This is a genomic window from Neptunomonas sp. CHC150, assembly GCF_030397555.1.
GTDB classification, from domain to species: Bacteria; Pseudomonadota; Gammaproteobacteria; order Pseudomonadales; family Balneatricaceae; genus Neptunomonas; species Neptunomonas phycophila.
Genome location: NZ_JAPNXU010000006.1, coordinates 460,627 through 518,297 on the forward strand (window position 1 = coordinate 460,627; position 57,671 = coordinate 518,297).

Here is a 57,671-nt window from a genome sequence, read left to right on the forward strand (position 1 = left end):
GATGAGATTCAGGCGTCTTGCCGTAAGTTGTCGTGTGTTTACCCTGTTATTTGTAAGAACTTAAAAACAGATCACAGCGAAACAACCCAGCTATATCGTAAAGCACGCAAAATTGAAGGTGTTAAAACGGTCGCCATTGCCTCTGGTTTGCGTTACGACTTAGCAGTAGAAGATCCCGAATATGTTAAAGAGCTGGTGACTCACCATGTTGGCGGTTATCTGAAGATTGCGCCGGAGCACAGCGAAGCTGGCACTTTATCTAAGATGATGAAGCCGGGGATGGGGACGTACGATAATTTTAAGCGTATGTTCGAAAAGTACTCTAAAGAAGCAGGCAAAAAACAGTACCTTATTCCGTACTTTATTGCGGCTCATCCCGGCTGTGAGGATGAGGATATGCTTAACCTAGGTCTGTGGTTGAAAGAGCACAAGTTTCGTGTGGATCAGGTACAAACTTTTTATCCGTCGCCAATGGCGTTGGCAACAGCGATGTACCACTCAGGGCGAAACCCACTTAAAAAGGTTAACTATAAGAGTGAGAAGCTCTACATTCCTCGTGAATTAGAGCAGCGTCGTACTCAAAAAGCTTTGTTACGTTATCATGACCCAGATAACTGGCCGCGTTTGCGTCAGCAGCTGCGTGATATGGGCAGAACAGATCTGATTGGTGATGCTGCTTGGCAATTAGTACCTGCCGAAGAGGAAGTCAAAAAGCCACGTTATGCCGCTAAAGGTCAGGCTGCTGCGAGTCAATCCCCAGTTAAGAAAAGTGGTGGGCGCAGCCAATCCGCTTCTGCTGGTGATAAGCCTTCATTGGCTAATCGTCCTACAGCGTTGGCGCGTAAGAAAGCAGCCTCTAAAAATGCTAAAAAGAGCAAAGCGAAGAGCGTTAAAAAAGCACAACGCTAACTAGCGTTTAAGCAATAAAAAAAGACCATATAGCTTTCGCTTATGGTCTTTTTTTTTACTGAATATGCAGTGTCATATTCAGTAGAGTTTAAATGGCTTCTACACGTTGAACATCCACCGATACACTGAGTATCTGACTACCACCGCCTTCAAATATCACGCCTTGTAAGGGAGTGACATCTGAGTAGTCGCGCCCCCATGCTGCGGTAATATGCTGTTCTCCTGGCATGTTGTCGTTTGTCGGATCAAATTCAAACCAACCTTCGCCCGGTGAGTACACGGCAAACCAAGCGTGAGAGGCATCAGCACCAATGAGTTTGACTTGCCCAGGTGGTGGAAGGGTTTCTAGGTAACCGCTGATATATCGTGCTGCAAAGCCTAACGAACGAAGGCAGCCGATAGCAACATGCGCAAAGTCTTGGCAAACACCGTGTTTTAATTCAAAGGCTTCATTTAGAGGCGTGGCAACTGTTGTTGATTCCGGATCGTATTTAAATTCAGAGAATATTTTAGAGGTAAGCGCCATTGCTGCAGAGAGAAGGGGGCGATTATCATCAAATAGATCAGCGGCATAAGCACGTAACTCTTCTGAGCGTTTGATCATGGGAGAGTCCATCACAAACTCTCGTGCTTGTATCACATCAGGGTCTGTCGCTGTTTTAAGCAAGTGTTTTGCATCGCCACAGCTAACCCCCATGTCTAAATTCATAGAAGAAAAAATAGGATCAGTGCTAATCTCACTTGTTACATCTATCGTTAATGACTTATGAGGCTCTTCAAGAGAAAAGTAATAAGTGCTGTTGCCAAAGTAGTCTAGGCGCTTTTGTCCATAGGTGGGTTTTGGCGTGATATGAACTAATGTGCTTTGGCAGCGCTGATTATCAGTGTGCCGAGGCACAAGGTGCGCCAAGTTGTAGCATAAGCTTACGGGGCTGTTGTACTTATACTCTGTGATATGACGGATTTTATAAATCATATGTCATTATCCCATTGTGTCGTTGCGATTTGTTGTGGGCCAGCCGTATGGTCAAAGTACTTGGTGCTAATGATGGAGGTAAGTTGCTCTAATTGGTCTTTAAGGTTATCCATTAGCATGACTAGGCGATCACGCTGCTTAGTTTTTGGGTTAACTGTCGCTAGCGTATCGAGTTCGGCGAGTTGAATATCGTTTAGCGATTTAACGATTAAGCGCTTTTCAAGGCTCAGGCCAGGTCGGTATGAGGCCGTTTGTGGTAAATCATCGATATATTTACGTAACTGATCAATTTGATAAAACAAAGAGCGTGGGTTTGTTTCGTCAACCATCAAAAGATCTAACCCATGTGACACATCACCGCGCTGGCGATACCGACGACGGAATGAAATGAGTGCTTCCACGCTGAGTAAAACGCTTTCTAATATTTGTTGCTGTTGTAGTTCATCTACGCCGGTGCTTAGCGCTGTAGAAATTAGAGTGGCGGTTTGCAAGCTTCGCTCAGTGCGTCGGCCTATTTCTTGGAATTTCCAGCCGATACCACGCAGCATGCTTTCATGGTTAAGGCCTGATAGCGCCAATAACGATGTCACGAGCGGGTCTAGCGTTTCGTCAGGAGCCGACGGCATGCCACGGGCATAGGCGCGGTCTAGCTCATTAAGGTTGTCACGTAGATCGTTAATGATCCGCCGAGTATCGGCAGAGAGCATTTCCTTCACTTGCTCAGTACACATAAGCAGTGACAGTAGGCTAGATTTAATTGTTCCTGGGCGCTTGCCATCCAGAATGATGCTCATTAGCTCTTTATCAGGATTTTTGAGAAGCGCTGGATCTTGCGTTGTAAACCCGGGTAGGCAAGCGGTTTGCTCCGATAAGCAAGACAGTAAAATCGCTCGGCTTTTTTCGGGAAGTATATCTATACCATTAAGTTGAACCAGTACAGTACGCATAAGGCGCATTGAGGCTTCTGCGCGTTCGGCGTAACGGCCCATCCAGAATAGGTTCTCGACCACTCGGCTAGGTAAGTTGGTCTGTTGCGCCGCTTCGTGTGTTACGTTTGGCTGCGCACCTATTAATGACATCTGTTTTTCTGGCTCTGAAGCAATGATCCAAGTGTCCTTGCTAAATGATCCACTGTGATTAGTCACGATAGGTTCTGAGTTTGAGGAACCTACACGCGTTAAACCACCAGCCATCACGTTATAAGCTGTTTGGTTGGACACAGAAAACGTTCTGAATATGGAAGGGCGCGCTTGTATTTCGCCGTCTTGCCACGAAGGTAAGCACGAAGGAGCCACATAGCTTTGAGCGACAAAGTTGTGGGGCTGAGCCTCAATTTGTTTAAGTATTTTTACCTTTTGTTCTTTGGTTAGGCGATGGCCGTATAAACTGGGTTTGTCAGGGCGTCTGACTGCCGGTTTAATAATGAGGTTATCAATGTGGCTGCGCACATAACTCATATCAGCTTTGTCGCCACACCACCACGTCTTAACGGAGTTTAATTGGAGATCTCGACCAATAAAGTAATTACTAATTGCCGGTAAATACTTAAGTAGAGCAGGCGTTTCTAAAATGCCAGAACCGATAGGGTTCGCAATCACTACGTTGCCTGCGCGTGCTGACTCTAGCAGGCCGGGCACACCAAGGTACGAATCGGCTTTGAGTTCGACTTGGTCGCAAAAATAATCATCCACACGACGCAATATAACGTCGACTTGCGATAAGCCATTAAGAGACTTCATCCACACGTGGCCATTACGCACGGTTAGGTCGCTACCCTGAACTAACGGAAAGCCTAGGTAGTTAGATAAAAATGTATGCTCAAAATAACTTTCGCTGTACGCCCCGGGCGTTAATATGACGATTCGTGGCGAGTCGGTTCTATCACTGGCTAGTTGGGATAAGGTGATGCGAAGCGACTGGAAAAAAAGTGATAGGCGGTGTACTTGGCTATCACGAAATAAACTCGGCAAAATTCTAGACAGTACCGTGCGGTTTTCTAGCGCATAACCTGCACCACTAGGTGCTTGGGTACGATCACCAATGATGCACATTTTTCCGTTTTGGTCGCGTACCATGTCAGCGGCGTGCAAAATAAGGTTGTGCGAGCCGGGCATGGTAATATCGTGGCATTGGCGCAGAAAGCCGGGGTGTCCATAAATGATTTCGGCAGGAATGATTCCTTGCCTAATCAGCTCTCTGGGTCCGTAAATATCTTTTAGAATTAAATCGAAAAGCTCAGACCTTTCGATCAGGCCGGCTTCAATATCATTCCATTCCTCACTCCCAATAACCATAGGAATGGGGTCAAGCGCCCATACCTTGGTGTCGAGTGGCTCAGCGGTGAGGTTATACGTTGCACCATCATCTCGCAGAATACGCTGAGCTTTCTGAAAGCGATCGTGCAGTCCTGCAGAGCCCAATGTAGTAATACTCTTAATTAAGTATTCCCAATGTGGGCGTGCAAGTCGTAATTCATCATAAGCCTCATCATAGTGTCCGGGCGAGGCCGGATACCATGATGTGCTTAGTGTTGGCTCAATAATTGACGCCATAGGGTTTCTGACTTCCATATAATGTTAGCTCAGTCATCATTATAGATCAGAGCGCATTATACTGTTTCCTCAGGTCAAGTGTATGCGGATATTCGTCCGGAGACTCTTCGATAGGCGGTTGCATAGGTCGAGGCACGTCTTCATGAGGGAAAAATTCGCGTAAAGCGTTGAATTCAGGGCGTGGCTCAAATGGGCCTTGCGTGAATCCATGATCCCAATAACGGTTCCCGCGACGCGATTCTGCTTCTTGCGCATTAACCGGTAGGCTGTCATAACTGCGTCCACCAGGGTGCGAGACGTGATAAGTACAGCCGCCTACGGATAGACCATTCCATGTGTCGATCAAGTCGAACACCAGCGGTGCATTGGTGCCTATGGTGGGGTGAAGTGCAGAAGGTGGTGCCCATGCTCGATAACGAACAGCCGCTACAAACTCGCCTTTGCGACCCGTGGAGCGCAATGGAACTCGACGACCATTACAGGCCAAAACATAACGACCTTCTGTTAGGCCGCTCAATTTTACCTGTAGACGTTCGACGGAAGAGTCGACATAACGAGATGTTCCCATTGCTGAAATCTCTTCGCCTAGGACGTGCCAAGGTTCAATAGCCCAACGCAGTTCTAACTCAATATCATCGACTTTAAGGCGACCGTAGTGAGGGAAGCGGAACTCTTCAAAAGCAGCCAGCCATTCCAGTTGGAAAGGTAAACCGTGCCTCTGCAAGTCTTCGACCACCTCTTTAATATCCTGCCACACATAATGCGGCATCATAAAGCGGTCATGCAGGGAGGTTCCCCAGCGAACCAGAGGTTTCTTATAGGGATCTTTCCAAAAACGGATGACTAAGCAACGTAATAGCAGCATTTGTACAAGCGACATACGTGAGTGGGGTGGCATTTCGAAGCCACGAAACTCGAGTAAGCCTTGGCGTCCACTGGCGGTACCTGCAGCGTATAATTTGTCGATGCAGAACTCAGAACGATGTGTGTTACCCGTGATGTCGATAAGTAGGTTACGCATAATGCGATCAACTAACCATGGTTCGTCAACCAAACCTTCGGGCATTTGCTGGAAAGCGATTTCCATCTCATACATCATTTCGTCGCGGCCTTCATCAGGACGTGGCGCTTGGCTTGTTGGGCCAATGAACATGCCAGAAAAGAGGTACGATAATCCTGGGTGATGCTGCCAAAATGTTACCAAGCTGCGCAATAGGTCAGGGCGGCGAAGAATAGGGCTGTCGGCAGGCGACTGCCCCCCTAAAGTAACGTGGTTGCCACCGCCTGTACCTGTATGTCGGCCATCTAACATAAACTTCTCTGTGGTTAAGCGCGCTAGCCGTGCTTCTTCATAGAGAATACCGGTGTTGGTAACTAGCTCATCCCAACTGCCGGTGGGGTGAATGTTGACTTCAATAACACCAGGGTCAGGGGTGATTTGGAAGCGTTGTAATCGCGGATCGCGCGGCGGATCATAACCTTCAATGACGATGGGCATTTCGAGTTTATCAGCGGTTTGTTCCATGGCTTGTAGGAGTGCAACGTAATGCTCTAGGTATTGCAGGGGAGGTAAAAACACATAAATTTTACCTTCTCGTGCTTCAATACACATGGCTGTGCGCACAACATCGGTGGTCACTGCTTTGGACTCTGGTTGCTTATCGGCTGTCGCCATTTTGCTTTGCGGATTTGATGCCGGTGGCGTGTTTGACATCAAAGGCTGGCGTACTTCAAACGGATCGGCTTCAGGCTGAAAGAGATCTTCTGCTGTAAAGGGCAGTGAATTGAGCGGTAACCGATAACCCATTGGGGAATCACCCGGTATCAGGCTAATCACTTTATTTCGCATTGGCCACAGTGAACTTCCCCAGGTATTTTTGGAGTAGTCCCACGTGAGAGGGATAATATAACCTGCCGGATTATTAAGCCCTTTAGATAAAACGCGAGCGATACGTCGGCGTTCTAAATCGTCTTTGAGGTCGGCCTTTAATGGATTGACGTTATCAGGCAGGCCTTGCTCCTTCCAAAGATAATATAATGTGTCTTCGAAGGTGGGCTGACAATAACGCTTTTTGAGGCCAAGATTACGGCATAATAGAGAAGCGAACTGCTCAGCATGTTCATGGTTGAAGTCGTAATTTTTGTCGACGCGAGCAAGAAGGCTAGAATCTTTCCAGAGCGGCTCGCCATCCGTACGCCAGAAGCAGCCCAGCGCCCAACGAGGGACTTCTTCGCCGGGGTACCATTTACCTTGGCCGTATTGAAGAACGCCATTAGGGCCGAAGCGTTTTTTCAAGCGAATCAGTAGGTCTTTAGCCAGTTTTAGCTTGTCTGCTCCTAGCGCTTCGGTATTCCACTGATCAGAATCCATATCGTCTATCGAGACAAATGTAGGCTCACCACCCATGGTTAAGCGCACATCAAGCGCTTCCATTTCTTTATCAACGGCAGCGCCAAGGGCTTTGATGTTTTCCCACTCATCTTCAGTGTAAGGCTTTGTGACGCGCGGGTCTTCATGTATACGAGTGACTTCGTTGACAAACGTAAACTCACATTCACATTTGTCGGTAAAACCGGTTACCGGAGCAGCGGAAACAGGGTCAGGTGTGCAGGCTAGAGGGATGTGGCCTTCACTGGCGAATAAGCCTGAAGTAGGGTCTAGGCCAATCCAGCCAGCGCCAGGGATAAATACTTCACACCAAGCATGTAAATCGGTGAAGTCTTCTTCCGGACCTGAAGGACCATCGAGTGCTTTTATATCGGAAGTGAGCTGAACAAGGTAGCCCGATGCGAAACGAGCAGCGATACCCAAACGGCGCATGACTTGTACTAATAACCATGACGTGTCACGACAGGAACCTTTTTTAAGCGTTAAGGTTTCTTCGCACGTTTGTACCCCCGGCTCCATGCGGATGCCGTAACCAATATCTTGGCTGAGTTTAATGTTGGTATTAACAAGGAAGTCATTGATGGGTATTTCTTTTGTATCAATGGTCTCCATGTACTTATCAAACAACTCGCCTTCTTCCGTGACTTCAAGATAGGCTTCTAATTCTTTTTTGAGTTGTTTGTCGTATTTAAAAGGAAACTTCTCAGCATACTCTTCAACAAAAAAGTCAAACGGGTTTATGGCCGTCATATCGGCAATGACTTCAACGTTGAAAGAAAACTTTTTGGTTTTGTTAGGAAAAACCAGTCGAGCTTGGTAATTACCATAAGGATCTTGTTGCCAGTTGATAAAGTGATCTTCTGGCTCAATCTTTAATGAGTAACTATGTATGTTGGTGCGTGAATGCGGCGCGGGACGTAAACGCAACACGTGCGGGGACATGCTTACGAGGCGGTCAAAGTCATAAGTTGTCTTGTGCTGTAATGCTACTCTAATTGTCATGCTGCCGCTCCTTCATCGAAGGCAAACCAGTTTTCGGAAATTGCTGCATTAAGCTCGTTTAAATTGATCTGAAAATCATTTAAATAGTTGCGAAATGCTTCGTCCAGTTCTGATGAGCTGGTAATGGGGTAGCTCAATTTGTCGATTTTCTCGATGACTTTTAATACACCCTGTGAACGAGGTAGTTTAGTTGCTGCTTGTTTAATTTCGTTTACACAAAACGAAGCGGCCCTTGGAAAATAAGTATCAGAGAGTAAGTAGCGTGCTACTTTTGCACCGCTTACAGAGGTTCGTACGCTTCGGCGGTAACTCAAATAAGCGCTAGAGGAGCGCAATACATTCCCCCAGACTACTTGCCCTAGATTGACGCTATTTGACTCGTCAGGCTGCAGCATAATTGAAACACCGGCGTCGAGAATACGCGTTGTCATATCTGCGCGCTCTAAATTTCTACCGAGCATAACAAATTGCCAAGTAGCATCACGGCTCATCGCTCCTGCTAATAGGCCATTGATTTCTTGGCAGCCTTTAATGATCGTATTGAGATAGTCATGACGTTGAGTACGGTTGATACCTTGTTTAATGTTCTTTCGAGCAAACAAGTCTAACTCATTGATTAATTCCCAAGTTTCTTGAGGGACTACGTCACGAGTCGTGCGCATATTTTCGCGGACCATTTTGAGTGAAACCAGCATTGAGCTGAAGTTTGTGTCGTCGGCCAGTAAAAATTTAACGACATTACGCTCATCTCTAATCTTGTAACGCTCATCAAAGGCTTGTTCGCCACTATTGATTGTGATGAGGTTGTACCAACCAATATTAAAGTCATGTGGCAGGTCAAATAACAAATTGTCATAAACGCTGACTAAGCGGGCAGTGTTTTCAACACGTTCAAGATAACGTGCACACCAATAAATTCGTTCAGCTACTCGAGATAACATTTTATTTGCTCTCCTTACCTACAATCCATGTATCTTTACTACCGCCACCTTGTGATGAATTAACTACTAGTGAGCCTTTTTTCATGGCGACACGCGTTAGGCCACCCATGGTTACATAGATGTCTTTGCTTTGCAGGATAAAAGGCCTTAAGTCTAAGTGACGAGGCTCTACATTTCCTTTCTCGGTCATGGTTGGTGCCGTAGAAAGAGCTAGTGTGGGTTGGGCAATATAATTACGTGGGTTCTTTTTGATTAAATCCGCAAAAATAGCTTGGTCCTTTTTGGTGGAGTGTGGCCCGACTAACATACCGTAGCCACCGGATTCATTAGCGGGCTTAACAACTAATTTATCCAGATTAGCCAGTACGTATTCTCTGTCCTTTTCGTTTTCACACAAGAAAGTTTCAACGTTCGGTAGAATCGGTTCTTCGTCGAGGTAATAGCGAATCAGTGCGGGTACATAGGCGTACACAACTTTGTCATCGGCAACGCCTGCACCGGGAGCGTTTGCTAGGGCAACGTTTCCTTTTTGCCATGAGCGAATCAGACCAGGAACACCGAGTACGGAATCTTTGTGGAAAGCTTCTGGGTCTATGAACAAATCATCGATACGTCGGTAGATGACATCCACCCGTTCGGGGCCATTAATGGTTTTCATGTAAACGCAATCATCATCCGCGACAAACAAATCGTTGCCTTCCACTAGCTCTACGCCCATTTGTTGAGCCAAAAAGGCATGTTCGAAATAGGCGGAGTTGAAAATGCCTGGGGTTAAGACAACGATTTCAGGTTCTTCAATATCCCGAGGAGAAAGGGCGGCTAAAGTATCGAATAGATGGGATGTATAGCTATCAATCGGCTGAATGCTATCTTTTTCAAACAGCTCAGGCAGTACGCGTTTGGTAATTGCACGGTTTTCGAGCATATAGGAAACGCCTGAAGGAACACGCAGGTTGTCTTCCAGAACGTAAAATTGTCCATCACCGTCGCGAACTAAGTCTGTACCACATATGTGAGCCCAAACACCGTAAGGAGGTGAAACGCCCACACACTCAGGTCTAAAGTTTTTAGAATCTTTGATGATGTGCTCAGGGATAATGCCGTCTTTGATGACCTTTTGGTCGTGATACAGGTCGTCAATAAACATATTGAGGACTTTGAGGCGTTGCTTTAAGCCAGCCTCGGCAACTTTCCAATCATCCGCAGAAATAGTACGTGGAATAATATCAAAGGGCCAAGCTCTGTCGATGTTGCCCTCTTCGGTGTATACGGTAAAGCTGACGCCCATCTCTTGAATGGTGGCTTCTGCTATTTGACGACGCGCCTCCAACTCGCCTGGCTCTAATGCCTCAATATACTCAAAAAGTTTTTTAGCCGATGGTCTCGGTTTACCTTTCGCATCAACTAGCTCATCAAAAAAATCATTTGTTTCGTAGTCTTTCCAGGTAACAGCCATTCCTTAAGAACCTCTATTAAGTCATCTTTCGCACTTTATTAGTGCTTGTTATAGATATTTTTTTAGCGAGCACCAAAATTGACCGGTGCCGATGTAAATTTCTCTTCTAATACAACTGATACAGTCCATTTAGCGGTAGTAGTAGGACAGCAAGTATCAGGCCAAAGCCCTCTAATTTTTATGAAGGTCCTATTGTGAGTTTCCCTGTTTCGTTTACATAAATAGCTGGTAAGAGTGTTCCTATGTCGAGTTTTGCATCCAATGAGTACTCCACTTGAGATAAGGTGTCGGTCTGCAATAATTTTGTTATTAAGCGCAAGCCGCTGAGTAAATTAGCGGTTGCGAGTAGTTTTATTTCTTCTTGTGCGTACGCATTAATTGTTGGCAGCTGATTCGTCACACCAGAAAGTACTTTGAAGTTTTCCAAATTAACGGAGTAAGCAATGCCTTTGAGGGGTAAGGCTTTATCGTTGGGGTTGCTAATGAAGAGTGTAATTTCAAATTGAGGGGCTAGTGAGTCAGAGTTAACCAAACGTACCGATGTAACCGATACATCGGGTTTGTCATAGTGAAAAGGGTGGGTAACTGCACATCCTTGTAGCACTATTAAAGCCATAACAATCAACGAACATAATCGATAGCGCATTGTTTACTCCTTTTGTACTAATGTATTGGTTTTTGTTCAGGTTGCAATAACTTTTGTTTGAGAAAGGAGTTATTTAATGATTTGAAGCCTGATAAATAATTGTAATTAGGTATAATTTTGCTATCTGATAGGTCAAGGCGGTTGCATGAACGAAAAATATGACGTCATTATCATTGGTGGTGGCATGGTTGGAGGAACATTGGCTTGCGCATTGGCCGATAGTGATTTGCGAGTGGCAGTCATAGAGCGAGCCGAGCTAACTCCTTTTGATCCCGATAGTGAGCATGATTTACGCGTCTCAGCGTTGAGTATTGCGTCAGAGCGTATTTTGAGTCACGTTGGCGCATGGGATGGGATTGTCGCTAGACGTGCTTGTGCTTATCGTCGCATGAAAGTCTGGGAAGAAAGCGAAACAGCGGCTTCAACCTTATTTACTTCCGATGATATCGGTTATACGCATTTAGGCCATATTGTTGAAAACCGGATTGTCCAGCTAGCGATAATCGAAAGACTTAAGCAGCTAGACAATGTTGACCTTATCGCTCCTGTGGATATAACGGCTATTGATTACTCACCCGGCTCTTCGCTGATTGAGTTGTCAGACGGTCGTCAATTAATTGCTAAATTATTGGTGGCTGCCGACGGCGGCGAGTCTAAAGTTAGGTCGGCTGTTGGTATCGGCGTGCATCGTTGGGATTATGAGCAGCACGCTTTAGTTGCTTCGGTGACCACAGAATATGGGCAGCAAGACATCACGTGGCAACAGTTCACGCCGACTGGGCCTTTGGCCTATTTGCCTCTTACGGGTAATAACGCGTCGTTAGTCTGGTACAACACACCTGAGAATATCGCGCGACTAAAAAGCTTATCCCACGAGCATTTATTGGAGGCTATACAGCACAAGTTCCCAGCGTGTCTGGGTAACGTTAACCATTGTTTATCCGTGGGGAGCTTTCCTTTACGCCGACAACATGCCCTTGCTTACCAAAAAGATGGAGTTGTACTCATTGGTGACGCAGCCCATATGATCCATCCTCTAGCCGGTCAAGGGGTGAACATAGGTTTATTAGATGCTGCCGTGTTAGCTGAAGTGTTAACAGACCAGAGTGCTCAAACCGATAATGAGTTTTGGTCTAGTCATGTGTTAGCTGTGTATGAAAAACGTCGTAAGCAGCACAATTTAAGCATTATGCAGACGATGGATGCTTTTTACCGTGTGTTTAGTAACGATCATTTACCGTTAAAGGTTTTACGGAATGTGGGCTTAAGGGTGGCGGGTAAGCTAACGCCTGCACGAAATAAGGTGATGTCTTTTGCCATGGGCTTGGAAGGGGATTTACCGGCGATAGCACGATAAATGAAGTGGCGCTGTTAAAAAAGAATGGGCTGCATAGCAGCCCAATAAGCTTGTTCTATTGCAACGTGTTTATGTCACGATACATCCGCAATACAACAAGGCACGTTAGCAAGCCATCGGCAACTTGCTAACAGGAGTCAGACTCGAACAAATATTAAGCCGCAGCTTTTGAGCGAGTAGCCTTAGGTGCTGGCTTTTTTGCTGCTTCAGGTGTGAAAGCTTTAGTGGCTTCTTCCATCTTCTCCTGTGCAGTTTGCATGAATTTGTTTACTTCAGTCATCATCGGAGCTTCAGTCATTTCGTACATGCTTTTCTCAACGATTTCAGACAGCTTTTCTTTTGCAGAAGCCAATGCTGCAATTTCTTGTTCAGCCGTGTTCGTCATTTTAGCTTCCATATCCTTGAAAAACTTCATTTGCATTTCAAGGGCAGTTTTTGGCTCTTTAATATCGCTAAGCGCTTTCATTTGGGCGATGCCCGTATTGAAAAGCTCAGTCATGTATTCAGACTGAAGAGAGATTAGCTTTTCAGCTGTCGTCTTGTTGATTTCAGCCATTTCGGTTACAGGTTTCATTTTGTCCTGCATGTCTTTCATAAGATCTTCGTACATTTTTGAATCCTCGGTCAGCAGCATTTATAATTTGTTGCATTGCAACATTTTGTTCAGATACTAGACAGCCGGAGTCAGCCTGTCAAGACTATTTTGTGCGCCGCACAATAAGAAAGTCAATGGATAGATAGTGGTTTTCTGACAAAGGTTTGACTTATCGCACTAGTTTGGGGCGTTAATACGATCATTTCTAGAAACAGTCTCTTTATACAGACTACAAAACTCACAATTCTGATACGCAATTGATGTATAACTCGTTACAATCGAAATGATAATTAATTTGCTGTAACTGTTTTGTTAGCTTTCAAGGTATATCACTTATGTCACAGAGTACCGGCCACCCAAGTTTTGAATTTATTCGTTCGGCACCGATTGAATCTCTCAATGTTACGATGTCCGAATATAAGCATCGAACCACAGGGGCGGCCCATTTTCATATTGCCGCAGAACAAGACGAAAATGTTTTTCTTGTTGCTTTTCGCACAGTCCCTATGGATTCAACAGGGGTTGCCCATATTTTAGAACACACGGCATTGTGCGGTAGTGAACGTTATCCCGTGCGTGATCCTTTCTTTATGATGACGCGACGTTCTCTTAATACATTTATGAATGCGTTTACGAGTTCAGACTGGACGGCGTACCCATTTGCTAGTCAAAACAAAAAAGACTTTCTAAATTTATTAGATGTCTATCTCGATGCTACCTTTTTCTCTCGTTTAGACCCGTTAGATTTTGCTCAAGAAGGTCATCGGGTTGAGTTTAAGGAGCAAGGCAACGCTGAGTCTGATTTAGTGTTCAAAGGGGTTGTCTTTAATGAAATGAAAGGGGCTATGAGCTCAGCAACATCAATCCTTTGGCAAACAGTCACTAAACACTTATTCCCAACAGTGACTTACCATTACAACAGTGGTGGTGATCCTGAATCGATTACCGACTTAAGCTATGAGCAGCTGCTTGAATTTTATCGAACGCATTATCATCCTAGCAACGCTGTAATCATGACATTCGGTAATATCCCTGTTGAAGAGCTGCAAACACGTTTTGAAGAGCAAGCGTTAAGCCGTTTTGAAAAGCTAGATGTTGATATTTCCGTTCCAGATGAAAAGCGCTATTTCTCGCCTGTTCGCGTCGAAGAAGCCTACGCTTTGGATGATGAAAACACCGAAGAACAAACGCATCATATGCTTGCATGGTTGCTAGGGCCTTCCATAGACCTTAAGGCGCAGCTCAAAGCACACTTACTGTCTCGTGTTTTACTTGATAATAGCTCTAGTCCTCTGCGTCTTGCGTTAGAAAGTACTGAGTTAGGTAGCTCACCATCGCCGTTGTGCGGATTAGAAGACTCAAATCGACAAATGTCATTTATGTGTGGTTTGCAGGGGAGTGATCCAGAGCATGCGGCCGCGTTTGAGCAATTAGTGTTAGATACTTTACAAAAAGTGGCTGACGAAGGTGTTGAGCAATCTGTTGTTGAAGCACAGTTACACCAATTGGAATTAAACCAGCGTGAACTCAGTGGTGACGGCTATCCCTATGGATTAAACCTCATTATGGCGGCAATGTCGCCGGCCGTTCATAGAGGTGATCCTATAGCCTTACTGAACTTAGACCCAGTTATTGACGAGCTACGTGAGGATATTAAGGATACTAACTTTATTCCTGATATGATTCGTACGTTATTACTCGAAAACATGCACCGTGTTCGAGTGACGTTACGCCCAGATAATGGCATGACTGCGTTAAAAGATGCTGATGAGAGTGCTCGTTTAGCGGCGATTAAAGCATCTTTGGACGAAGAGCAAAAACAAGCCATTATTGATCAAGCGGCCGCTTTAGAAGCGCGACAGTTGCAAGAAGATGACGAATCGATTTTGCCAAAAGTAACGCTTGAAGATGTGCCAAGTTCGATTTATGTTCCAGAAAGTGAGCAGCTATCGGTTGGGGAGCAGCCTGTTAATTGGTACGGGCAGGGCACAAACGGATTAGTCTACCAACAAATTGTCATTGACTTGCCTGCGTTGACTGATCAGGAGATAGAACTGCTGCCTTTATTCTGTATTGGTATGACAGAGCTCGGTTGTAAAGAGCGTTCTTATCAAGAAAACCAACAGCATCATGCTGCATTAACGGGCGGAATTAGTGCCTACACCACGATGCGAGGCGCCACTGATAGCGAGCAGGACGTTAAAGCGTATTTTGTTCTATCTGGCAAAGCATTGGTCAAGAACCAAGCCGCATTAACTCAACTGCTCGAAGAAACACTCAACCATGCCCGTTTTGATGAAAAAACTCGCATCCAAGAGTTAGTTGCACAGCAACGCAGCCGTAAAGAGCAAGGTATCACAGGGCAAGGGCATAGCCTGGCTATTTTGGCAGCTACCGCTAAGTTTAGTCCGGTAGCGGCTGTTACGCAGAAGACACGTGGTCTAGCCAGCATTAAGGCCATTAAAAAGCTTGATAAAGAAATAGAAGACGCTAATCAACTGCAGCTCTTGAGCGATGCGCTTCATGCATTGCATGAAAAAATTAAATCATCACCTCGCCGTTTCTTATTGGTCGCTGAGCCTGAGTTAAAAGACGACCTAGTGGCTACTTTGAATGATTGCTGGAGCACGGCAACGTCTCCAACAGCTGATTTGCTATCACTACCAACAACACGAGAACCCGTGAAGCAGCTTTGGACGACCAGTACACAAGTGAGCTTCTGTGCTAAAGCGTATCCTACTGTAGCTGTTGATCATGAAGACTCGGCTGCATTGACTGTGTTAGGTGATTTTTTGCGCAATGGTTATTTGCACCGTGCTATTCGTGAGAAGGGTGGGGCATACGGTTCCGGTGCTGGACAGGATAGTGGTGATGCTGTTTTCCGCTTTTTCTCTTACCGAGACCCACGCTTAATGGAAACATTCGAAGACTTCGATAAGTCAATCGACTGGTTGCTTAGCACTGATCACGATTACAGCCGCTTAGAAGAAGCAATATTGGGCGTAGTGAGTTCGATTGATAAACCAGGCTCTCCAGCCGGAGAAGCCAAAGGCGATTATCACAGTAATTTGTTTGGGCGCGATGCTGAGCATAGAAAAGCATTTCGCCAACGCATTTTGCAAGTGACTATTGATGATCTCAAGCGTGTGGCTAGCACTTACCTAACGGGTGATCATGCGAGCTTGACGGCTGTGACTAGCGCTGAAAAAGCGAAGCCGTTTTCGGATCAATTCGAAATAATCGCTATTTAAATCAATTGCCGTTTGGGGGCTATCGGGGTTTGCCAAAAGCGCCCTGATACACCCTTAGATTGTATTTTAAAGCACTCATCTAGAGTGCTTTTTTATGGCCGGATATGATGCTCGATAAAAGATTACTAACGGGAGCCTTGCTTATACTAGGGTCTGAACTCTTTCTTGTATTATCGGGCATGGTTATTAAGCAGATCAGTGGTGATCTGCCCACAGAAGTTATAGTCTTCTTCCGTAATGCGTTTGGATTGGTTCTGCTGATACCCTGGTTTTTAAAGCACGGTAATCAGGCTATAAGAACCCAATTACTACGTTATCATTTTATGCGTGCCGCTGTTGGGGTCTCAGCCATGAGCTGTTTGTATTACGCATGGGGGCATCTACCCTTAGCGCAAGCCGCCTTGCTAAAGCAAACCTCGCCTTTTTTTGTACCTTTTTTCGCATTTTGGTGGCTTAACGAGCGCATTAGTCGCTACGCTATTTATGCCATTTTGATTGGTTTTGTCGGCGTTTATATTGTGCTTAACCCTCATGGCAGTGATTTTAATCTTGCTGTCTTAGTCGCCGTGTTAGGTGCAATGTTGGGAGCGTTAGCAAAAGTTACCGTTAGGCGTATGGTGCTGTCTGAAAGCCCTCAGCGTATCGTTTTTTACTTTGCGCTATTTAGCACCATGCTTGCGGCTGTCCCGGCGGCAATTGTTTGGGTTATGCCCAACTGGCATCAATTTATCTGGTTATTAGTGTTAGCTATGACATCAACAGCTGCGCAACTAATGCTGAGTAAAGGCTATGCTTATGCGCCGGCCGGACAACTAGGGCCCTTCACTTATGGATCTATTCTGTTTGCGACTTTATTTGGGTGGTGGATATGGGATGAATCAGTGGCAATACATACGTGGCTTGGTGTTATTTTAATTGTGATTGCTGGTTTTGTTGCTATGCAAAGTAGAGCAAAAACCTTGTAACTCTGCTCCGATACGGTTTTCGCTTTAAGCGAAAAATCTATCATAGTTAGCGAAACGGATTTCGCTAATCCTGCCCCATAAAAACTGAATCTTTTTCTTTTTTTATCCAATTATCTGATTTAAAAGTAATTTTTCTTAATTGGCATGTTCTTCGCGATAGCTTGCTTGTTACTCACCACAGTTAACAACATTCTAAATGGAGACAACGTCATGTTTGATGAAGAAATGGATTACGAAATGTCAGGCTATCACGATAGCGAAATGGACGATGAGTTTGACGATGAGCTGGATGACGAATTTGATGGATTTATGGAGGATGAGTTAGACAATGAAATGGAGTTGGCGGCTGAATTGTTAGAAATCAGCGATGAAGCCGAACTCGATTATTTTTTCTCTAAGCTCATTAAGTCAGCGAAGGGGTTTGTGAAGTCTCGTGCTGGTAAAGCCCTATTAGGTACGTTGAAAGGTGTTGCAAAAAGTGCATTGCCAACGGCTGGTGCCATGCTAGGTAATGCGATAGCTCCAGGCATAGGAGGCGCTATTGGTGGGCAGTTAGCCAGTGCCGTCGCTTCTAATCTAGAGATGGAGTTCCAGGATCAAGAAATGGATCTTGAAACTGCGCGTCAGGTCGTAAAACTCGCTAAGTCCGCTGCTAACAAACTTCCTGCTTTGCAAACGCAGCTACCGCCTAAACAAGCGGCTCAAGTGGCTGTAAAGCAAGCGTTCAAAAAACTCCCTGCCTCACAGCAAGCTTCTCGTGGGTTATCAAACCGAACTCGTTCCAATCGAGCTATTGCGACCAAAGGACGCTGGTATCGCCGTGGCGGGAATATTGTGATTCAAGGCTTGTAATCTACTTATTAGATGAGGTGAACCATGCACGATGTCGACCTGTCGTCAGCACCGCTGATTAACGAAGAAGGCCCAATGGAGTCCAGTCAGCACAGCATAGCTGACACAAAAAGGAAGTCTGTACCTAAGCCGGTGAATGCGAAGCAGCAACCCAGAAGTGGGCGATGGGTAAGGCGTGACAATCAAATAATTTTGATTGATGCAGCTTGTTGCATGCATGACGGCCCAGTAAAAAACAAGGAATAGAGCGATGCATACACTAAACCGAGTGACCGAGGATTCACATTATTATTTGACGCCTAGTCAAAGCAAAAAGGCGGCGGCCATGTTAGTGAAGGCTGCTGAAGAAGGGGAGTTAGATTACGCATTGGGCAGTCTGATTCAGTGGGGTGCGAAAAAGCTAGGGCGTTCCATTACTGATAAGCAAAAGAAAAGTATTGATGCGGTTGCTAAGAAGGCAATCCCTTTGGTGGGGACCATTGCTAGCGTTGCGACAGGTAAACCCAAATACGAAAAGATAGCCAAGACTGTGACGCATCACTATGACGATATTGAGCCGACATATCATTTTCTGAAAGACAAAATATCAGGCCTTTTCAATGAGTTGGACGCAGAACTTGATTTTGAGTCTGCTACTAAAGTCGTCAATGCTGTCACTCAAACGTTAGGGACTATCAGCGAACGACCCGATATTAATACACCTCTAAAAATTCAACGATTATTACAATCACGCATACGTCGCCAGGGTGGTCGGCAGCGCCAATCAGGGCGCTGGTATCGTCAAAATGGGCAGGTAGTCTTATCAGGAGTGGGGCGGTGAATACCGTTACGATGACACTGCGTCTCATTAGGGATGAAGTCTTAGCGCTGCAAACTCGCTTAGAGCGTTTGCAGCCGCTAAGCCTCACCATTCCAATGACACGCGCTGCGTTGCCTTACCCAAAAGCGCTATCTGTGATCGACTCGCATCTACTTAAGCAAAAAAGAGAGCTGAATCAAACTCTGGTCGTTTTACTTCAAGAGTTAGAGCAGATGGATTCGGTGCGTCATTTGTCTTCTAAACGCGTTATTGCTCGCGCTAATCAACAATTTGTCAATTTACGACTGCATTTTAATGCTGTTCTTGAGCAAATTGATATTTTTGCGGACGTATTAACGCAACGAAGTGAGCACCAGTATGATCGCTGGTTAGCGGGTTTAGATGTAGCTGCTCAAGATGCACTGGGGCTGCCGAAAGAGACTCCGGCACCCATTTTGTTGAGTTATTTAGACCGAGGTCACGGGGCTGCTATCCGTAGAGCTCATACAAAATTACCGGGCGGTTCATTAAATCCGGTAGGTTTGGTCAGAATACCTCGTGAGCGAATGGTCGGAACGGGGATAGCTGGTTCTCTGTATCATGAAGTTGGGCATCAGTCTGCCGTCATGTTGGGGTTGTTAACATCGCTGGCTCAATCGTTACATGACCATTCTCACCTTGTCCCCCAAACGGTAAAGCATTGGGTTAAGTGGCGATCTGAAATTCTAGCTGACTTTTGGGCGATCAGCCGCTTAGGGGTGGCTGCCAGTCTGGGTTTGATGTCGGTGATCTCTCTACCGGATGCGCTTGTGTATCGCAAGGATTCGCGTGATCCACATCCTATCCCTTGGATTAGGGTTATGTTGAATTTAGCGATAGGTGAGGTCTTGTTTCCTGATCCGCAATGGAGAAGGCTTCGCCAATGCTGGTTTGCAAGATACCCGATGAGCCGATCTAAAGAGCCTCGTCTGTTTTCTGCATTACTTGAAGAAATGCCCGCCTTTATACGGCTACTTTGTCGCCTCTTTGACAGTCATCAAACTCACTTAAAGCAAGGTTTTTTTGCCTTGCCAACGTCGCAGTCTCGATCGATATACAAACGATGGCAGCTAGACCCAAGTGGGATGTTTCAGGCAGCCCCTACGCGTGTTTTTTCAGTGCTAGGCCAAGCAAGAGCGGATGGTGAAATTGATAGCCATGAAGAGTCCGAACTATTGCATCGCTTGCTTCAGCATTGGGCGCTAAATGGAAATCCGAGCAAGAAAATGCAGCTGTTAAAGGCCGCATAATTAAGGAGAAATAACTATGTCACCTACAGGAAAAAGTAGTAAAGCGCCTTTATGTAAAGGCTGTATCGTAGATAGAAATGGACAGCCTGTTAGCCAGGTACAGGTCGTTTCTCATATAGTTAACGCGGCTAAACCGCAAGTGCCGCAATCCGATGTAAGTGATGAGAAAGGACACTTTCTGATTGCGTTTGATGCATTGCAAGCCGCTGGGGATGGGCAGCTGAAAATTGATTTTTTGCGAGAGGGTGTACCTGTTCGTGTTACACAGCGGCTAGTTGGGCTGGATGATGTAAACAGCCCCGTAATTATGTATGAATTAGATGAACATACACAAGCCACGGCTGACACAGAGGCCCATTATAATAAACAGGAGAGTATTCCAACTGTTGCCATTACCTCGCATGATTTTATGACGGATGAGCATGAAGCTATGTGGGCTAGTATTCAAAACGTCACCGTTAATATTGGTTTTGCTAACTTTTTAGCTTATGTCGATAAGGAACTTGCCAATTCAAGCTGTGCTATTAATGGCGCACATCAAACGACGATAGATGAACACAGCCAGTTGTTTAATAACTACGGTGTAAATTCTTATGAGTTATTAGATAGCATTACCGAAAAGTTCATGTACGAGCGAATATTCGATCATGAAGCGCCAAAACATGGCGATTATTTACAACATATTGTTGATAGTAAATTACCGGATTGGCAGGTTGAGTCGCGGCAAGATGAATGCTCAGGCTCTCGGTTGCAATTAGGCCGTCAGCATCTCAAGCCACTGGCATTTTGTCCTATTGAGTTAATTTGGTCTTACTGGATCGAAGAAAGCCTTCTTATGCAGGCCTTTAATCGAATTGCATTACGCTTTCAAAATAGAAGCAGTGTAAAACAAGGGCCAGACCCATTAGCGCATTTGGAGATAGACCCATTGCGCCCGCTCAATAACCTTATTTGGGGCTTTATTCAAAATGAAGGTAAGCGTCTCAGTTTGGTAAGGCGTGCTTATGAATACGATCACCACTATGGCATCCAGCTACAAGGGACCGCTGTACCTAAGCTTCGGCCCGCAGATAGTCGAGTTGGTTTTCTGGGTGAGTTTCATAAGTTGCTACACATAGCGTCAGAGTTCCACCGACAAACCGATGATGTCACCGTGCGTGCTGATCCATTCCCAGTCATGAATGCTATTTATGACGTGCATATTAAGTTAGCAGAAGGCGCGCATAATCAATTTGGCGATTTGCCTACGGTTGCACGAAAAGAAATGCTGATGATGCAATGGATTATGGCGCGTCCTGAAATGAGAGAGTTTTTAAATGGTCGCTTGATGGTGCCTCAATCAGAGGGCTGGATGGACAGAGTAGAGCACATGAAGCGTATACAAGGTTGGCCAAACCATAGTATGCAGCATTTTGTTAACCTGGCGAATTTTGGTGAGCAATTGATGGTTTCAATCCGTAATATCAATTGGAGCCAAGTGAAGCAAAGCAGTGTGGCGGGTAGCTGGGCGACCTATTGGCGAGAGTCGATTCAAGGGTATATGCATTCGTACAGAGCGGTAACAGGCATTGATATACTGGATAACGATCCACGTATGAGCGATAACCCGTCTGCCGCGATTTATAAGCAATCGGCTTAGCATGCATTATTACTCGCCATATCAGACTTTGAGCGTGCCTTATGTAATTGTAAGGTACGCTCATGCACACCGAGTATTTTGGCGGCGGCTTTTAAATTGCCGTCATAATGCTTTATAGCCACGGCCTTCGCCGTATCGTTGACCCGCTGCTGTAGTGCTTTTAAATTGATCCCTGAAAAAACAGCCATTTCGACTAGGTTATCAAGTTGCATTAATTGGTTGTGTTCTGGGTTAAAGAAGTCTTTTAGATCCGAGCAGGGGATATCAGCTAAGGTGATGCGTTCACCTCCTACAAAGCGATTGGCGATACGCTCGCACAGGTGTTTTAACTCCCGAATGTTCCCTGGGTACTCTCGGGTTAATAAGAATGACTCTACACAGCTATCTAAAGTGATTTTTTTCTTTGTAGCATTTTCTATAAAAAGACGAGCCAAGGGTACGATGTCTGCTAGCCTCTCTTGAAGAGAAGGTAACTTACATTCCCAGCCAGACAGTCGGTAGTATAAGTCTTGTCGAAATTGACCGGTTTTTTGTTGTTCAAATAGGTTCCTGTTCGTTGCTGAAATTAAACGAAAGTTAGATCGTTTCCACGTGTTGCTGCCCACTGGTTTGTAGGTGCCTTCTTGCAGGACCCTCAATAATCCGGCTTGCAAAGGGATATCCATTTCACCAATTTCATCTAAAAATAGGGTGCCATTGTTAGCAAGATCTAAGGCTCCTTCACGGTTATAATGTGCCCCAGTGAACGCCCCTTTTGCATGGCCAAAGAGTTCGGAACCCATTAGTTCTTTCGATAAACCGGTGCAATCTACTGTTGTGAGTGTTTTGGCTGAGGTAGAAGTGCTTGATGAAGACGGCGGCGGAGCCTGAAGCGATACGTCGTTGATCCATTGAGCGGCCAATTCTTTACCCGTACCGTTAGCCCCGGTAATGAGTATAGGGCTGGATGAGAACAGTGCGGCTTCAGTTAGCTCAAATAATGTTTTTTGCCAAGCGTCGCTAATACCATGGACAAAGTAGCTGTATTTCGATTGGTTAATGCATTGCTTAACGGCGTATGTGCGTTGCAAGCGGCAAACTATTTTCTGGCATAGTTCCTTGAACGAGTCGCAAGGTAAAATATCGCTAAAGGTTGTTAGGTGCTCTTGAGTGATCGAAGCCAACAATTCTGGTTTTATGGCCAAAAAGCGTGGTACGAAAGGTGTTGCTGTGGTTAGGTTTAATACCTCTGCTTGGAAGTGCTTGAGCTGATCTTTGGTTTTGGCTATGACAACGCCTGGGTGACGACAAGATAGGTTTTTTGTAACCATAAAGCTGTCATCTGCGTGTGTGAAGTTGGCAATGGCCGTTTCCATGTTGGCGTAGTCTTTAGGGTCGCTTAAGCACCCAATTGTAAATTCCATATTGACCTCTTAATAAAACATTCCCTGTGTTTTTATGTGCACCCACGTTAAACGTCTGTTTGAAAAAGTGGTATAGCTAAAACGAGTGAGTCATATGGCATAAAACTTTAATCACGGTTTTACTAACTTCAATTGACCCATAGCGTATGTGTCTCTAAAATTGATTCTGTTTTAGGTAACGCAATGGATTTATTGCGTTTTAAACGGGAAGTTGGTGCGTCTCTCGCTTGAGTGACAATGCCTACACTGCCCCCGCAACGGTAATTAGGTTTGTTTTTTACAAAGGCCACTGTGTTTTTGACATGGGAAGGCGTAAAAAACCGAGGCAAGCCCTCAGCCTAAAAGTCCGGAGACCGGCCTAAAATACATACGTCGGCATAGCGGAGGGCTATCGTTACGACAGTCATTTAACGTTACGATAGATCCGCTGTCGTCACTTATGCTGTTGTTCCCATTTCCTTTTGTCTGCCTCACCCGAATATTAGACAAGCTCGCGGCGGGCGAGCACAGGAAAACACCTTTCACATGAAAAGCTTTAATCGTTCTTTATTAGCCCTTGCTTGCTGTTCTTCTACACTGGCTTCCGCTGAAACAACGTCCTTAGAAGCGGTGCAAGTAACCGCTTCTCGATATGCACAAACTGCTGATCAAGCGTTGGCGTCTGTGTCTGTTATTACGCGCGATGACATTGAACAATCACAAGCGCTAACTATTAAAGAGTTATTGGTAAAGCAGGCAGGCATATCTGTTACCAATAGCGGTGGCCGTGGTAAAAGCTCTAGTGTGTTTGTTCGCGGTGCAGCTTCAGACCAATTATTAGTTTTGGTTGATGGTGTTCGTGTTGGCTCTGCAACTTTAGGCTCTTTTTCATTTGAAGAAGTTAATTTAGCCCAAGTCGAGCGTATAGAGATTGTTCGTGGACCACGTTCTTCGCTCTACGGTTCTGATGCGGCGGGCGGTGTGATTCAGATCTTCACACGTCGTGGTGAGGGAGAGCTAACCGTTGGTTTATCGGCTTCTGTAGGGAGTGACAGCACGCGTGCAGGAACGATCAACCTGAGCGGCGGTGACGATAACGCTTGGTTTAATGCCAATTTATCCCGTGAAATAACCAATGGGTTTGATGCTACGTCCAATGGCGCCGCACCTGATGATGACGGCTATAAAACCAATGGCGTAGAGTTAAGAGCCGGTTTTCAGGCGACTGAGAATGTGGAGTTAGGCGCTTTTTACACACTAACGGATTCTGAAAACCAATATGATGGTTATTCCGCCGATACGACGGAGATCATTACGCGCGTAGTAGGTGTTAACGCGGATGTGCAATTGACCGATTATTGGGATCTGCAAGCAACTTTAGGCCGTTCAACTGACGATAATAAAGATTACGCGGGCAGTGCGTTTGACAGCCAATTTAAAACCACTCGTGACACCTTGACTGTCCAGAACAATATCCAATTGGGTGAAAACGTTCTAACGTTAGGAGGGGATATTCAGCGTGATCAAGTGCGTACTACAACAGCTTATGATAAAGACTCACGCTTTAATCGAGGCCTTTTTGCGCAATATTTGTTAATGTCGGGTCAAAATGATTTCCAGTTTAGCCTTCGTCATGATCGTAATGAGTCTTTTGGTAACCATAATACAGGCAGTGTTGCTTGGGGGTATCAGTGGAATGATGCTTTACGTACCTATGTAAGTTATGGCACTGCCTTTAGCGCTCCTTCTTTCAACGATCTGTACTACGCTGGCGATTACTCTTACGGTAACCCTGATTTATCCCCTGAAAAATCTAAAAATCTAGAGGTAGGCTTACAGGCTGAGTTTGATGCCCTTACGTTAAGTGCTGCTATCTACGAGACTCGCTATAAAAACTTAATTACTTGGGTGGACCAAGGTGGTTGGGTTTATTCGCCAGAAAATACTGAGAAAGCCCGCATTCGTGGTGTTGAGCTTACAGCCGTCTATACCCTAGCCGATTGGGTTCTAACAGGTAATTTGACTTTCCTCGACACTGAAAACCAGGCTGGCGATAACAAAGGTAATGATTTACAGCGTCGTCCATCACGTATCGCAAACGTAAGTGTGGATCGACAGTTTGGTTCATTCTCATTAGGTGCTGATTTGCATGCAGAAAATCGTCGTTTTAATAATGCATCGAACACAGTGCGTCTAGGAGGCTTTGCAACCACAGATTTACGTCTTGGTTATGCGGTATCAAAGAGTCTTAGTGTGCGTGCCAAGGTGAGTAACGTATTTGATAAAGAGTACGAAACTGTTTCAGGCTACAACCAGCCAGATCGTCAGTTCTTATTGACTGTCGCTTATCAGCCTAAATAACTGCAGGAGCTATTGTTATGGTTATCAGAGATCGACTTTCATTCGATAAAATTTCATTGCCTCAATTAATGATTGGCTTTGCGTTGCTGGTATTGATGGCGGTGACTCGTGGGCAGCATTTTGCAAGTGTAGATGCGCTACCTAGCGCATCGTGGGCTGTATTCTTTATTGCGGGGATATACCTGAGGTCGCATTGGTCATTCACCTTTTACATGGCATCGGCGGTGTTACTGGATCTATCTTCATTAGCTTCAGGTGCATCAATCGCTGACTGCATCACTCCATCTTACGTCGCCTTGATCCCCGCATATGCGTCTCTGTGGTTGGCCGGCCGTTGGTTTGCACAAAAAATGACATTAAATGCGGTTGGTATCTTGCGTCTAACGATGGCAATGGTATGTGGTCTGGTATTGGCGCAATTAATTTCGAGTGGCAGCTATTATTTATTTTCTGGACAGTTCGCGAATCCTACTATGGCTGAGTTTGTGGAGCGCATGGTTGCTTACACGCCACGTCGATTGGAAAGCTTAGCATTTTACATTGCTATGGCAGCTTGTGTGCATGTTATTAGCTTCGAGTTACGTCGTTTAGGCAGCCGTTTTGGATTCTCTCATGAATGAAAACAAGCCTCATAATGCCGATGCGATTGATGACAAAGAGGCGCGTTATAAAGCCCGTATGCAGCGCAAAAAAGCGGTTATTGATGAATCCATTGCCCGTGCTGACCAAGATAAAGGCGTCTGCCTAGTATTGACTGGAAACGGTAAGGGTAAAAGTAGTTCTGGCTTTGGTATGGTGGCTCGTGCATTGGGTCATGGAATGCAGGTGGGAGTCGTACAGTTTATAAAAGGCTCTTACAGCACAGGAGAGGAAGCGTTCTTTCGCCGCTTTGATGAAGTTGAATACCACGTCATGGGCGAAGGCTTTACGTGGGAAACACAAGATAAAACACGTGATATAGAAGCCGCTTCAGCCGCTTGGGCGCAAGCAAAAGCGTTGCTAGAAAATGATGCAATTTCGTTAGTTGTCCTAGATGAGTTAAATATTGCTTTAAAGTACAAGTATGTCGCATTGGATGATGTGATTACGGCTGTACAAAGTAGGCCTCGCTATCAACATGTTGTGATTACAGGAAGGGGAGCGCCGCAGGCGCTTATTGATGTGGCAGATACCGTGACAGAGATGCAAGTAATTAAACATGCTTATCAAGCGGGTATTAAAGCCCAAAAAGGAGTTGAACTCTGATGGCAGTAGTTCAGTGTCATGCACTGTTTATCAGTGCTCCAGCTTCTGGCCAAGGTAAAACAACCGTAACGGCAGCACTAGCGCGGTTGCACCGAAATGCGGGCAGGGAAGTAAGGGTCTTTAAAACAGGCCCAGACTTTATTGATCCGACAATATTAGCGCATGCCAGTGGACACCCCGTTTATAACCTAGATTTATGGCTGGTGGGTGAGGAGCGAAGCAAAGCTTTACTAGCGGAGGCCGCTAAGGAAGCTGACATCATACTCATTGAAGGAGTTATGGGGTTATTTGATGGTGACCCATCAAGCGCCGATTTGGCAGAACGTTTTGGTATACCCGTTTTAGCGGTTATTGATGCATCAGCAATGGCGCAAACTTTTGCCGCACTTGCTCATGGCATACAAACGTATCGACCATCGCTTCCCTTTGCCGGTGTGTTAGCCAATAGAGTTGGTAGTGAGCGTCATGGTGAAATACTTAAAACGGCGATCAATGATGACGAACGTTGGTACGGTGCGATTCCGCGTGATGAGTCAATTGGTTTGCCATCACGTCACTTAGGGCTTCATCTGAGTCAAGAGGTTAGTGATTTAGACGAGCGGTTGACCAAAGCGGCAGATCATTTATCAAAAACGTCGGCAGCTATCTTACCTCCGCTCACTCACTTTCATTACACCGACGGCAATAACCTAGATACCAGCTACCCTCTCAAAGACACCGTTATAGCGATTGCCCGCGACAGCGCTTTTTGTTTTGTTTACGCTGACAATATGCGTTTGTTAAAACAACTTGGGGCGCAACTGGTATATTTTTCGCCTTTGGAAGATGCTGTTGTTCCTGAAGCGGATGCTCTTTACTTGCCTGGCGGTTATCCTGAGTTGTATGCAGAGCAATTGAGCAATAACGCCTCAATGAAAGCATCCATTCATTATTTCGTGTCTACCAATAAACCGGTCATTGCTGAATGCGGTGGCATGTTGTACCTAGCTAATTCCTTAACAAATAAAGCCGGTCAGCGGTTTGATATGTTGGGTATTATTCCAGGCGAAGCGGTTATGCAGACGCGTTTGGTCAGTTTAGCTTTGCAATCGGTTTTGCTACCTGAAGGCCTCTTTCGCGGGCATACTTATCACCACTCAAACTTTACCACTGCATTATCGCCTGTTGCCTTGGGTGAGTGCCCTAATTATCGCCGAACGGCCGAATCTGTTTTTAGACAAGGTAATGTATTAGCCAGTTACATTCATTTTTATTTTCCGTCATCCCCCGCGGCCTGCGTTGCTCTATTTAAGCGATGATAGGAGTTGCCATTGCGTTAGGTGTTTGTCTCGATACGCTACTGGGTGAGCCTAAACGTTTTCACCCTTTGGTTGGGTTTGGGCGTTTAGCATCGCGCTTGGAAAAGCGACTTAATAATCAAGAAAATACAGGCCTAAACCGTTGCAGCGGAATTGTAGCAGTGTGTGTAATGGTCATGCCCTTTCCATGGGGAATTTGGCTATTAATAGACTCGTTAAGGGCTCAAGCCTCATTATCAAATGACATTTGCATATTGGTTATTAATGCCGTTGTTGTTTACGGTGCGATTGGTCAGAAAAGTCTTAAAGAGCATATTTTACCGATCGCAGATGCACTGAGTTCAGGTGACAGAGAGTTGGCCCGCCGCCTCACTTCGAGAGTCGTCAGCCGTGATCCCGCCACAATGAACATCGAAGTGTCGGCAACCGAATCCGCTTTAGAAAATGGTAGTGATGCGATTTTTGGTGCTTTATTTTGGGCGGTCTTAGCCGGAGCCCCTGGCGCTATAGTTTATCGATTAGTAAATACGCTCGATGCCATGTGGGGGTATAAAACGGATCGTTTTCAAACATTTGGCTGGTGTGCAGCTCGCCTTGATGATGCACTCAATTACATACCTGCACGATTAACCGCATTAAGCTACATGTTACTTGCTCCGCAGCCTTCTCGTGCATGGCGTTGTTGGATGCAACAAGCCCATCTCCATGCCAGCCCCAATGGCGGGCCTGTCATGAGTGCTGGCGCTGGAGCATTAGGCGTACAGTTGGGAGGGCCGACCTGTTATCACGGTCATTGGGTTGATAAACCATTTTTAGGTGAGGGCGCGTCGCCCAATGCGGCGGATATAAAGCGTGCTATTCAATTGGTAACAAAAACAACGGGGTTATGGGTTGTCTTTATAGTGATGGTTGATTTGCTAGGTTTACTCCTCAACGGGATACCTTTTTCATCTGCGTTATTAGGGCTGTTGAAATGCTAGATAGTGTATTCCATGGCGGAGATATCAGGCGTGCTAGCCAAGAATTTGATATTGCGTTGTGCGACTGGCTAGATTTGTCGACGGGAATTAACCCTTACACATACCCACTGCCTGACGTACCTACATCGGTTTGGCGAAACTTACCTTATGATGACTATTCCTTGTTAGTTGCTGCTAAACGCTATTATAACACTGAGCATATTTTGCCCGTTGCTGGGAGCCAACAAGCGATTGAAATTATTCCGCGGTTTTTTTCAAACGCTCAATCTGCTTTAAAGGTCGCTGTTTTATCTCCTAGTTATGCTGAGCATACAGAGCAATGGAGCCGGTATGGGCATGATGTTTGGCCTGTGAGCCTTGATGAGTTGGAATCTAAACTCGATGTTTGGGATCTAATTGTGGTCGTTCGGCCTAATAATCCAACGACAGAAATGATTGTTCGTGACCGGATAGAGCGCTGGCGCCAAACACTACAGCAGCGCTCAGGCATAGTGATTGTTGATGAGGCATTCATGGATGCAGAGCCGCACCATGCCTCATTAACGTGTATACAGCCTGAGATGCCAGAGGGGCTAATTGTTTTAAGGTCTATCGGAAAGTTCTTTGGTTTGGCGGGTATACGTTTGGGGTTTGTGGTGGCAAATCCATCGTATCTGAACCGCTTACAAGGTGAGCGTGGTTTGTGGGCAGTGTCAGGACCGGCGCTTTGGGCAGGGCAGTCATGTTTGTCTGACGAGCTATGGCAGCAAGAAATGCGCGCGCACTTAAATTCCCAAAGCATTCTGTTATCAGATCTACTGGAACGCATGCATTTACCACACGCAAGAACGCCGCTTTTTTGCTACGTACCTACCGCTTCAGCTGAACAGATTTATCGTTTGTTAGCCCAGCAAGGTATTTTGATTCGATTATTTGAACACATCCCGGCGATCAGGATTGGTCTGCCGCCCAACCAAGCAGCAGCGCATCGCCTTGAAGCCGCTTTGCATGACATGACTGCCAGAATATAGATAGTACAATCATGAGACAGTTATTTAAAAACCAAAGGCCAACGCGCCAAACGCTTATGGTTCAGGGTACAACCTCGGATGCAGGTAAAAGCACATTGGTGGCTGGGTTGTGTCGTGTACTGTGGCGAATGGATAAATCAGTAGTGCCATTTAAACCGCAGAACATGGCTTTAAACAGTGCGGTTACTGAAGATGGGGGCGAAATAGGTCGTGCCCAAGCCGTACAGGCTCAAGCTTGTGGTTTGGCACCACACACCGATATGAACCCAGTATTACTCAAGCCTAATAGTGATACCGGGGCTCAGGTGATTATCCACGGAAAAGCGATTACTAATATGGAAGCCGCTGCGTATCATGACTATAAACAAGTCGCTATGGCTGCTGTTCTTGAGTCGCATAGGCGCCTAGAGCAGCACTATGATTATGTCATTGTTGAAGGTGCAGGCTCGCCAGCTGAGATTAATCTGCGAGCCAATGACATTGCGAATATGGGGTTTGCTGAAGCGGTAGACTGCCCCGTTATTATAATTGCTGATATTGATAAAGGCGGTGTGTTTGCACATTTAGTTGGGACATTGGCGCTCTTATCAGAATCAGAGCAGGCGCGCGTGGCTGGTTTTGTTATTAATCGGTTTCGCGGTGATATAGGGTTGCTGCAACCGGGTTTAGATTGGTTAGAGAAAAGAACCCAAAAGCCGGTTTTGGGTGTGCTGCCATATCTGCATGGCTTTCATCTTGAGGCGGAAGACGCTGTTTCTATTGATCAGGATGTAAAAGGGAGCCTGCGAATTGTAGTGCCTGTGTTACCACATATAAGTAATCACACCGACTTTGATCCGCTGCGCTTACATCCCGATGTTGAGCTGATTTATGTCGCGCCTGATCAAACACCACCTTCAGCTGACCTAGTTATTTTACCGGGTTCAAAGTCCGTAAGAAGCGACCTAGCTTGGCTCAAAAATCAGGGCTGGGATCTGTATTTATTAAAACACCTACGTTACGGCGGTAAATTGGTTGGGATTTGTGGTGGCTATCAAATGTTAGGTAAGTTTATTCATGATCCAAAAGGAATAGAAAGTGAGTCAGGAACCTCGCAAGGATTGGCTTTGTTGGATGTAGAAACTGAATTATTAGATCAAAAGCAGCTAACGCAAAGAACCGGACGTTTATTTAGTGATGATGTATGTATCACAGGATACGAAATCCATTGTGGAGAGACTCATGGCTTGTCTATGCAGCGTCCGTTTTTATCTTTAAAAGCGACTCAGGGCGATTCTTTTCAGCCCGAAGGGGCTACCTCAGAAGACGGTCAAATTGTGGGTACATACCTACACGGTTTGTTCGACTCATCTGAGTTTGTTACACACTTTCTAAAATGGGCGGGGCTGAAAACCGTGCAATCAGTTGATTATGAAACACGTAAATTTCAAGATTTGGACCGTTTGGCTGATAGTTTAGAAGCCCATTTAGACGTGCCGAGCTTGATGGCGATTATGCATGCAAAGCAGGTCAGTGCATGATTCATTTTATTCTGGGCGGCGCTAGATCTGGCAAAACTAGCTACGCTGAAATGCTAGCTCAGCAGAGCAAAAAACCTGTTGTCTATCTGGCCACTGCGAAAGCGCATGATAATGAGATGCAGGATCGGATATTACATCATCAGCGCTCCCGACCTGAGCACTGGACAACAAGGGAGGAGCCGTTTGATATAGATAAGGTTATTTCTGATAAGTCCTATTCAAATCATTGTATTTTAATAGATTGTTTGACCTTGTGGGTGACGAACCTATTATGCGATGAGAGAGATGTGTCGGCTTACAAAGCTCGGTTATTGTCCGCATTAGATGAGACTCAAACAGATGTTTTTGTCGTGTCTAATGAAACAGGAATGGGGGTTGTGCCGATGGGAAGCCTAACACGTCAGTTTTGTGATGAATCAGGTTGGCTGCATCAGGCGGTAGCCGCTAAAGCCGACAAGGTTACCCTGATGGTGGCTGGCATTCCTATGCCCGTTAAACAGTAACATCAACTATATATTAGGATAATATGGTGTCCACTACATTGAACTGGCTAACACAAGCCAGTAAGTCGTTAAGTCAGCAACATCTTCAGCTTGCCCAAAAGCGACAAGCAGTATTAACAAAACCAGCCGGTTCCTTGGGTGCGTTTGAGTTATTAGCCATCCGATTAGCAGCGATGCAAGCGACTCAACGACCCTCTGCCGACAATGTCTCTATCAATATTTTTGCTGCTGACCATGGAATTGCTGCCGAGGGTGTATCCGCTTTTCCGCAAGCGGTTACTGCCGAAATGATTAAAAACTTTGCTAGGGGCGGGGCGGCGATTTGTGTTGCAGCAACACAAAATTCAGCTAATTTACACGTATGGAATCTAGGTACGGTTGCACCTGTTGACTGCGGAGCTGTCGTAAAAAACCGCATTATTGCGCCGCAAACTGCAAATTTTGCGCAGTCACCAGCTATGAGTAGTGACCAACTAAACAGCGCAATGCTTGTCGGTGTAGAAGCTGCCGAAAGTGCTTGTTTGCCTGAAGGCCTCTTTATCGGTGGTGAGATGGGAATAGCAAACACGAGCGCGGCAACAGCAATAGCGGCGGTGTTACTTGGCTGCAACGTATCTGATTTAGTTGGCCCTGGAACCGGATTGAATGCAGATGGCGTTAAGCATAAAGCATCTGTTATCGACCTAGCGCTTAAGCGTCACAATTTATCGGGTAGCGATGCATTGCAGGTTCTAAAATCCTTAGGAGGCTTCGAGATAGCAGCTTTGGTAGGAGGCTATATACGCTGTGCTCAACTAGGGATACCCGTTATTGTGGATGGTTTTATTTGTACAGTGGCGGCTTTAGTTGCGTATCGCATTAATCCTAGCGTTCTTGATTGGTTTATTTTCTCGCATCAATCGGCAGAGCCTGGTTATCAGCTACTGATTAAGGCCTTTCCCGACCAAGTACCTTTGCTAGATTTAGGGATGAGGCTAGGTGAAGGCAGTGGTGCGGCTGCTTGTATACCGCTCATTCGGTTAGCCTGTGCATGGCACAATGATATGGCAACATTTGAAGAAGCGGCTGTGTCAGAGCAAAGTGAGTATTAATTCAATGGTTGTAGAGGCTTTGCGCCATGGTGAAACCACCGCAGGTCATTGTTATTTAGGCGTGACGGATGCATTGCTGACACCCTTTGGTGTTTCCCAAATGGAAGAAGCTCTGCATGGGCTTTCGGCAAAGGATTATGACTGTGTCATCACTTCGCCTTTGCGTCGCTGTGCTGACTTTGCTCAGGAATGGGCTGGTTTATCATGTCCTGTAGCAATAAATCCGAACTTCCAAGAGTTTAATTTTGGGGACTGGGATGGCCTGACGGCTAAAAAAATTATGGCATTATGGCCTGGACAATTAGAACAGTTTTGGCAAAACCCGCTTGTTTTTACGCCGCCCAACGGGGAAACGCTTAGTCATTTTTTTAAGCGAGTAGGTCGAGGGTTGCAATCGATGCAAGCAACAGCTGACCGCCGTGTTCTCTTGATTACGCATGGTGGAGTCATTAAAGCAATCCACTGCATACTCCACGATAAGCCTGCTAGTGAGATGTTCGCGGTGGAGGTTAAGCATGCCAGTTTGCACCGGCTAATTGGGTAAGCTCCCAGAATCTCGTAGGGTAAATACAATGAAACCATATTTATTAGCACACGTTAATGCGTTTCTGGCTGCCACTCAGTTTTTAACATTACTGCCTGTTCCGGTGAGGTTAGAGTGGACTCTTGAACTACAAAGAAGAGCATTACTGTATTACCCAGCTGTTGGCTTAGTTCTAGGTTGTTTGCTGGTGTTAGCGCACGCTATATCAACCTGGGCCTTTGCTGCACACTCTGTCGTTTTGCCGGCAGCCGTGACCTTTTTTGTATGGGTTGCGCTAACAGGAGCCCTGCATCTAGATGGTTTAGCTGATGCTGCTGATGGCTGGATGGGAGGGCTAGGCGATCGAGAAAAGACTCTCAGGATCATGAAAGACCCTTGTGTTGGCGTAACTGGGGCTGTTGTTCTGATTTTAGTGTGCTTGATGAAGTTTGCGGCCTTAGCTAATTTAATGGAATCTGGTAAATACTCGCACTTGTGTGTAGCGCTTTTAGTCGCCCCCTTGCTGGCTCGGGTCGCTGTCATGTGTTTGTTAGTGACGACGCCTTATGTCAGAGCTGGCGGGATAGCCAGCTCTTGGATTGAACATATAACGCCGTCGACCATACTGTGGCCTCTGGTATGTGCGGTTATAGGAGCGCTTTGGCTATCTCCGCTCGCGCTAGTGATAAGCGCAGCGGTGTTATGGATGTGCCGACGAGTCATGCTAAACCGATTGCAGGGCACGACAGGCGATACCGCCGGTGCCACCATTGAGCTGATCGAATTAGCTATCTTACTGGGTATGAATACCTACATCGCCCAGTAATTTCTCAATGATGGGTTCTGCCGAAAATTCATTGGCCCGTTCAATCGCGTTGTTTCTAAAAGCATTTTGTTTTTTGGGATTACCCAAGTATTTGATGGCCTTATTCGCCATTTGCTCTGGGTCATCTACAAGATACCCAGTTTCATTATCAAGGATGATCTCTTTAGGGCCTTTTTCGTCAAACGCGATGACTGGTAAACCATTGCTCATGGCTTCTAGAACAACACAGCCAAAGGTATCGAACCGAGAGGGAAGCAGTAATAAGTCGGCATGTTGGTAGTGCATATAGAGTGTTTTTTTATCAATCCAACCCGTGAATGATGCATTGGGTAGGAGCATCTTGAGTTGCTCTTCAGCTGGCCCTGTACCCGCAATAATTAGTTTTACATCGGGTATGTGTTTGGTGATTCGTTCCATTATTTCTGGAAGATCAAAAACCCCTTTTTCCTCGCTAATGCGCCCTGCGTACAAGAGTATAGGGCAAGTAGAAGAGCTGGATGTTGGCTGCTTGTTAGCCGATTTCTTCTTTTTATCAGGTTGGTGAGTTGGTTCCACCCAGTGAGCAGTTAAAAATACTTTGTGTGCTTCCAGTCCCATATCTGGGCTGATGAGCCAATCTCTATGATCGTTGTTGAGTGTGAAAATGCCATCAAACTGTTGGTAGTAAGCCCTTAACATGCGTCTAATACGATCGGATTCATGAGTGTTTAATTGTGTTGTTCGATTAATAAATTCCATCCAGTCTGTGTGCATGTAAAAGTAAGCAGGGACACTAAATGCCTTACTTAAAAATAACGCAAATGCTCCCATAAAGAACTCAGTCGAGCAGATAATTCTGTCGTAACCGCCTTGCTCAAAGATGCGCTGCAACGTCAAAATGTCAGGGATATGAAATGCTTGATTATCAAACCGGCGAATTTTAAATTGGCTTACAGGTTCCATTACGATGAGGTGATCTTCACTTTCTAGCTCAGGATGGCACGTTAAGATATCAATAGGGTAGTCGTTTTTCTGAATAGCTTTTAATGTGGTTTGCAGAGCGGATGAGACACCGTTACGATCGCAAAATGAGTCGGTTAACCACAGAACGCGCTCAGGATGTTGAGCCGTACCTAAGTTATCAGCAAGATCGTTAAGAAAGGTACGATTGTTATAGATAACTTGGCTGGCTGTGAATGAAGCACCGACTAAAACGCCACAGGCAAGCGCAGGAAATGTGATCTGGTCCATGAGCTTGCCAACATTAAGTGATGTCATGTCATCGGGTGTAGACCTTTCTCCTAAGCTGTTTCGGCTACCGTTAATTAAAGCACGGATATGTGTAGGGACTTCAAAGCGTTTCACCCAATCATCGTTCATTTGTATGGGCTGGTGATTAAGTTCTGACTGTAGGTGCTCGTTTAGTCGAGAAAAGAACAAGCTGGTTACCGTGTGGAAAATTTCGGGAACCGCCTGACGGATCACGTTTAAAAATTGGTCGGGGTCTTTGCGCTGGGTTTTAGCAATTTTTTTGACTGATTTGATAACGGGTTTAAAAGGCTTGCTAACGCCAAGTTCGGTGAGTAGAGCAGGTTTAGTGCCTGATAATGCTTCATGGAATGTTTTAAGGAATGTGAGTGTGTATTTGTGTCGCTTCAGCTCCTGCATGGCATTACTGATGCCTAGACATAAAAGCTTATCCTTTAAGTCACCTTTGTGAAGCATAAGCCTTATCAGTCCAGGATCTTCCATATTAATAGCGACTTGCGCAAAATAATCTAGGAATGTGACGGTTAGCTTCTCTTCTTCCCCGACTTCGCCATAAGGGGTGGTGCGCCCTTCACGTAGCCCTTGTAAAATTAATGAAGATTTGGACCGTGTTTTTAACTTTTCTTGTAGATTAGGTATGTGAACCAAGGTGCCTGTTCGCCCAGCAAAAATACCATTATGGTCGTCTGATCCACCAGTCATACTTTTGTGAAAAGGGGCTTCGTTGAAATCAAAGGGGTTTAAATCGTGCTTCTTGGCATAGGCTTCGACGGTATCTTGATCCAAGCTCAGTACCCATTGACGTGTTAACTGGTTTTGCCAGTAGCCACGTTGTCCGTTAAGCACTTCAAAGCGTGTAAAAAGTACGGCAAATAACTCCAGCAACTCAATATCAGGTTTATTCTTATGGGTGTAAAAATACAGTGGGTGAGGAAGAACCGTGACTAACTCGTTGCGATGACAATAACGAGCAAATTCAATGATGTTATGACGAAGCTCATTTAGTTGTGCCTCTTGCTCGCGTGTGAACCCATACGTGAGAACGTGAATACTTAATTCGTTATTAGGGAAGTGACAAGTAAATTCGGCACCGGTCAGGTTATCAATGCCTTGCTCTTCTAGTTCCCAGCAGGAACGGGCGTTATTGTGATTGGTGATGGTGATGACATCAACTTTACTCCGGTTGAGTGATTTCACCAGATCATTTGTCTTTAACCAAGTCTCCGGGAGTCTAAGTAATCTTCCCCAAAGCTCATCGGGTATGTCACTGTTTTTATCATGGCAATGTAGATCGATTTTTAACGTTTCGTCGGCAGGAAATGCTGTTGCTTGTTGAGATAAAAAATTTTCGAAGTCTGATCGAAGGGAAAGATAAAATGTTGAGGGCGTAAAAGAAGTCATTACATACCTGCGAAAAGTGGTTTTATGATAACCAGTTTACGCAGAGTTTTTGTAAGAATTGTGACAGGTAAGAAATAGCGGACACTAAAAAAGGAGATGTGAAAATCTCCTTTTTTGATTGTGCGGTGCGCTGTTTGGTATCTAGTGCCAGATCTTAACTTTCGATAGGAATTTGGCGAGCTTTCATGGCTTCAGGGACTTCCCTTACTAGATCGACATGCAGCAGGCCGTTCTCAACACTTGCCTTAACCACTTTGACGTGATCAGCTAGTTGGAAACGACGTTCAAAATTTCGACCCGCAATACCTTGGTAGAGGTAAGTGCGCTCTGCTTCGTCAGCGGCTTTAGCGCCCTTAATAGTTAGGCTGCCAGACTCTGATTGGATGTCCAGCTCTTCTTTTGAAAAGCCTGCAATAGCCATCGTAATCCGATATTCATTCTCGCCTAATAGCTCAATATTATATGGCGGAAATGCTGGCTGTTGCTCGTTACGATTAGCGGTATCAATCATGTTGGCTAGGCGATCAAAACCAATAGCAGAACGGTATAAAGGTGTTAAATCAAAATTACGCATTTTCATATCCTCAAATTTAAGCAATATGTTTTAAAAGAATGCCGACCTTGCGATCCGGCTAAATAACCGGCCTCTTATGAGCCCCGGTTAACTTTTATATAAGGCGTAATTTTGTGCTTTCAAGCGCTAGTAAATAAAAAATTACAGAACTTCGGGCTGGTTAAAGCGATCTACATCGTTGGTAATATCAACATCAACGGCAGGTGAGGGGATCTTAAAATCGTAAACTCGCTCCCACCCATTTTCACTATCGGGTGCACGCTCCCATACCGTACCTGCATTGTAAGTGACCAGTTCTTTTAAAGAGCTGTCCATGGCGGTCATTTTGTCTAATGGAATGGGAACTAAGTTAGCCAGTTCATTCTCGACGTATTCTTGTGTTTCGTAACCTGTATACATGCGCCATCCGGTATCGTTTAGGTGCTCGGGCACTGTCTTAAACATGAACCTGATGGGTAATTGCTCATCAAATGCCATTTTCGATACAAGCGCTAAAAAGCCATTTTTAGTCTGATTGGTTTCGTTAGTCGCGGTAATTGGGGTATCAGTATTGGGCTTTTGCATGGTTATCTTTCCAGTACGTAGTCTAAAAACACTATTGTAATAAAATTTGTTCTAAAACAAAAAAGCCCGTCTAATGACGGGCTTTATGAGAATGCTTAAAGCATTCGGTAGTTGTGCTTAGGCCTCAACTGTTTTGATGACAGTAGAAGCTTTTGACGTGTACGCATCCATCTTATCGAAGTTTAGGTAGCGATAGATATCACCAGCCATGCTATCGATGCGGTTAGCGTATTCCATGTATTCAGCAACGGTCGGTAGCTTACCTGTTACGGCTGCAACAGAAGCAAGCTCAGCTGAAGCTAGGTATACATTCGCGCCGTTACCTAGACGGTTAGGGAAGTTACGAGTCGATGTAGAAACTACAGTCGATTTGTCAGCTACACGCGCTTGGTTACCCATGCACAATGAACACCCTGGTGTTTCAATGCGCGCACCGGCTTTGCCAAAGATGTTGTAGTAGCCTTCATCAGAAAGCTGAGCTGCATCCATCTTCGTTGGTGGAGCAATCCACATACGAGTCGGGATAGAGGTACCTGCAGCATCCAACAACTTACCAGCGGCACGGAAGTGACCGATGTTAGTCATACAAGAACCAACGAACACTTCATCGATCTTTTCGCCTTGGACAGTTGATAGCAAACGGGCGTCATCTGGGTCGTTAGGCGCACACAGAATAGGCTCTTTGATATCAGCAAGGTCGATCTCGATAACGGCTTCGTATTCTGCGTCTGCATCAGCACGCATCAAGCTAGGGTTAGCTAGCCATTCTTCCATTCCTTCAATACGACGTTCAATAGTACGAACATCACCGTAACCTTCAGCGATCATCCACTTCAGCATTACAATGTTAGAACGTAAGTATTCAGCAACTGAGTCTTCACCTAACGTGATGGTACAGCCTGCAGCAGAACGCTCAGCAGAAGCATCAGATAACTCAAACGCTTGCTCAACGGTTAGGTCGTCAAGGCCTTCGATCTCAAGAACGCGACCAGAGAAGATGTTTTTCTTACCTGCTTTTTCAACAGTTAAGAGACCTTCTTGGATAGCGTAGTATGGAATAGCGTGTACAAGGTCACGTAGCGTGATACCTGGGTTGCGTTTGCCTTTAAAACGAACCAATACTGATTCAGGCATATCCAATGGCATAACGCCTGTCGCAGCAGCAAAGGCAACAAGGCCTGAACCCGCTGGGAAAGAGATACCGATAGGGAAACGCGTATGAGAGTCACCGCCTGTACCTACTGTATCTGGAAGTAGCATACGGTTTAGCCACGAGTGGATGACACCGTCTCCTGGACGCAAAGATACACCGCCACGGTTCATGATGAAATCAGGAAGAGTGTGGTGAGTTTGTACGTCAACAGGCTTAGGATAAGCCGAGGTGTGGCAGAAAGACTGCATGGTTAAATCTGCAGAGAAGCCAAGGCAAGCTAGGTCTTTTAGCTCATCACGCGTCATTGGTCCCGTTGTATCCTGAGAGCCGACAGTCGTCATTTTTGGTTCGCAGTACGTACCTGGGCGAACACCCTCGATACCGCAGGCTTTACCCACCATTTTTTGAGCTAAGGTATAACCTTTACCTGTGTCTGCTGGCTGATCCGGAGTACGGAAAAGGTCAGAAACAGGTAAGCCTAGTGCTTCACGAGCACGCGTAGTCAAACCACGGCCGATGATCAATGGAATACGGCCGCCAGCACGAACTTCGTCTAGCAAGACTTGAGTCTTAAGGCTGAAAGTACAAAGCTCTTCACCCGTTTCGTGATTAACGGCTTTGCCTTCATATGGGTAAACGTCGATAACGTCGCCCATTTTCATTTTGTCTACGTCCATTTCGATTGGCAATGCGCCTGCATCTTCCATTGTGTTATAGAAGATAGGAGCAATTTTACTACCGAAACAGAAACCGCCCGCACGCTTGTTAGGTACGTGTGGGATATCATCCCCAAAGAACCACAACACAGAGTTGGTTGCAGACTTACGAGAAGAGCCCGTACCAACAACGTCACCTACGTAAGCAACAGGGAAGCCTTTAGCTTTAACGGCTTCGATTTGCGCGATAGGGCCTTTAACGCCATCGACTTCAGGCTCAATGCCTTCACGAGACATTTTAAGCATTGCATTGGCGTGCAATGGAATGTCTGGGCGAGTAAATGCGTCAGGTGCGGGTGATAAATCATCCGTATTGGTTTCACCCGGTACTTTAAATACCGTTACAGTGATTTTTTCAGGTACTGCTGGCTTGGAGGTAAACCATTCAGCATCAGCCCAAGATTGCATAATTTTTTTAGCGTGTTCATTGCCTGCATCTGCTTTTTCTTTAACGTCATAAAACGCATCAAACATAAGCAGAGTGTGAGATAAAGCATGAACAGCTGTTTCTGCTAGTTCATTATCATCTAGTGCAGCAATCAACGGCTGGATGTTATAACCACCCAACATAGTACCCAACAATTCAACAGCTTTTACTTTACTGATCAGAGGGGAGGTTGCTTCACCCTTAGCGATCGCCGCTAAGAAGCCTGCTTTAACATAAGCAGCTTGGTCAACACCGGCTGGAACACGATTGCTCAGCAAGTCAACGAGGAACTCTTCTTCGCCAGCAGGTGGGTTTTTTAGAAGCTCAACTAGTGATGCAGTTTGATCAGCATCAAGTGGCTTTGGTGGCACGCCTTCAGCGGCGCGTTCTTCTACATGTTTACGATAAGCTTCAAGCACGATATAGCCCTCATCAGTTATTCCCGCCGGTCTTTGCTCAACACCCTGCCGGCGGCTTGCAGAGATTGTATCTCATTATGTCGATATGGCGGCGTGGATTTTATATCAGAACCCCTCTAAAGTTAAGTATTGTCGACAATCTAAACGCTTAGACTTTATGCCTAACACTTCTGTGAAATAAGGTCTATTATTTTGAATTATATAGAAAATGAGGTTTTCGGGGTTAGGTAAGCAGTATATGATGTTACTAACCGGATAGTTTGATACCTCTGTTCTTTAATTGCGAGATGCATTAACAGTCGATGTATTAGGTGGAAGAATAGTCGTTACCATGAATGATAAACCCTCTATTGATAACAAGAGTGCCACAGAGTCTCACATTTGGCGTGCTATTTCTGATTGGGATTTAAATGAAGAGTTAGAAAGCAGTCTAGCTGACAGCATTCAATCTACATTTGATTCATTGGATCAGAAAGCGTTGATCTACAAGGGAAAACATCCCGAACTAGGTCTTAAACAGATGTGTCGCCATATAGCGCGCAAGCCTGATGATCTGCCAAGCCATATTAAACGTTTTTATTTGGCTATGCAGACGCGTTCAATTGCGCAGGTAGAAGGGGCATTGGTAGATATCATCATAATTCTACGATTTCACGGTAAATCGCTTTCCGAGCGTTTGATTAGAGAGTCACTCCCGCTGCTCGGTCAGGAAAAAGTCGAGGTTTTTACCTCCATTGTCAATGACAAAACAGTGAATGCAGTTCTAAACATGGATGTGAGTTTTTCGGTGCTAGTCAATGGGAATAGCTTACCCGCTACTTTTAAGAGGAAGGAAGTTTCCTGATGAAAAAAAGAACAGCTAAACGCCCTGTACAGGTGATGTTGTACGGGTTTTCAGGAGCAAGTCTGTATACTCTCGAGTATTTCTTTAATGAAAAAAAGTCGGGTAAATACAAGCTGGTCAATGATGTACATTATGCTGATTGGTGTATTTTCAATGCTGACCAACCGCAGACTAAGGAAGTGCTCCACAAGCTGTTCGTTCGAAAAATTAACAAGCCATCTATTGTTATTTCGATTAAGCCGTTGATGTGGGAAAACACAACCACTTTGTTGAAACCTTTTACGTCGCAAACGTTAGAGTCGTCAATCACTGAAGTCGAGTTGCTGGTTGCCGATGCTCAAAAGACGGCGACAGAAGAACCTTCGGCTGAAGTAGAAACAAGTAAAGTAATAAGTGACACAGAAGAAAAGACGCAAGACCTAAGCCTTTCTGAGGGCAGTGATGCAGCTGACGATAAAATAAGCAACGCAATCAATACTCCTACACAACCAAGTGCGTCAACTGAGGCGGAGTTGTCGGCTAATGCTGCCCCAAACGTGATTGCAGAAGACAATGCTTCAGTAAACGTGGCTGTCGCCGATGAAAATGCCGAAAAGAGCAGTAAGGTTGCTTCTTTAATTTTAGCCGCTCAGAAGCGCAAAGCGCGTTTAGCTGCTGAAGCTAAAGAACAAAATGCCCAGCAATCAACGGATAGCAATGCACCTAAAGACCCTTTACCCAACCCATCTGGTATGGCCACAGAGGCTAGTTCTTTGCCGCGTTCTTCCATGTTACCTGATCCGCGTGTGGGGAGTGTTAGAGCGCAGGTTGTTGCACGCTTATCCAGTCCTCAGAGTAATGTAGAGGCCCCAGCTGAAGCGCTTTTGGCGAATGTTCCAGACAGCGTTGAAGAGGTGTCTGTCGAAACTGACATTACGCCTTTACAAAACGAGACGGCGAACGGCGTGCCCGATGAAGCGATAAAGGCATCGACTGATAAAAAAGACACAGTAGTAAAGCCAGCGCTCACGGCGGAAGAAAAAGCTAAATTACGTGTCAAAAAAGCACAGATTCAAAAAAAGATACAACGCGCCAAGATGCAAGCAGAGATCAACAGTCGTGCTGTGGATACGCATCAAACGCCTTCAATTAGTAAAAAGTCTGCTAACCTTTCGGTTGAGCCTTACTTAAAAGAAGAGAAACCTTTAGCTAAAACTGCTGTTAAGAAGCCTACAGAAGACGCTAATAGCAGGGCATTGAACACACAGACATTGTTTGGTCACTTACCTAATTTAGACTGGACCAATGTTTCTGATAAGCGCCGTATGAGCCTGCATTTAGATGGCATGTTGCTACCTTGGCTATCAAAAGCAGTTGAGCAAGGTAAGGCTAAGCAAAGTGCATGTAAGATATCTGGAATTCATGTGCATCTAGAGTATTTGCCATGGACTGACTGCTTTATTTGTGACGGTGATGATGATTTGTTGAATGCAATGATGTCTAGCCGATTCAGTGTAGGGGAGTTAGGTATAGAAGAGGGAACAACCACGGAAGCAGAGCTTTTTGATGGTCTTGGTACAGAATATAGAACCGTATCATCTGAAGATTTGTTGTGGCTGGCTGGCTTATGGACTTCACACGGTAGAGTGTTACCCAACGATGATCCAACAAGAACTCGTAAATTATCATATTCGCCTGAGTGTGCTCGAGAGTTACAGATTCCTGAGCTGCATGCCATCCTTAAAATTTGGCAGTCGCGACCAATGTCGGCATTTCAGGTAATAGAAGCGCTAGATATGCCGCAGCGATATGTGTTCGGTGTAATGGCGGCGTGTACCTCAGCAGGTTTGTTCAAATATTAAGTGTCATTTTGTGAGTAGTAATAGTGAGTGATCAAGGTAGTCAGACGCGTTATTTGCAAGTCACCCCGAGTGGGGCATTTTACGCTACAGTAAATTCTCATCCTGATGAAGCACGTGCTATTTTATTGCAGCTGTTAAGTAGTAACGAGCCGATTGAGTTTTCTTATGACATTTTTGCCGAAATAGCGGATCTCGAACTTAATCATGCAAAAACTTTGTTCAACCGATTGTTAGCTAGGCGCTTTTTGGTGCTTACGGGTACACCAATTGAACAAAAACGTGATAGTCTTGAGACAGTTTTAGCTAGTATACTGCCGGCATTATCCTCCAGCGGAAAAGTTATACTAGGTGATGATCAAGGCTTTTGTCTTGCTTCATCAGGATTTGATGCAAATCACGCTGAATCATTAGCTGCGTTGTCCGCAGATTTGATTTCGCTTCATCAGAGGCACCAACACATTCTAAATGATGATTTAGAGTTGATGGGGCAATCGTGGGGCATGTTAGACCCGGTTGGTAATAGCCAACTGGGAAATTGGATAATACACATAGGATCACAAGTATTTGTACTTGTAATTCAGGAGCAACCGCTTTTAAATCAGCACCAATTTGTAGAATTGCTGTCCGCGCTTGCAAGTCGTTATTTAGATAATTAAGCCGGTACAGGCTGAATACTGGAATGGAGTATAGTTTTTATGCGTTCGGAAATGATGGGTTCTATTCTTTCTGACCTGAATGGCACATCGGCAGAAATTGAAGCATCAGCCGTCATCTCAACAGATGGTTTGATGATTGAAGCGCTGCTGCCTGCTGACATGGATGAGGATCGAGTAGGCGCAATGAGCGCAGCTATGCTCTCTTTAGGTGAGCGTACTGCCCAAGAATTGGCGCGGGGAGAGTTAGAGCAAGTGTTGGTAAAAGGAATCAATGGGTATATTTTGATGACACACGCCAACAAGGACTCTGTCTTAACTGTTGTTGCTAAACCCAATGCGCGTTTAGGTTTAATCTTTCTTGATGTAAAACGTGCTGCTGAGGCTATTGGTAAGTTGCTCTAGTTTGCAGTCGTTGCCAGAGAGCCTATAGGTGTAACAGAGTTTTTGATTGCATCCTATAGGCTCATATCTACTTCTAACATTCCCGCCAGTAAAACCACTTCCCTTATTGCAATCTTATTACTTATAACATTTAGGCCTGCGGTATAAATGGTTATAATACGCGCGCATTATTTAAAGGCAGGGCTATGGACGCGTTAACAGAGATAAACCAATTTCTTGCTTGTGAAACACCGCAAGCGTGGATAGATGAAGCTATTAAACAGCAAGAGTTACTTCTAGTCGATCATGCTCATTGCGAAAAGAAGGCTGCTTCTACGGCGATGACACTGATGTTTCGTTATGTGGATCGCTCCGATCTACTGAATAAAATGTCCCGCTTAGCACGTGAAGAGCTGATTCACTTTGAGCAAGTCCTCGAAATTATGGAGCAACGTGGTATCGAGTACTGTCACCTTTCGCAAGCCCGGTATGCCGGTGAAATGCGTAAACATGTGCGGACATCGGAGCCAGGTCGGTTAATTGACACGATGATAATAGGGGCTTTTATTGAGGCTCGCTCTTGTGAGCGCTTTGCTAAAATTGCACCCTATTTAGATGATACGCTGTCTAAGTTTTATCGTTCTTTGTTGAAGTCCGAAGCGCGTCACTACCAAGATTATCTAGGTTTAGCTGAAAGTTACGCAGGTGAGCCAATTGATAGGCGAGTTGCCTTTTTTAGGAAAGTTGAAAAAGAACTAGTAGAAAAACCCGATACTGAGTTTAGATTTCACAGCGGTCCACCCGCACCAGTCGAATCGGTGAATTAAGTGCCTGGTGTAGTCGGGTCGGTTGGATGAATCGGCTCGTCTATCAAGGTTAGGGCTTGATGATCGCTCACCAGATACCATAGCTTTTTATCCCAATCGCCTAGGACAATTCTAGTGCCGACATCTGCTTTGATCTGATTATGGTGTACTGCAGGCCGATGTGTATGTCCATGAATCACAAGCTCAACTTGGGCATCAACTAATGCTTGGCGAACGCTATTAGGATTAACATCCATGATATCGTTTGATTTTTCAGCGCCTTTCTTTTTGCTAGCTTCACGCATTTGCCGTGCAATGTGCAATCGTTCATTGATGGGCTTATTTAAAAAATCGGTTTGCCATTCGGGGTTTCTCACCATTGAGCGAAACGCTTGGTATTCTACATCGTCGGTGCAGAGTTGATCTCCGTGCATCAATAATGCGTCACCAGTTGGCAGGTTAACAATGTGCTTAGGCGCTAACAGTGTGCAGTTGGTAGCGGTTGAAAATGCATCACCAACCAGAAAATCGCGATTGCCATGCTGAAAATAAAGAGCCGTGGTAAGAGAGGCTGATTGAAGGGCATCGATGACTGACTGGTAAGCAGGTATGCCGCCGTCATCCCCAATCCAAGCTTCGAAAATATCACCTAACAGATAGAGCTCATCTGCATCATTAGCTGTATTTTTGATAAAGTGGAGAAACGCCCGGGTGATATCCGGGCGCTCTGGCGTGAGATGAAGATCTGCGATGAAATAACGCTTCATTTCGTAGTGCTTGCCTTTACTTAGACAATCTCAGCCTTCTCGATAATAACGTCCTCTTTAGGAACGTCTTGGTGGCCCGCACGCATTGTTGTGCTCACACCTTTTATTTTCTCAACTACATCTAATCCATCTACCACTTTGCCGAATACAGCGTAGCCCCAGCCTTCGGTGGTTTTAGACGTGTGATCTAAAAAGCTGTTGTCTGATACGTTGATAAAGAACTGCGCTGAGGCTGAATGAGGGTCCATTGTGCGTGCCATAGCTAAGCTGCCTGCAACGTTTGGTAGACCATTATCTGCTTCGTTTTCGATTGTAGCGCCTGTTTCCTTGGGCTGCATGCCTGGCTCAAAGCCGCCGCCTTGTATCATGAAACCATCAATGACTCGGTGAAAAATCACACCATCATAAAAACCTTCTTTTACGTACTTCTCAAAATTAGCTGCCGTTTTGGGTGCTTTTTCATGATTCAGCTCAACGCTGATATCACCATGATTGGTATGAAGAATGATCATTCTTATAATTCCTTCTGAACTCTGTCACTGCCGTATTATACTCAAGTCTTACTATGATGCACTGACTAAGCAACCTTTACCGAGATATTTAGCATGAATCCCTGTGTGCAGGGCATATCGATGTGTTTATAATGCGTTTTCAGTTGCCAAAACCGATTTGGATAGACCGTATACCATGTCAAAAAATGACCCGCAGTTAAAACCGACCAACTTTATTCATCAAATCATTGAAGATGATTTAAAAAACAACACACATGCTGGAAAAGTCGTAACGCGTTTCCCGCCTGAACCTAATGGCTATTTGCATATCGGTCACGCTAAATCCATCTGCTTAAATTTTGGTACTGCCGAGAAATATCAAGGCGAGTGCCATTTACGTTTTGACGACACTAACCCTGGAAAAGAAAGCCAAGAATATATCGATTCTATTATCAGTGATGTTGAGTGGCTCGGTTATCAATGGGCAGGTGAAATCCGTTATACATCCCATTACTTTGATCAGTTATATCAATGGGCTGTGTATCTCATTGAGCAAGGTAAAGCGTACGTTTGTGACCTTTCTCCAGAACAGACTAAAGCCTATCGCGGTAACTTTAATGAGCCGGGTAAGAACTCGCCTTACCGTGATCGTTCTGTAGAAGAAAACCTAGCATTATTTGAGAAAATGCGTGCCGGTGAGTTTAAAGAAGGTGAATGTGCTCTGCGTGCAAAAATTGATATGGCCGCGCCCAATATGAATTTACGTGACCCAATGATTTATCGCATCATTCATTCAGGGCATCACCAAACGGGTGATAAATGGTGTATTTACCCTATTTATGATTTCGCACATGGCCAATCTGATGCAATAGAAGGGATTACGCACTCACTGTGTACTTTAGAATTTGAAGATCATCGTCCTTTGTACGACTGGTTTATTGAAAACCTTCCTGTTCCGGCTACGCCAAAACAGTACGAGTTTTCTCGCTTAGAGCTTAATTACACCATTACAAGTAAGCGCAAACTCAAGCAGCTGGTTGATGAAAACGTTGTCGACGGCTGGGATGATCCTCGTATGCCGACGATCTCAGGTCTGCGACGTCGTGGATATACCCCTGCAGCTGTCCGTCAATTCTGCGAAATGATCGGTGTAACCCGCTCGAACGGTGTTGTAGACATGGGCATGTTAGAGTCGGCGATTCGGGATGACCTAGATGCCAACGCACCGCGAGCTATGTGTGTTACACAGCCATTGAAAGTTACTCTGACTAATATGGAAGAAGGCGTGGAAGAGTGGTTTGAGCTTCCTAACCACCCGAAAGATGAGAGCATGGGCTCTCGCCGTGTAGGCTTTACGCGCAACTTGTTGATTGAAAAAGATGACTTTATTGAAGTTAAGCCAGTGGCTAAAAACAAGCATGATAAATGGAAGCGATTAGCTAAGGGTGATGCTGTCCGTTTACGCGGTGCTTACGTTATTACGTGCCAAGAAGTGATCAAAGACGAAGCTGGTGAAATTGTTGAGCTGCTATGTACTTATGATCCTGCAACAAAAGGTGTAAACCCAGAAGGGTACAAACCTAATGGTGTCATTCATTGGGTATCTGCTGAGTTATCCGTGCCGTGTGATGTCCGTTTGTATGATCGTTTATTTACCGAAGCAAACCCTGATGGTGACAAGGATCGTAATTTCCTTGACTTCGTTAACCCTGATTCTTTAGTTAGCCTACCCGATGCGCGCGCTGAGATTAGTTTGAAAGGTGCTAAACCGGAAAGCAGCTTCCAGTTTGAACGTAATGGTTACTTCAGTATCGATAAATCTTCCACGGATGAAAAGCTAGTAATTAACCGAACTGTTGGGCTTCGAGATTCTTGGACGAAAGGAAAGACTGCCTAACAACCCTTAATGTTTGATGAGAAAAAAGAGCACTTAGGTGCTCTTTTTTATAGTAAGAACCACCTTGCCAATACAGGCCTGGCGCGGAAACCAGCCCATTTCTTGGGTGGATATGCTGTTTGTGTTTGTCCCGCTTAACTGAAACTCTTCTTTGTCGTTCAATGTAACAACGCGTTTAATAATTTGCCCATATTTAGGGTGAATAGCCACAACAATGCTGCCCAGTTTTGGGCGAGTAGTGCGGCGGACAATAACAAAATCTCCGCAGGACAGTACGGGGCTCATACTTAGCCCCGTTACTTTGATAATGTTAAGCATTATCCAATACTGGATAGACCACAGCTTGAGCGGGTGGATATGGGCATTGAGCTGTGTAAGTTTTTAGCCCTTTTGTTGTCCAAAATGCTTCAGCAAATTGGTTGACCAGTGCAAGCAGCTCCAATCCATTCTGTCGATCTATGTGCTGTTTGCATTGCGATGCTTTAAGCATAATGCTGTGAACTAAGTCGTGTATGCCGGCAACTTGATCAAATTGAGTCTGTTTAAAATAATCGCCCCAAATTACTCGTATTTCATGTTTTACATTACCCGCGTGGGATTCTTTTTCATTCACTAACCGAGCCAGTTGTGCTTGGTCGGCAATGGATAACGGTGTTTTATCTTCTAGCTCCGCAATGAGATCGCACATCCGAATAACGGTTAAAGCCGCAATTTGTGCGCTAATCGGATCGTATATCTTACACGGAATATCACAGTGCGCGGATGCTGTTTCAAACGGTTTTGCTTGATCTATGTGGTTCAGTAAAGCGTGCAGCATCTCTATTTCTCCTGTTTGATAGTACTACGCGCGCGTATTTTTCGAGCGCCTTGGCGAATAGCCCAGCCTGTGGCTACTAAAACGGCAGCAATAGCTGCTAAGGTGAGCAAGTGAATAGGCTCGCTTAGCCAATGACCATGGTCGTGTCCTGGGTGTGCATTAGCAAAAGGGGCTAATAAAGCGGCAATGGTGAGCAGTAAATAGCGCAAAATAGATCTCCTTGTTATTGGTTGTATTTTTGAATGACCAGTTGTTCTTTGATCATTACAGGGGGCGACTGATGTGTTGCAGCGCTCGATTTTTGAATGAGACTGGCCCACTCAATGCGCAAGTGGGACGCCGCATGTAACAGGGCAACTTGTTGAGGCTCCGATAAGAAAAGGCATGAGAACTGCTTTTGCAAAAATAAACTCGCTTGTTCAAGTGCTTGTTGAGCAGAGCTCCATGAGTTGAGTGCAATATAAGTGTCCGCGATGTTGAAGTAGCTAATAACGACAGCCGCCACAGCACGTTCGGGCTCTAGCTCGAAAACGTTATCAAATAAATTTAATGCTATTTCGATCGCATTTTGATTAATTGACAATGCTTGGTTGAAGCGCTCTTCACTGTAGGCATCACGGCCTTGATTAATTAGCAGTTCCCAGTTTTTCATAGTGGTATCCTTGTCCTATAAGCCGCCGTATGTCAGTTTTGCTGGATCTAGCAGCTCCTCTAACGCCTCTCGTGATAAATCAGTATGTTCAACAGCGACATCAATAACGGGGCGACGTTCTTTGTAAGCTTGTTTTGCTATATTGGCCGCGTTTGCGTATCCAATAATTGGGTTGAGAGCAGTCACCAAAATAGGGTTGCGTGCTAACGTTTCGTTTAATTTATCTTCATTCACTACAAAGCTTGAGATGGCTTTATCAGCGAGTAAGCGAGCTGTATTAGTGAGCAAGTTAATACTAGAGAGCAAATTATTGGCCACTAAGGGCAGCATAACGTTAAGTTCAAAATTACCAGACTGGCCGGCAATGGTAATGGCTGTGTCGTTCCCGATAACCTGTGCGGCAACCATAGCTGCAGACTCAGGTATTACAGGGTTAACTTTGCCCGGCATAATAGATGATCCTGGTTGCAGGGCTTCCAATTCTATTTCGCCTAAACCCGCCAGAGGCCCTGAGTTCATCCAGCGCAAATCATTTGCGATTTTCATTATGCTGACGGCTGTGGTCTTAAGTTGCCCTGATACAGCGACGGCCGTATCTTGTGACGCGATTCTGGCAAAAAAGTCTTCAGATGGGGTAAATGCTAGCCCGGTTTGCTTACTTAGCGCCGCACAGAACTCATGTGAAAAATCTGGATGAGCATTAATACCTGTACCAACGGCTGTTCCCCCTTGGGCTAGCTGAAGCAAGCTGGGAAGTAAGGCTTCAAGATGACGTATATTCTCTTCAATTTGCGTGGCCCAAGCTCCCAACGATTGGCTTAAGCGGACAGGCATAGCATCCATTAAATGTGTGCGACCTGTTTTAATGCAGTTATCGACACTAGCGGCTTTATTACGAATCGCCGTTGATAAATAGTGCAGGGCTGGGAGTAAAGAGAAATGCATCTCTATCGCCGCACTGATATGAATGGTCGACGGAATAATATCGTTACTGCTTTGCCCATAATTTATATGGTCGTTTGGGTTTATGGTCAAGCCAGATGCTTTGGAAGCTAGTGTCGAAAGTACCTCATTGGCGTTCATATTAGAGCTAGTACCAGAGCCTGTTTGGTACACATCAACGGGGAAGTGGCGTATAAAGTTTGGGTCTTCCAGTAAGCTATCCGCTGCATTGACAATGGCATCTCCCATTGTTTTGTCGATCAAGCCTAGTTGTGTGTTGGCGGTTGCAGCTGCAGCCTTCGCCAAAATTAGTGCACTGATAAACGCAACGGGCATAGGCGTTCCGCTGACCGGGAAGTTGTTAATAGCACGCTGTGTCTGAGCTGTGTAAAGCGCATCGGCAGGTACCGCTAACTCTCCCATGCTGTCGTGCTCAATACGTGTCGTTGTCATGCGGTCTTGCTCCTGTAGATTGGCCATTTAATGTTGAGGCTTGATGTGATAGTCCGGCACTTAAATAATGAGTCATGGTGCGTATCTCATTAGCTAGTGCGTTGTAATGTTGAACTTCATTAGCGGTACGAGCATAAGCTTTCATGTTGAGTAGTGGCTTATTCAAGGCATCTAAACAGCAACAACGCCAATGGCTAGGTAAGAACTCGTCGCAAACAGTTTCTAATAACAACCGGCATTGGTTTGCATAAACCGTAAAATACGAACCAGATAGGCAGAGCAGCTCTTGTTCAAGCTGAAGCCATTCGTTAATGAGGTTAGGGGTATCAGGTTGCGAAGCGTTTCTGATTGCTTGTCTCAACTTTCTTTGATGATTCCGTAACCACATCTGTGAGTAAGTATTGGTAAATCTGTTCTGCGCCATAAATAAATGCTAATGATAATGATTCTTAAAACCAAGATAGCTAAATTATCACGTTAATGCAATTGTTTCTCATTTGTATCTGTCGGTGGTGCTATGAAAGGCTCTGTTGTGGGAGAACACGAAGCGCTAGATAATATTGAAAGCGAGGGTGTGAGGACGATTGAGAGAGTTGCGCGAACATAGAGCTTAGCGGCCTTTAACAATTATTAAAGGCCGCTTTAAACACAAGGGTTGTAACTACCGTCCCATAACGACGCCTTCTCGTCGGGGGTCGGCTGCACCGATTAACTGATCCGGTGTGATTTTAATGGCATGGAGGCCTGAATTAAGAGCTCGGCGGTTAACTTTATAACCCATCTCCTGTAAAGAAGTGGCTAATTGGTCTGCTGATGGGCCTTCTTCTATGTCATAAGTGCCAAAACGGTTGATCAGATGCGGGTTGTTCAATGAGTCTTGTAAAGGCTCGTCCCAGAGTAAATGCCTGATGAGTGCATTTGACACGTAGCTAATAATTCGGGAGCCACCGGGGGAGCCAATGGCCAGAACAGGTTGGCCCTGTTTCATAACAATAGTAGGGGACATTGACGAGCGAGGTCGTTTGTTAGGCTCTACTCGATTAGCGACAAGCTTACCATCGGCTTTAGGTACAAACGAAAAGTCAGTCAGTTCGTTGTTCAAAAGGAACCCGTTTGTCATGAGCCGTGAGCCAAAGCCATTTTCAATGGTGGTTGTCATGGATACGACATTCCCTTTGTTATCAATAATTACAAAGTGGCTTGTTGAAGGTAATTCAATGGCTTGGTCTTGGGCTAAGGCAACGGCTTTATCTTTCCAAGTAGGCTGCCCGGGTTCTGCTTTGCTTAATGGAGCGCCGGGGGTGATAAGGCGGGCGCGTTCAGCAAGGTAATTTTTATCTAGTAAACCAACAGGCATAGTAACAAAATCGCTATCTGCCATGTACAAGCCACGATCAGCAAATGCCAATTGAGTCGCATCCCCTATAACTTGCCAACTATTAGGATGATTTGGCCCCCATTGTTTTAAATCAAACGAGGTAGTCATGCTGAGTATTTGGCCAACGGTTAATGCGCCAGAGCTAGGTGGACCCATGCCACACACTTCATAGCTCAGGTAGGGGGCACACACAGGAGCCCGCTCAATGATGTTATAGTTTGCTAAGTCTTCTTTGCTCAGAACCCCAGGATTGTCTTTGGCCGTTTGAACTTTTTTAGCAATAGATTCAGCAAGGCTGCCTGTGTAAAACGCATCAGCCCCCTCAGCGGCTAATAATGACAGTGTTTCTGCGTACTCAGGATTTTTTAAGAGGTAGCCAGCGGGTAGTGGGGCTCCTTGCGGGGTAAAGAAGTATTGTTGAGTATCTGTGTATCGGCTGAGTCTCTCTTTATCATCCGCTATGGCCCCTGCAAGGCGTGGAGAGACTGAAAACCCCTCCTTAGCTAGTGTAATGGCGGGTTCCAGTAATGATTCCCAAAGCTGTTTGCCGTATTTTTGATGAGTATCGTACATTAACTTAACGGTACCGGGGGTGCCTACAGAGCGACCACCGACAACAGCATCATAAAAAGCTAAGGGTTCACCGTTCTCCATAAAAAGTTCTGGAGTTGCGTTACTAGGCGCAGTTTCACGGCCATCGTAGGTCGTTAGTTTTTTGTTTTTAGCGTCGTAATAAACTAAAAATGCTCCGCCTCCTAACCCAGAGGATTGCGGTTCAACGAGGCCCAGTACGGCTTGTACAGATACCATGGCATCGATGGCACTGCCACCCTTAGCTAAAACATCGAACCCCGCTTGAGTAGCCAACGGGTTGGCTGTGGCTAACATAAACTCTTTTCCAGTTTGGCTTGCTGTTATGTGTAAACCTGATGCCTGCTCGGGTTCTATGTAGTCAGACTGTTGGGCTACTGCACTGGATACAGAGAACACCAATAAGGGAGCGACAAGGCTAGCAATTCTTTTTTTTATGAGAGGTGATGTTGGCTTATTTGAATAAAGGGGCATTAATCTGTCCATGAAAACCTCTGTTCTATATGAAAATGGCCGTCTAGGGAAAGCTAAACCTTTCATGGGTATTGATAGGATTAGCATGAAAGCATAGCTTTTAATGTACTGCCTTATAGGTAAGTCTGTGAAGCGATAGATGACTTAATGTGATAACCGAGTCTTTAAAGGTCTATAATGTTCGTTATGAAGGGTTTTACTCAATAAATAGCTATCGGGACCGATAACTTATTAAAAGAAATGACGCGATATCAATCAGCAAGCGTTGCAGGCGATTGTTAGGAACCTAAAAGCACATGCACAAACAAGCGGTAGCCGACTTAAAGTATATTCACCAGCATATCGAGCGTTTGCCGTTGCTCCCTAATGTACTTTTTGAGCTAATGACTCACGACCAAAATGATGAAAAGTACTATGAGATGGTACTTGGTCTGGCAAAGGCGGATCCGCCTCTGGCAAGCTTCATTATCAGTTATGCTAATTCGGCTAGCTCGTCACCTAATCACGCAATAACTAATTTAAAGACAGCACTTACACGAGTGGGTGCTTTGCGTGTTGTTAACCTACTTACCGCAAAGTCTGTAGCTAAAGTATTTGTGCCTAAAACGGATGACAGTAAACAGCTGTGGCGACATTCTATACAAGTGGCCACGTTTAGCTCTTTTTTGTGCCGCACGGCTCCTACGTTCACTGTTAATCCTGAAACAGCCTATTTGGCCGGTTTATTTCACGACTTAGGTCGTTTCGTAATGATGGATATAGTGCCAGATGCACTTGAAGCAACGGTTGCATCTAGTTGGGCTACACCTCAGGAACATCCTGAAGTAGAAACGGCTACCTTAGGCTATAACCATTGTGAAGTAGGGTACTTAGCGTGTCGGCGCTGGCGTATGCCTGAACTGATTTGTAATACTACACGCCATCACCATCATTACACGGTTTGTAACAATGCAAAGTTACCAAAGGAGTTTAGAGAGCTGATTATCCTCATGACCTTTACAGATCATGTGAGTGCGTTGCTGGCCAAACACCCGGATTGGGAAGATTGGACAAACGAAAAGTTATACGATTATGTTCAGGTTAATTGCTTAAGACCTGAAATTGTAAGCGCCTCTTTGCCTATCAAAATCTTTGTAGATGCTTTACCTGCCTTGTATCAAAAGTGCCAGCAATTGCTTGAAAGTATTGGTCAGTAACCCAATATATGCATTTTTTATAGGTGGGTTGGACTATGAATAAAACAAAGAACTTGGTAGCAAAGCATGCCGTAAATTATCAGAAAAGTGCTGTTTTTAAAGACAAAAAGAGACAGTTAAAGCGCGGGGATACTCGCAAGCATAAAGGCCAGCAGTGGCCTGTTTTAAATGGCGGCATGGCGGCTACTTAAAACAGGTTTCTGCTGGAAGCTCTTAGTTTTAGTTGAGCACCTCTGTACCATTCCCCATTTTTAGCCATAACAAATCAAGTTGCCGTTTTGCTTTTTCTAGAGGCAGAGCTGTTAAAGAGCTGTCATCATTTTTTGTAACAAGCCCCATTTGCACTAGCTTGCGCATGGCATCGCAGATCTCGAAATTAATGTTGGCCACCCAGCGCTCTTTTAACCAAGTTTCAATAGCGCTATCGAGTTGCTCTTCATGAAGCGGAATAGGAGAAGTTAGTAAAAAATAGTACGCCAGTATAGCCTCTTTGCATTCCTCTTCTTCTGCTTCATCAATTAAACGATGGAATACGCCAGCATTATTATCTAAATTTTTAAAATATAGGTTTTTTGTTAGCGATTGAACAAACCGTAACTTGCGGTTTTTAAAATTGTTAAACTGTTTAAATAGATAGCTGCCAAGTGCGCCTATGCCCGCAAATAACGCGATGAGTGCTGTGTTATCGATCGTAACTTCTGCGTTATGTAAGCCCAACCAGAAGCCCAATAAAGAACCCAATAATATTAGCGAACCGCCTAGCTTGGTGGTGATTACAATCCCTCCGCTGATGGCGGCGGGCACTCCAATAAGCAGCTTATCTAATAGGCGCATCCGTATTTGCGTATTTGGAAATAGCATTTCTAAATCGGCTTTGGGTACGTTTTTGAATAATTTTAAAACCACTCCGCCTGGCTCTAGCCCCAACGCTTTTTGTCGCTCTTCATTAAGGTGTTCGTTTAAACGGATATAAATTGCTACGCGTTCATAAGTCGTGAACTCTATGCGTTTTTTAGATAAGCCAAAAAAACGAGGAACGTCTTCATAAGCGCTGCGCTCACTGCGCGAAAACAGCAACACCTCGGCAAAGTCATCAAAATCAACTTGTAACTGGACTTTAAACAGAGACGCCTCATCTAATGCCCTATTGAGCGTGGATTCTGAAATTTGTTCGTAGTTCGCTTTGATCAATAAATCCTTCAATTGATCAACAAACGACAATGGCTCGTGGTGCATTGTAGCTGGCAATTCCACCTGTTGGGTGTCAGCATCGGGGTTAATGCGAGAAAAAGTATCTTTAAGCTGCTCTGTTTGTGTATGGAAGGAAGCATGAATGAACCGCGTTAATTGTCCTGCAATTTGCCTAAATTGTTGCCTTTGGGCTTTATCAAGATCGTTTTGTGCTAAACACATTTCGATTAGATCGGATTTGCGAAATGGGATGAACTTCATTAAATCGGCTGTGCGGTTTTCCATAGTATGAGTGCTGGTCTGGCTCCATTGGGGGCGCAATTCTAACAGTACTAGCGTTAAAGCATAAGTATTCTTGGGAACAAGTAAATGGAAAATGTATCTGAGCCAGATAGGTTGTTATTAAATCAGCTACAGCTGCATGAATTAAAAGCAAGGGCTGATTCAGATCAAGTTGTATAGCGAGAGGCTAATTGATAATAGTACTACGCCACTCAACTGACAGGAGAGTCAGATGGACGCTCAAACGAATTTAGTTGCTTTACCGCAAAGGTCTGCCATCAAGGCTTACACCGATTTTATTGATAGTACCCTCAAACCTGCAGTCGAACATGATGATTACCAATATTTCTCTTTCAAAGCCATTGATAACGCTTATAAAGCTGGGTTGGCTCGGTCAACTGCTGGAATATCTCCCGCAGGGTTGAGTAGCCTATATTACACATGGCTTTCTCATCTTGCTTTGTCGCCAGGTAAGCAAGTAGAACTGGTTGAAAAAGGTATCAGGAAGGCTTATCGCTCGTCACGTTATCTTCAAAGCGCTATGCAAGATGGCGCTCCTTGTTGTATTGAACCCTTGCCGCAAGACCACCGTTTTAGCCATCCAGGCTGGAGTCGCTGGCCATTTAATTTTATACAACAAAACTTTTTGCTTACTCAGCAATGGTGGCACAATGCGACCACCAACATAGACGGCTTATCCGCTGAGGATGAGCGCAGCATATCATTTATAGCCCGCCAGATTTTGGACCGTTACTCGCCTAGTAATATGCCATTGTTAAATCCCGAAGTTTTGCAAGTCACGCTGGAGCAAGGAGGGGCCAATTTAATCACCGGTTTGCAGAATTTAATGGATGATATTGAGCGGCAATCATCAGGCAAACCTCCTGCAGGTACAGAACAGTTTATTCCGGGGCAGCAGGTTGCTGTGACACCGGGCAAAGTGGTTTATCGCAACCATATAATGGAGTTAATTCAATATACACCGACAACTCAGATGCTTTATCCGGAGCCTGTCTTGATAGTGCCTGCGTGGATCATGAAATATTATATTTTGGATCTTTCACCCTATAACTCAATGGTTAAATACCTAGTTGATCAAGGCCATACGGTATTCATGATCTCTTGGTTCAATCCTACCTCGGATGACAGAAAC

Annotated in this window: 51 protein-coding genes and 1 riboswitch (2 of these 52 only partly in view); of the genes, 29 read left to right on the forward strand and 22 right to left on the reverse strand. The window is 45.1% G+C overall.

Annotation, left to right across the window (positions count from 1 at the left end):
• Window positions 1–909, forward strand: the end of a protein-coding gene (locus tag OW491_RS08215; protein ID WP_075172252.1) for a YgiQ family radical SAM protein. The gene continues 1,344 nt to the left of window position 1, outside the view; only the last 909 of its 2,253 coding nucleotides appear in the window; its start codon lies beyond the left edge, outside the window; the stop codon is at window positions 907–909.
• An 88-nt stretch (window positions 910–997) separates the two neighbouring features.
• On the opposite strand, the gene OW491_RS08220 is transcribed toward OW491_RS08215, so the two are convergent.
• The 6 genes from OW491_RS08220 to OW491_RS08245 form a co-directional block, all read right to left on the reverse strand.
• Window positions 998–1,885: a transglutaminase family protein gene (locus OW491_RS08220; protein ID WP_075172251.1), complete on the reverse strand. Its 888-nt coding sequence runs from the start codon at window positions 1,883–1,885 to the stop codon at window positions 998–1,000.
• The gene (locus OW491_RS08225; protein ID WP_075172250.1) at window positions 1,882–4,455 is read right to left on the reverse strand and encodes a circularly permuted type 2 ATP-grasp protein; all 2,574 of its coding nucleotides are present in this window, start codon (window positions 4,453–4,455) and stop codon (window positions 1,882–1,884) included. Before OW491_RS08225 ends, OW491_RS08220 begins: the two co-directional genes overlap by 4 nt.
• Before the next feature lie 28 nt (window positions 4,456–4,483).
• Window positions 4,484–7,828 (reverse strand): transglutaminase family protein, encoded by a 3,345-nt coding sequence (locus OW491_RS08230; protein WP_290035512.1) that lies wholly within the window; start codon window positions 7,826–7,828, stop codon window positions 4,484–4,486.
• Complete coding sequence (locus OW491_RS08235; protein ID WP_075172248.1) at window positions 7,825–8,769, reverse strand: alpha-E domain-containing protein; 945 nt, start codon at window positions 8,767–8,769, stop codon at window positions 7,825–7,827. Before OW491_RS08235 ends, OW491_RS08230 begins: the two co-directional genes overlap by 4 nt.
• Window position 8,770: 1 nt before the next feature.
• Complete coding sequence (locus OW491_RS08240; RefSeq protein WP_075172247.1) at window positions 8,771–10,225, reverse strand: circularly permuted type 2 ATP-grasp protein; 1,455 nt, start codon at window positions 10,223–10,225, stop codon at window positions 8,771–8,773.
• A gap of 178 nt (window positions 10,226–10,403) precedes the next feature.
• Window positions 10,404–10,871, reverse strand: coding sequence for an LEA type 2 family protein (locus OW491_RS08245; RefSeq protein WP_075172246.1), 468 nt, complete (start codon window positions 10,869–10,871; stop codon window positions 10,404–10,406).
• A 145-nt stretch (window positions 10,872–11,016) separates the two neighbouring features.
• Here OW491_RS08245 and OW491_RS08250 point away from each other — a divergent pair, with 145 nt between their 5' ends.
• Entirely contained in the window at window positions 11,017–12,228 is a 1,212-nt protein-coding gene (locus OW491_RS08250) for a UbiH/UbiF/VisC/COQ6 family ubiquinone biosynthesis hydroxylase (protein ID WP_290035513.1), read from the forward strand.
• 154 nt (window positions 12,229–12,382) lie between these two features.
• Here OW491_RS08250 and OW491_RS08255 read toward each other — a convergent pair whose 3' ends face one another.
• Entirely contained in the window at window positions 12,383–12,838 is a 456-nt protein-coding gene (locus tag OW491_RS08255; protein ID WP_075172244.1) for a phasin family protein, read from the reverse strand.
• 320 nt (window positions 12,839–13,158) lie between these two features.
• Between OW491_RS08255 and OW491_RS08260 the strand changes: the two genes are divergently transcribed.
• The 7 genes from OW491_RS08260 (at window position 13,159) to OW491_RS08290 (ending at window position 21,618) form a co-directional block, all read left to right on the forward strand.
• Window positions 13,159–16,074: an insulinase family protein gene (locus OW491_RS08260; RefSeq protein WP_290035514.1), complete on the forward strand. Its 2,916-nt coding sequence runs from the start codon at window positions 13,159–13,161 to the stop codon at window positions 16,072–16,074.
• Between the two features lie 104 nt (window positions 16,075–16,178).
• Window positions 16,179–17,039: a DMT family transporter gene (locus tag OW491_RS08265; protein ID WP_290035515.1), complete on the forward strand. Its 861-nt coding sequence runs from the start codon at window positions 16,179–16,181 to the stop codon at window positions 17,037–17,039.
• 210 nt (window positions 17,040–17,249) lie between these two features.
• Window positions 17,250–17,891, forward strand: coding sequence for a hypothetical protein (locus OW491_RS08270; RefSeq protein WP_075172241.1), 642 nt, complete (start codon window positions 17,250–17,252; stop codon window positions 17,889–17,891).
• Between the two features lie 24 nt (window positions 17,892–17,915).
• Window positions 17,916–18,137: a hypothetical protein gene (locus tag OW491_RS08275; protein ID WP_290035516.1), complete on the forward strand. Its 222-nt coding sequence runs from the start codon at window positions 17,916–17,918 to the stop codon at window positions 18,135–18,137.
• A 4-nt stretch (window positions 18,138–18,141) separates the two neighbouring features.
• Window positions 18,142–18,711: a hypothetical protein gene (locus tag OW491_RS08280; RefSeq protein ID WP_178968769.1), complete on the forward strand. Its 570-nt coding sequence runs from the start codon at window positions 18,142–18,144 to the stop codon at window positions 18,709–18,711.
• On the forward strand, window positions 18,708–19,979 hold the full coding sequence (locus OW491_RS08285) for a hypothetical protein (protein WP_290035518.1): 1,272 nt from the start codon (window positions 18,708–18,710) through the stop codon (window positions 19,977–19,979). Before OW491_RS08280 ends, OW491_RS08285 begins: the two co-directional genes overlap by 4 nt.
• A gap of 16 nt (window positions 19,980–19,995) precedes the next feature.
• Window positions 19,996–21,618: a hypothetical protein gene (locus OW491_RS08290; RefSeq protein ID WP_178968767.1), complete on the forward strand. Its 1,623-nt coding sequence runs from the start codon at window positions 19,996–19,998 to the stop codon at window positions 21,616–21,618.
• On the opposite strand, the gene OW491_RS08295 is transcribed toward OW491_RS08290, so the two are convergent.
• Window positions 21,615–23,021: a sigma 54-interacting transcriptional regulator gene (locus tag OW491_RS08295; RefSeq protein ID WP_290035520.1), complete on the reverse strand. Its 1,407-nt coding sequence runs from the start codon at window positions 23,019–23,021 to the stop codon at window positions 21,615–21,617. The genes OW491_RS08290 and OW491_RS08295 overlap by 4 nt on opposite strands.
• Before the next feature lie 156 nt (window positions 23,022–23,177).
• Window positions 23,178–23,398: riboswitch (cobalamin riboswitch) on the forward strand.
• Window positions 23,399–23,546: 148 nt separating this feature from the next.
• On the opposite strand from OW491_RS08295, the gene OW491_RS08300 reads away from it, so the two are divergent.
• Genes OW491_RS08300 through cobS form a run of 11 tightly spaced genes read left to right on the forward strand, consistent with a single transcriptional unit; the run spans window position 23,547 to window position 34,357 of the window.
• Window positions 23,547–25,361, forward strand: a complete 1,815-nt coding sequence (locus tag OW491_RS08300; RefSeq protein ID WP_290035522.1) for a TonB-dependent receptor — start codon at window positions 23,547–23,549, stop codon at window positions 25,359–25,361.
• A gap of 17 nt (window positions 25,362–25,378) precedes the next feature.
• Window positions 25,379–25,981 (forward strand): hypothetical protein, encoded by a 603-nt coding sequence (locus tag OW491_RS08305; RefSeq protein ID WP_178968764.1) that lies wholly within the window; start codon window positions 25,379–25,381, stop codon window positions 25,979–25,981.
• A complete protein-coding gene (cobO, locus tag OW491_RS08310) occupies window positions 25,974–26,606 on the forward strand; it encodes a cob(I)yrinic acid a,c-diamide adenosyltransferase (RefSeq protein ID WP_290035525.1) in 633 nt (210 codons plus the stop codon). The genes OW491_RS08305 and cobO overlap by 8 nt, the downstream gene beginning before the upstream one ends.
• Complete coding sequence (locus OW491_RS08315) at window positions 26,606–27,904, forward strand: cobyrinate a,c-diamide synthase (RefSeq protein WP_215151769.1); 1,299 nt, start codon at window positions 26,606–26,608, stop codon at window positions 27,902–27,904. Before cobO ends, OW491_RS08315 begins: the two co-directional genes overlap by 1 nt.
• Window positions 27,901–28,884: an adenosylcobinamide-phosphate synthase CbiB gene (cbiB, locus tag OW491_RS08320; protein WP_290035528.1), complete on the forward strand. Its 984-nt coding sequence runs from the start codon at window positions 27,901–27,903 to the stop codon at window positions 28,882–28,884. Before OW491_RS08315 ends, cbiB begins: the two co-directional genes overlap by 4 nt.
• The gene (gene cobD, locus OW491_RS08325) at window positions 28,878–29,894 is read left to right on the forward strand and encodes a threonine-phosphate decarboxylase CobD (protein WP_290035529.1); all 1,017 of its coding nucleotides are present in this window, start codon (window positions 28,878–28,880) and stop codon (window positions 29,892–29,894) included. The genes cbiB and cobD overlap by 7 nt, the downstream gene beginning before the upstream one ends.
• 11 nt (window positions 29,895–29,905) lie before the next feature.
• Entirely contained in the window at window positions 29,906–31,414 is a 1,509-nt protein-coding gene (locus OW491_RS08330; protein ID WP_290035531.1) for a cobyric acid synthase, read from the forward strand.
• Complete coding sequence (gene cobU, locus OW491_RS08335; protein WP_178968758.1) at window positions 31,411–31,917, forward strand: bifunctional adenosylcobinamide kinase/adenosylcobinamide-phosphate guanylyltransferase; 507 nt, start codon at window positions 31,411–31,413, stop codon at window positions 31,915–31,917. Before OW491_RS08330 ends, cobU begins: the two co-directional genes overlap by 4 nt.
• A gap of 26 nt (window positions 31,918–31,943) precedes the next feature.
• Window positions 31,944–33,008 (forward strand): nicotinate-nucleotide--dimethylbenzimidazole phosphoribosyltransferase, encoded by a 1,065-nt coding sequence (cobT, locus tag OW491_RS08340; RefSeq protein WP_290035533.1) that lies wholly within the window; start codon window positions 31,944–31,946, stop codon window positions 33,006–33,008.
• The gene (locus OW491_RS08345; protein WP_170870332.1) at window positions 32,998–33,552 is read left to right on the forward strand and encodes a histidine phosphatase family protein; all 555 of its coding nucleotides are present in this window, start codon (window positions 32,998–33,000) and stop codon (window positions 33,550–33,552) included. The genes cobT and OW491_RS08345 overlap by 11 nt, the downstream gene beginning before the upstream one ends.
• Before the next feature lie 28 nt (window positions 33,553–33,580).
• The gene (cobS, locus tag OW491_RS08350) at window positions 33,581–34,357 is read left to right on the forward strand and encodes an adenosylcobinamide-GDP ribazoletransferase (protein ID WP_290035537.1); all 777 of its coding nucleotides are present in this window, start codon (window positions 33,581–33,583) and stop codon (window positions 34,355–34,357) included.
• Here the strand turns inward: cobS and OW491_RS08355 are convergent.
• The 4 genes from OW491_RS08355 to acnB form a co-directional block, all read right to left on the reverse strand.
• Entirely contained in the window at window positions 34,325–37,006 is a 2,682-nt protein-coding gene (locus OW491_RS08355) for a glycosyltransferase (protein WP_290035538.1), read from the reverse strand. The genes cobS and OW491_RS08355 overlap by 33 nt on opposite strands.
• Window positions 37,007–37,160: 154 nt before the next feature.
• Window positions 37,161–37,580 carry an Hsp20 family protein gene (locus OW491_RS08360; RefSeq protein WP_075172224.1) on the reverse strand — a complete coding sequence of 140 codons (420 nt, stop codon included), beginning with the start codon at window positions 37,578–37,580 and terminating at the stop codon, window positions 37,161–37,163.
• 141 nt (window positions 37,581–37,721) lie between these two features.
• Window positions 37,722–38,144, reverse strand: coding sequence for a DUF2185 domain-containing protein (locus tag OW491_RS08365; protein ID WP_290035540.1), 423 nt, complete (start codon window positions 38,142–38,144; stop codon window positions 37,722–37,724).
• Window positions 38,145–38,261: 117 nt separating this feature from the next.
• Complete coding sequence (gene acnB, locus OW491_RS08370; protein WP_075172222.1) at window positions 38,262–40,859, reverse strand: bifunctional aconitate hydratase 2/2-methylisocitrate dehydratase; 2,598 nt, start codon at window positions 40,857–40,859, stop codon at window positions 38,262–38,264.
• A gap of 331 nt (window positions 40,860–41,190) precedes the next feature.
• Between acnB and OW491_RS08375 the strand changes: the two genes are divergently transcribed.
• From OW491_RS08375 to miaE, 5 genes are all read left to right on the forward strand, one after another.
• A complete protein-coding gene (locus OW491_RS08375) occupies window positions 41,191–41,703 on the forward strand; it encodes a hypothetical protein (protein WP_075172221.1) in 513 nt (170 codons plus the stop codon).
• Complete coding sequence (locus OW491_RS08380) at window positions 41,703–43,544, forward strand: hypothetical protein (protein ID WP_290035542.1); 1,842 nt, start codon at window positions 41,703–41,705, stop codon at window positions 43,542–43,544. The genes OW491_RS08375 and OW491_RS08380 overlap by 1 nt, the downstream gene beginning before the upstream one ends.
• Before the next feature lie 23 nt (window positions 43,545–43,567).
• Window positions 43,568–44,200: a hypothetical protein gene (locus OW491_RS08385; RefSeq protein WP_075172219.1), complete on the forward strand. Its 633-nt coding sequence runs from the start codon at window positions 43,568–43,570 to the stop codon at window positions 44,198–44,200.
• Window positions 44,201–44,239: 39 nt separating this feature from the next.
• Entirely contained in the window at window positions 44,240–44,602 is a 363-nt protein-coding gene (locus OW491_RS08390; protein ID WP_075172218.1) for a roadblock/LC7 domain-containing protein, read from the forward strand.
• A gap of 185 nt (window positions 44,603–44,787) precedes the next feature.
• Window positions 44,788–45,408, forward strand: coding sequence for a tRNA isopentenyl-2-thiomethyl-A-37 hydroxylase MiaE (gene miaE, locus OW491_RS08395; protein WP_075172217.1), 621 nt, complete (start codon window positions 44,788–44,790; stop codon window positions 45,406–45,408).
• On the opposite strand, the gene OW491_RS08400 is transcribed toward miaE, so the two are convergent.
• A complete protein-coding gene (locus OW491_RS08400) occupies window positions 45,405–46,154 on the reverse strand; it encodes a UDP-2,3-diacylglucosamine diphosphatase (RefSeq protein WP_290035545.1) in 750 nt (249 codons plus the stop codon). The two genes, miaE and OW491_RS08400, sit on opposite strands and share 4 nt — an antisense overlap.
• A gap of 20 nt (window positions 46,155–46,174) precedes the next feature.
• On the reverse strand, window positions 46,175–46,666 hold the full coding sequence (locus OW491_RS08405) for a peptidylprolyl isomerase (protein ID WP_075172215.1): 492 nt from the start codon (window positions 46,664–46,666) through the stop codon (window positions 46,175–46,177).
• A 175-nt stretch (window positions 46,667–46,841) separates the two neighbouring features.
• Here OW491_RS08405 and OW491_RS08410 point away from each other — a divergent pair, with 175 nt between their 5' ends.
• On the forward strand, window positions 46,842–48,542 hold the full coding sequence (locus OW491_RS08410) for a glutamine--tRNA ligase/YqeY domain fusion protein (RefSeq protein WP_215151755.1): 1,701 nt from the start codon (window positions 46,842–46,844) through the stop codon (window positions 48,540–48,542).
• A 33-nt stretch (window positions 48,543–48,575) separates the two neighbouring features.
• On the opposite strand, the gene OW491_RS08415 is transcribed toward OW491_RS08410, so the two are convergent.
• The 7 genes from OW491_RS08415 to ggt all read right to left on the reverse strand — a co-directional run bounded on the left by OW491_RS08415 (window position 48,576) and on the right by ggt (window position 53,849).
• Window positions 48,576–48,860: a S24 family peptidase gene (locus OW491_RS08415; RefSeq protein ID WP_290035546.1), complete on the reverse strand. Its 285-nt coding sequence runs from the start codon at window positions 48,858–48,860 to the stop codon at window positions 48,576–48,578.
• Window positions 48,853–49,359: a superoxide dismutase, Ni gene (gene sodN / locus OW491_RS08420; RefSeq protein WP_290035547.1), complete on the reverse strand. Its 507-nt coding sequence runs from the start codon at window positions 49,357–49,359 to the stop codon at window positions 48,853–48,855. The genes OW491_RS08415 and sodN overlap by 8 nt, the downstream gene beginning before the upstream one ends.
• A gap of 2 nt (window positions 49,360–49,361) precedes the next feature.
• A complete protein-coding gene (locus tag OW491_RS08425; RefSeq protein ID WP_075178900.1) occupies window positions 49,362–49,568 on the reverse strand; it encodes a hypothetical protein in 207 nt (68 codons plus the stop codon).
• Between the two features lie 14 nt (window positions 49,569–49,582).
• Entirely contained in the window at window positions 49,583–50,011 is a 429-nt protein-coding gene (locus OW491_RS08430; protein ID WP_215151752.1) for a hypothetical protein, read from the reverse strand.
• 15 nt (window positions 50,012–50,026) lie between these two features.
• Entirely contained in the window at window positions 50,027–51,406 is a 1,380-nt protein-coding gene (locus OW491_RS08435; protein WP_290035548.1) for a class II fumarate hydratase, read from the reverse strand.
• The gene (locus OW491_RS08440; protein ID WP_215151750.1) at window positions 51,387–51,830 is read right to left on the reverse strand and encodes a hypothetical protein; all 444 of its coding nucleotides are present in this window, start codon (window positions 51,828–51,830) and stop codon (window positions 51,387–51,389) included. The genes OW491_RS08435 and OW491_RS08440 overlap by 20 nt, the downstream gene beginning before the upstream one ends.
• A 237-nt stretch (window positions 51,831–52,067) precedes the next feature.
• Window positions 52,068–53,849: a gamma-glutamyltransferase gene (gene ggt, locus OW491_RS08445; RefSeq protein ID WP_290035552.1), complete on the reverse strand. Its 1,782-nt coding sequence runs from the start codon at window positions 53,847–53,849 to the stop codon at window positions 52,068–52,070.
• Between the two features lie 296 nt (window positions 53,850–54,145).
• Between ggt and OW491_RS08450 the strand changes: the two genes are divergently transcribed.
• Window positions 54,146–55,045 carry an HDOD domain-containing protein gene (locus OW491_RS08450; protein WP_075178896.1) on the forward strand — a complete coding sequence of 300 codons (900 nt, stop codon included), beginning with the start codon at window positions 54,146–54,148 and terminating at the stop codon, window positions 55,043–55,045.
• 35 nt (window positions 55,046–55,080) lie between these two features.
• Window positions 55,081–55,236, forward strand: a complete 156-nt coding sequence (locus OW491_RS08455) for a hypothetical protein (RefSeq protein ID WP_290035554.1) — start codon at window positions 55,081–55,083, stop codon at window positions 55,234–55,236.
• A 28-nt stretch (window positions 55,237–55,264) separates the two neighbouring features.
• On the opposite strand, the gene OW491_RS08460 is transcribed toward OW491_RS08455, so the two are convergent.
• Window positions 55,265–56,521 carry a TMEM143 family protein gene (locus OW491_RS08460; protein ID WP_290035555.1) on the reverse strand — a complete coding sequence of 419 codons (1,257 nt, stop codon included), beginning with the start codon at window positions 56,519–56,521 and terminating at the stop codon, window positions 55,265–55,267.
• 229 nt (window positions 56,522–56,750) lie between these two features.
• Between OW491_RS08460 and OW491_RS08465 the strand changes: the two genes are divergently transcribed.
• Window positions 56,751–57,671: the 5' portion of an alpha/beta fold hydrolase gene (locus OW491_RS08465; RefSeq protein ID WP_290035556.1), read on the forward strand. 906 nt of this gene lie beyond the right edge of the window; only the first 921 of its 1,827 coding nucleotides appear in the window; its start codon is at window positions 56,751–56,753; its stop codon lies beyond the right edge, outside the window.

What these genes read in the sequence shown, in the direction of transcription:
- OW491_RS08220 (WP_075172251.1), bottom strand. Translation starts at nt 1,885, where the DNA reads ATGATTTATAAAATCCGTCATATCACAGAGTATAAGTACAACAGCCCC.
- OW491_RS08225 (WP_075172250.1), bottom strand. Translation starts at nt 4,455, where the DNA reads ATGGAAGTCAGAAACCCTATGGCGTCAATTATTGAGCCAACACTAAGC.
- OW491_RS08230 (WP_290035512.1), bottom strand. Translation starts at nt 7,828, where the DNA reads ATGACAATTAGAGTAGCATTACAGCACAAGACAACTTATGACTTTGAC.
- OW491_RS08235 (WP_075172248.1), bottom strand. Translation starts at nt 8,769, where the DNA reads ATGTTATCTCGAGTAGCTGAACGAATTTATTGGTGTGCACGTTATCTT.
- OW491_RS08240 (WP_075172247.1), bottom strand. Translation starts at nt 10,225, where the DNA reads ATGGCTGTTACCTGGAAAGACTACGAAACAAATGATTTTTTTGATGAG.
- OW491_RS08245 (WP_075172246.1), bottom strand. Translation starts at nt 10,871, where the DNA reads ATGCGCTATCGATTATGTTCGTTGATTGTTATGGCTTTAATAGTGCTA.
- OW491_RS08250 (WP_290035513.1), top strand. Translation starts at nt 11,017, where the DNA reads ATGAACGAAAAATATGACGTCATTATCATTGGTGGTGGCATGGTTGGA.
- OW491_RS08255 (WP_075172244.1), bottom strand. Translation starts at nt 12,838, where the DNA reads ATGTACGAAGATCTTATGAAAGACATGCAGGACAAAATGAAACCTGTA.
- OW491_RS08260 (WP_290035514.1), top strand. Translation starts at nt 13,159, where the DNA reads ATGTCACAGAGTACCGGCCACCCAAGTTTTGAATTTATTCGTTCGGCA.
- OW491_RS08265 (WP_290035515.1), top strand. Translation starts at nt 16,179, where the DNA reads ATGATGCTCGATAAAAGATTACTAACGGGAGCCTTGCTTATACTAGGG.
- OW491_RS08270 (WP_075172241.1), top strand. Translation starts at nt 17,250, where the DNA reads ATGTTTGATGAAGAAATGGATTACGAAATGTCAGGCTATCACGATAGC.
- OW491_RS08275 (WP_290035516.1), top strand. Translation starts at nt 17,916, where the DNA reads ATGCACGATGTCGACCTGTCGTCAGCACCGCTGATTAACGAAGAAGGC.
- OW491_RS08280 (WP_178968769.1), top strand. Translation starts at nt 18,142, where the DNA reads ATGCATACACTAAACCGAGTGACCGAGGATTCACATTATTATTTGACG.
- OW491_RS08290 (WP_178968767.1), top strand. Translation starts at nt 19,996, where the DNA reads ATGTCACCTACAGGAAAAAGTAGTAAAGCGCCTTTATGTAAAGGCTGT.
- OW491_RS08295 (WP_290035520.1), bottom strand. Translation starts at nt 23,021, where the DNA reads ATGGAATTTACAATTGGGTGCTTAAGCGACCCTAAAGACTACGCCAAC.
- OW491_RS08300 (WP_290035522.1), top strand. Translation starts at nt 23,547, where the DNA reads ATGAAAAGCTTTAATCGTTCTTTATTAGCCCTTGCTTGCTGTTCTTCT.
- OW491_RS08305 (WP_178968764.1), top strand. Translation starts at nt 25,379, where the DNA reads ATGGTTATCAGAGATCGACTTTCATTCGATAAAATTTCATTGCCTCAA.
- cobO (WP_290035525.1), top strand. Translation starts at nt 25,974, where the DNA reads ATGAATGAAAACAAGCCTCATAATGCCGATGCGATTGATGACAAAGAG.
- OW491_RS08315 (WP_215151769.1), top strand. Translation starts at nt 26,606, where the DNA reads ATGGCAGTAGTTCAGTGTCATGCACTGTTTATCAGTGCTCCAGCTTCT.
- cbiB (WP_290035528.1), top strand. Translation starts at nt 27,901, where the DNA reads ATGATAGGAGTTGCCATTGCGTTAGGTGTTTGTCTCGATACGCTACTG.
- cobD (WP_290035529.1), top strand. Translation starts at nt 28,878, where the DNA reads ATGCTAGATAGTGTATTCCATGGCGGAGATATCAGGCGTGCTAGCCAA.
- OW491_RS08330 (WP_290035531.1), top strand. Translation starts at nt 29,906, where the DNA reads ATGAGACAGTTATTTAAAAACCAAAGGCCAACGCGCCAAACGCTTATG.
- cobU (WP_178968758.1), top strand. Translation starts at nt 31,411, where the DNA reads ATGATTCATTTTATTCTGGGCGGCGCTAGATCTGGCAAAACTAGCTAC.
- cobS (WP_290035537.1), top strand. Translation starts at nt 33,581, where the DNA reads ATGAAACCATATTTATTAGCACACGTTAATGCGTTTCTGGCTGCCACT.
- OW491_RS08355 (WP_290035538.1), bottom strand. Translation starts at nt 37,006, where the DNA reads ATGACTTCTTTTACGCCCTCAACATTTTATCTTTCCCTTCGATCAGAC.
- OW491_RS08360 (WP_075172224.1), bottom strand. Translation starts at nt 37,580, where the DNA reads ATGCGTAATTTTGATTTAACACCTTTATACCGTTCTGCTATTGGTTTT.
- OW491_RS08365 (WP_290035540.1), bottom strand. Translation starts at nt 38,144, where the DNA reads ATGCAAAAGCCCAATACTGATACCCCAATTACCGCGACTAACGAAACC.
- OW491_RS08375 (WP_075172221.1), top strand. Translation starts at nt 41,191, where the DNA reads ATGAATGATAAACCCTCTATTGATAACAAGAGTGCCACAGAGTCTCAC.
- OW491_RS08380 (WP_290035542.1), top strand. Translation starts at nt 41,703, where the DNA reads ATGAAAAAAAGAACAGCTAAACGCCCTGTACAGGTGATGTTGTACGGG.
- OW491_RS08390 (WP_075172218.1), top strand. Translation starts at nt 44,240, where the DNA reads ATGCGTTCGGAAATGATGGGTTCTATTCTTTCTGACCTGAATGGCACA.
- miaE (WP_075172217.1), top strand. Translation starts at nt 44,788, where the DNA reads ATGGACGCGTTAACAGAGATAAACCAATTTCTTGCTTGTGAAACACCG.
- OW491_RS08400 (WP_290035545.1), bottom strand. Translation starts at nt 46,154, where the DNA reads ATGAAGCGTTATTTCATCGCAGATCTTCATCTCACGCCAGAGCGCCCG.
- OW491_RS08405 (WP_075172215.1), bottom strand. Translation starts at nt 46,666, where the DNA reads ATGATCATTCTTCATACCAATCATGGTGATATCAGCGTTGAGCTGAAT.
- OW491_RS08410 (WP_215151755.1), top strand. Translation starts at nt 46,842, where the DNA reads ATGTCAAAAAATGACCCGCAGTTAAAACCGACCAACTTTATTCATCAA.
- OW491_RS08415 (WP_290035546.1), bottom strand. Translation starts at nt 48,860, where the DNA reads ATGCTTAACATTATCAAAGTAACGGGGCTAAGTATGAGCCCCGTACTG.
- sodN (WP_290035547.1), bottom strand. Translation starts at nt 49,359, where the DNA reads ATGCTGCACGCTTTACTGAACCACATAGATCAAGCAAAACCGTTTGAA.
- OW491_RS08430 (WP_215151752.1), bottom strand. Translation starts at nt 50,011, where the DNA reads ATGAAAAACTGGGAACTGCTAATTAATCAAGGCCGTGATGCCTACAGT.
- OW491_RS08435 (WP_290035548.1), bottom strand. Translation starts at nt 51,406, where the DNA reads ATGACAACGACACGTATTGAGCACGACAGCATGGGAGAGTTAGCGGTA.
- OW491_RS08440 (WP_215151750.1), bottom strand. Translation starts at nt 51,830, where the DNA reads ATGGCGCAGAACAGATTTACCAATACTTACTCACAGATGTGGTTACGG.
- ggt (WP_290035552.1), bottom strand. Translation starts at nt 53,849, where the DNA reads ATGCCCCTTTATTCAAATAAGCCAACATCACCTCTCATAAAAAAAAGA.
- OW491_RS08450 (WP_075178896.1), top strand. Translation starts at nt 54,146, where the DNA reads ATGCACAAACAAGCGGTAGCCGACTTAAAGTATATTCACCAGCATATC.
- OW491_RS08455 (WP_290035554.1), top strand. Translation starts at nt 55,081, where the DNA reads ATGAATAAAACAAAGAACTTGGTAGCAAAGCATGCCGTAAATTATCAG.
- OW491_RS08460 (WP_290035555.1), bottom strand. Translation starts at nt 56,521, where the DNA reads ATGGAAAACCGCACAGCCGATTTAATGAAGTTCATCCCATTTCGCAAA.